The organism is Providencia sp. PROV236, from assembly GCF_033676985.1.
GTDB classification, from domain to species: domain Bacteria; phylum Pseudomonadota; class Gammaproteobacteria; order Enterobacterales; family Enterobacteriaceae; genus Providencia; species Providencia manganoxydans.
In genome coordinates this window covers 4,032,961-4,090,631 of sequence record NZ_CP096297.1, presented here as the reverse complement: position 1 = coordinate 4,090,631, position 57,671 = coordinate 4,032,961, and the positions used below count along the sequence as shown (strand labels likewise).

The following is a 57,671-nucleotide window of genomic DNA, read 5'->3' as shown; positions in this document are numbered from 1 at the left end:
AGAATGACTCTGTTAGTCAGTCAGAAAAAGAAACATTGCTGGGGCACTTAAATCGTGAACACGGCGGCTCGGCGGGACAGCCGAGTAAGTTAACATTGCAACGTAAAACGCGTAGTACGTTGAGTGTTCCAGTTACCGGTGGTAAAAGTAAATCGGTAAATGTAGAAGTCCGCAAAAAACGCACTTATGTGAACCGTGACGCTGAGCAAGCGCAAGCGGAAGAGCAGGCGAAGCGTGAAGCGGAAGAGCAGGCACAGCGCGAAGCTGAAGAACTGGCAAAACGTGAAGCTGAAGCTAAACGTATCGCAGAAGAAAAAGCGAAACAAGAAGCACAAGCAAAACGTGATGCCGAAGAAAAAGCAAAACGTGAAGCAGCTGAAAAAGCTACGCGCGAAGTAGCGGAAAGAGAAAAAGTGAAACCAAGCGAAAATCATCAAAAAGCTGGCAAAGCCGGTGAGAGCAATTCTGAAAAACAGCGCCTTGAAGCCGAGGCAGCCGCTCTGAAACGTAAAGCGGAAGAAGAAACTCAACGTAAAGTTGAAGCTGAAGCTAAACGTGTTGCAGAAGAAGCTCGTAAAATGGCCGAAGAAAACGGTGAAAAGTGGACGAGTGATGCAAAATCTGAAGAAGATAGTGACTATCACACCACAACCTCTCAACATGCGCGTGCAGCGGAAGATGAGAGTGATGAGAAAGAAGAAGGCCGTCGTTCTCGTAACCGTAGTGCGAAAGCACCTCGCCAAAAGAAAGGCAATAAACTTTCTGAGAAAGCCGATCGTGAAGAAGAACGTGCTGCTGGCCGTTCTGGTCGCGTTAAAGGTAAACAACGTAAGGGTAGCTCACTGCAACAAGGCTTTACTAAGCCTGCCGCAGCAGTAAACCGTGATGTTATTATCGGCGAAACGATCACTGTTGGCGAATTAGCTAACAAAATGGCTGTTAAAGGCTCACAAGTGATTAAAACAATGATGAAGATGGGCGCTATGGCGACTATCAACCAAGTCATTGACCAAGAAACTGCACAACTTGTTGCAGAAGAAATGGGCCATAAAGTTATTCTGCGTCGTGAAAACGAGCTTGAAGAAGCGGTAATGAATGATCGTGACACTGGCTCTGCAATGGAAGAGCCACGTGCACCTGTTGTGACAATTATGGGTCACGTTGACCACGGTAAAACGTCACTACTTGACTATATTCGTTCAACCAAAGTTGCTTCAGGCGAAGCGGGTGGTATCACCCAGCACATTGGTGCATACCATGTGCAGACTGACAAAGGTATGATCACCTTCCTAGATACCCCTGGTCACGCCGCGTTTACCTCGATGCGTGCTCGTGGTGCACAGGCAACGGATATCGTTGTTCTGGTTGTTGCAGCGGATGATGGCGTGATGCCACAAACTATCGAAGCTATCCAACATGCGAAAGCAGCTGGCGTACCGATCGTTGTTGCTGTGAACAAAATTGATAAACCAGAAGCGGACCCAGATCGTGTCAGAAACGAACTGTCTCAATATGGCGTTATTTCTGAAGATTGGGGTGGTGATACTCAGTTTATCAGTGTATCTGCGAAAAAAGGAACAGGTATTGATGACCTGCTCGACGCTATCCTACTGCAAGCTGAAGTCTTAGAGCTGAAAGCGGTTTATGCAGGTATGGCAAGCGGTGTTGTTGTTGAATCTTACCTTGATAAAGGCCGTGGTCCAGTAGCCACTATCCTTGTTCAAGAAGGTACATTGAACAAAGGCGATATCGTGCTTTGTGGCTTTGAATACGGCCGTATTCGTGCGATGCGTAACGAATTAGGTAAAGAAGTTCAATCTGCTGGCCCATCAATGCCTGTAGAGATCCTCGGTCTATCAAACGTTCCATCAGCGGGTGATGAAGCGACAGTTGTTCGTGATGAGAAGAAAGCGCGTGAAGTTGCTTTGTATCGTCAGGGCAAATTCCGTGATGTTAAACTGGCTCGCCAACAGAAATCTAAACTGGAAAACATGTTTGCTAACATGGAAGACGGTAAGGTTTCTGAATTGAACATCGTTCTGAAAACAGATGTTCAAGGTACCTGTGAAGCGATCACTGACTCACTGATGAAACTGTCAACTGATGAAGTTAAAATTAAAATCATCGGTTCTGGCGTTGGTGGTATCACTGAAACTGATGCTACTCTGGCAGCGGCGTCTAACGCAATCATTCTTGGCTTTAACGTACGTGCTGATGCTTCTGCTCGCCGTGTTATTGAAAGTGAAAGCGTTGACCTGCGTTACTACTCCGTTATCTATAGCCTGATTGATGAAATCAAACAAGCAATGAGCGGTATGTTAGCGCCTGAATACAAGCAGCAAATCATGGGTCTTGCAGAAGTTCGTGATGTATTCAAATCACCGAAATTTGGTGCAATCGCTGGTTGTATGGTGACTGAAGGAACTATCAAACGTAATAACCCAATCCGTGTTCTACGTGATAACGTGGTTATTTACGAAGGTGAGTTGGAGTCACTGCGTCGCTTTAAAGATGACGTCAACGAAGTGCGTAATGGCATGGAATGTGGTATCGGTGTTAAGAACTACAACGATGTCCGCGTTGGCGATATGATCGAAGTCTTTGAAGTAATTGAAATTAAACGTTCAATTGACGGTTAATTTCACGAGTAATCACACATCTAATATGTGTGGAGCTCATTGATATATTCCTAGGGGGGCTTATGCCCCCCTATGTATCGGAGATATGGATATGGCAAGAGAATTTAGTCGTTCTCAGCGTGTAGCACAAGAAATGCAAAAAGAAATTGCAATTATCTTGCAGCGCGAAGTGAAAGATCCTCGCATTGGTATGGCAACCGTTTCGGGTGTTGAATTATCAAGAGACTTGGCCTACGGAAAAGTATTTGTCACTTTCTTAAACATTTCTCATGAAGAACATGAGTCACAAATGGTTCAAGATGGTATTAAAGCGCTAAATGAAGCTTCAGGCTTTATTCGTTCTTTACTCGGAAAAGCAATGCGTTTACGTGTCATTCCTGAGTTAACGTTCTCTTACGATAGCTCATTGGTTGATGGTATGCGTATGTCTAACTTAGTTTCTAATGTTATTCGTAATGATGAAATACGCCGTGCAAATGCGGACGATAAAGAGGAAAAATAATGGGGCGTCGTCGTAGCGGCCGTAATATAGATGGCGTTGTGCTGCTGGATAAACCTACTGATATTTCTTCAAATGATGCGCTGCAAAAAGTGCGGCGCTTCTTCAATGCAAATAAAGCGGGCCACACCGGTGCGTTAGATCCACTTGCAACAGGGATGCTCCCAGTGTGTCTTGGTGAAGCAACCAAATTCTCTCAGTTTTTACTTGATTCAGATAAACGTTATCGTGTAATTGCTCGCTTGGGGCAACGTACCGACACTTCTGACTCTCACGGAGAAATCATCAGTGAGCGTAACATTGAGTTTACACAAGCTCAGCTTGATGAGGCTTTAGAGCACTTTCGTGGTGATACTTTGCAAGTTCCCTCAATGTATTCCGCATTGAAACATCAAGGACGCCCTCTGTATGAGTATGCACGAAAGGGGATCACCGTAGAGCGCGAAGCCCGCCCAATTACAGTCTATGAGTTACAGTTTATTCGCTTAGAAGGTAATGAGCTTGAGCTGGAAATCCACTGTTCTAAAGGCACTTATATTCGAACCATCATTGATGATTTAGGTGAAATGTTAGGCTGTGGTGCTCATGTGACCTATTTGCGCCGAGTTCAAGTGGCAAATTATCCGTACGAACGGATGGTGACATTGGAACAGTTAGCAGAGCTAAGAGCAAGAGTCGATGCAGGTGAGGGCTCTTTTGAGTCATTACTCGATAGTTTATTGTTACCGATGGATACCGCTGTCGTGCATTTTCCAGCGGTCAATTTAACTGAAGAAACAGCCGCTTATTTTAAGCAAGGTCAACCAGTTAGAGCCGATATTGGTGGATTAGCTGAAGGTACGATGATCAGAGTGACTCGAGGTGACTCTCAATGCTTTATTGGGATTGCGGTGATCAGTGAAGATCTTCGGGTTGCGCCGCGACGTTTAGTCGTCGAAAATGAATAATCCGCATCGCGGCACTTATTGCTTTGCGCCGTTAAGCAGCGTAGAATAGCGGCGCTTAATCTGTGAGATGCTAAATTAGAGATTGGCTCTCATTACATACATTTATACATTTGGAGTTTATTATGTCTCTAAGTACTGAAGCGAAAGCAAAAATCGTTGCTGAATTCGGCCGCGGTGAAAACGACACTGGTTCAAGCGAAGTTCAAATCGCTCTGTTAACTGCTCAAATCAACCATCTGCAAAGCCACTTTTCAGAGCATAAAAAAGATCACCACAGCCGTCGTGGTCTGCTGCGTATGGTTGCTCAGCGTCGTAGATTGCAAGCTTACTTGAAAGGCAAAGACATCGCGCGTTATACCGCTCTTATCGAGCGTTTAGGCCTGCGTCGCTAGTCTTTACTCTAAATAATTCGAGGCGCAGCTAGGCGACAAATGAGTGAGATACTAAGCGCATACATCAGTATGTGACTAGTGCGAGTGAATAGAGTTAACAACGCTGCGACTTGAAGTAGGACGAGTATCGTCAGTTTCAGTGAAAAGGGGCCACCGGCCCCTTTTCTTCTAAAAGTTATATTAAAGTTGAAGTAATACTCGAATTATACTTAACTTAAATGCTAAGCTATGATCCGTAATTAATTGTTTTATTAACGCCTCTTCAGCTACACCGATTCGCGCGGCTAATGAGAAAATTGATAACATGAACATCAGTGTTCTCATTAGTCGCGAGGCTGTGGTAGGAAGAGAAAGCCAATGTCGCTAGAAAAGCTCCAGCGGCCTAAAAATGAAGGGTAATATTTTGTTAAATCCTATCGTTCGCAAATTCCAATACGGTCAGCACACTGTATCCATTGAAACTGGTATGATCGCTCGCCAAGCGACAGCCGCGGTAATGGTGAATATGGATGATACTGCGGTTTTCGTTACTGCGGTAGCTCAGAAAAAAGTTAAAGAAGGGCAAGACTTTTTCCCTCTGACGGTTAACTATCAAGAGCGTACCTATGCCGCTGGTCGTATCCCAGGTAGTTTCTTCCGTCGTGAAGGTCGCCCTGGCGAAGGTGAAACCCTGATCGCTCGCCTGATTGACCGTCCACTACGCCCACTGTTCCCAGAAGGCTTCCTGAACGAAATCCAAATCATCGCTACTGTGGTGTCTGTTAACCCACAAGTTAACCCAGATATCGTTGCAATGATCGGTGCATCAGCTGCATTAGCTCTGTCAGGTGTTCCTTTCAATGGCCCAATCGGCGCAGCTCGTGTTGGTTTTATCAATGATGAATATGTATTGAACCCAACTGCTGACGAATTGAAATCAAGCCGCCTTGATTTAGTGGTTGCAGGAACTGAAAGTGCTGTTCTGATGGTTGAATCAGAAGCTGAGCTGTTAAGCGAAGAGCAAATGCTTGGTGCCGTTGTTTTTGGTCATGACCAACAACAAGTTGTTATCAATGAAATTAATGAATTAGTAAAAGAAGCAGGCAAAGAAAAATGGGATTGGCAACCTGAGCCAGTTAACCAAGCTCTGCAAGATAAAGTTGCTGCCTTGGCTGAAAGCCGTATGGGCGATGCATACCGTATCACTGAGAAACAAGAGCGTTACGCACAAGTTGACTTGATTAAAGATGAAGTCACCGCGGCAATTGTTGCTGAAGACGAAAACGTCGATACTTCTGAAATTGCAGATATTCTTGCTAACTTAGAAAAACAAGTTGTACGTAGCCGTGTTATCCGTGGTGAGCCACGTATTGATGGTCGTGAGAAAGACATGGTTCGTGCGTTAGACGTACGTACAGGTGTTCTGCCACGCACCCATGGTTCGGCACTGTTTACTCGTGGTGAAACTCAAGCACTGGTAACGGCAACACTGGGTACTGAACGTGATGCGCAGGTAATCGACCAACTAATGGGCGAGTACACTGACCGCTTCTTGTTCCACTATAACTTCCCTCCATACTCTGTTGGTGAAACTGGTATGGTAGGTTCACCTAAACGTCGTGAAATTGGTCATGGCCGTTTAGCAAAACGTGGTGTTCTGGCTGTTATGCCAAACCACGCTGATTTCCCATACACGGTACGTGTTGTATCTGAAATCACTGAATCAAATGGTTCATCTTCAATGGCTTCTGTATGTGGTGCTTCTCTGGCTCTGATGGATGCTGGTGTACCAATTAAAGCGGCTGTTGCTGGTATTGCAATGGGTCTGGTTAAAGAAGGCGACGATTTCGTTGTACTTTCTGACATTCTAGGTGACGAAGACCACTTAGGTGATATGGACTTTAAAGTAGCTGGTAGCCGTGATGGTATCAGTGCACTGCAAATGGACATTAAAATTGAAGGTATCACTCGCGAAATCATGCAAGTTGCATTGAATCAAGCGAAAGGTGCTCGTCTACACATTTTAGGTACGATGGAACAAGCGATTAACAGCCCTCGTGAAGAGATCTCTGAGTTCGCACCACGTATCTACACTATCCGTATCAATCCAGACAAGATCAAAGATGTTATCGGTAAAGGTGGTTCAGTGATCCGTGCACTGACTGAAGAAACCGGTACAACCATTGAAATTGAAGATGATGGTACTGTGAAGATTGCTGCAACTGATGGCCTGAAAGCGAAAGAAGCGATTCGTCGCATCGAAGAAATTACTGCTGAAGTTGAAGTTGGCCGTATCTATCAAGGTAAGGTCACTCGTATCGTTGACTTCGGTGCATTCGTTGCTATCGGTGGTGGTAAAGAAGGTTTAGTTCATATTTCTCAAATCGCTGATAAGCGTGTTGAGAAAGTGACTGACTACCTGCAAATGGGTCAAGAAGTACCCGTTAAGGTATTGGAAATCGACCGTCAAGGCCGTATCCGCCTAAGCATGAAAGAAGCTGTGGCAACGGAAGAAGTTCCAGCACAGCAACAGGACTCAGCAGAGTAGGCTGATACTGAAACAGCGCCTTTTGTATGAAGGCACATTTAGCCGTAATTTGCTGAACTAGTGGTAATGTAAGGACGGAGTATGCTGAACAGTATCTGTCTTCGGTTTAGGGATTTAAACACGTTTACTCGTGTAGTCTCTGCGCTTATCTTTTTTGTACTACTTGGATGTAGTAGCAAAGATTGGCGTAAAAACGAGGTATTTGCTGTTCCTTTGCAACCATCATTACAGCAAGAAGTGATATTGGCTCGTATGGAACAAATCCTTGCGAGCCGATCTTTAACCGATGATGAATACGCCCAGCTTTTATATGAGCGCGGAGTGTTGTATGATAGTCTCGGTTTGAGGGCATTAGCGCGCAATGATTTTTCAACTGCGTTAGCGATCCGCCCTGATATTCCTGAAATCTTTAACTTTTTAGGAATATATTTTACGCAGGCTGGCAATTATGATGCCGCCTATGAAGCGTTTGATTCTGTATTAGAGCTTGATCCAACTTACAATTTCGCGCGTATGAACCGTGGCATCGCATTATATTACGGTGGCCGTCATAAATTAGCGCAGGATGATCTGCTGGCGTATTATCAGATAGATCCAAATGATCCTTTTCGTTCTCTATGGCTTTATCTTGTTGAAAAAGACATAGACCCGCGTATAGCGCAAGAAAATCTTGCTGCTCGCTATAATCGTGCGGAGAAGGGGCAATGGGGCTGGAATATCGTAGAGTTTTATTTAGGTGACATCAGTGAAAATACATTGATGACGCGTTTGAAAGAAACTTTTACGGATAACACTTCGCTCGCTGAGCATCTCAGTGAAACTAACTTCTATTTAGGTAAGCATTACCTAAGTCTGGGGGATAAGGATAGCGCAACTGCGTTATTCAAACTGACGGTGGCTAACAACGCTCACAGCTTTGTTGAACACCGCTATGCATTGTTGGAATTGGCGCTGTTAGGCCAAGAACAAGACGACCTTTTAGAATCGGGCCAGCAATAGCTGACGAACATTTCATGACTATTTTTTGAGCCATCATCTTTAGGGGTGACGGCCTATTTGTTCGTTTAATAACACAATTTGAGCCAGTTCACATTTTAAATGAAAATGACCGAAATGAATTTCGTACGGTTATGTAAACTGGCCGCCATTAAGTATGAGGCACCTTTACATGACCACCGAGACTGATATCTCTTTCGCTGATTTAGGTTTATCAGCGTCTATTTTGACTGCACTAAACGACCTGGGATACGAAAAACCTTCACCGATCCAGCAGCAATGTATCCCATTGTTGATGGAAGGTAATGATGTGCTGGGGATGGCCCAAACAGGTAGTGGTAAAACTGCTGCTTTTAGTTTGCCGTTACTCCATAACATCGATCCTGATTTAAAAGCCCCACAAATTTTGGTTCTTGCTCCAACTCGTGAGTTGGCTGTTCAAGTTGCTGAAGCGATGGGCGATTTCTCTAAACACATGAGCCGCGTTAATGTTGTTGCTCTGTATGGTGGCCAACGCTATGACGTACAATTACGTGCTCTGCGCCAAGGCCCGCAAGTGGTTGTCGGTACGCCTGGCCGCCTACTTGACCATCTAAAACGTGGTACTTTGGATCTTTCTAAATTGAAAGGCCTCGTATTAGACGAAGCCGATGAAATGCTACGTATGGGCTTTATTGAAGATGTTGAAAACATCATGAGCCAAATTCCAGCTGATCATCAAACTGCGTTGTTCTCTGCGACTATGCCTGAGCCAATTCGTCGTATTACACGCCGTTTCATGAAAGAGCCTAAAGAGATCCGCATTCAAGCTAGCATTACAACACGTCCAGATATTGCTCAAAGCTATTGGACTGTGTATGGCATGCGTAAGAACGAAGCATTAGTTCGTTTCTTAGAAGCTGAAGATTTCGATGCTGCAATCATCTTTGTGCGTACTAAAAACGCAACATTGGAAGTCGCTGAAGCGCTTGAGCGTAATGGTTACAACAGTGCGGCACTGAATGGTGATATGAACCAAGCACTGCGTGAACAAACCTTAGAGCGTTTAAAAGATGGTCGTTTGGATATATTGATTGCAACTGACGTTGCGGCTCGCGGTCTTGACGTTGAGCGTATCAGCCTAGTTGTTAACTATGATATTCCAATGGATGCAGAATCTTACGTTCACCGTATCGGTCGTACTGGCCGTGCGGGCCGTGCGGGTCGCGCATTATTATTCGTTGAGAATCGTGAGCGTCGTTTGCTGCGTAACGTTGAACGCACCATGAAGCTGACTATTCCAGAGGTGGAACTGCCAGATTCTCAGCTATTAAGTGAACGTCGTCAGGCGAAATTTGCTGAAAAAATTCAACAGCAATTTGAAAGCAGCGATTTAGATCAATACCGTGCACTGTTGGCTAAGCTGTCTCCATCAGAAGATGTAGATATGGAAACATTAGCAGCAGCACTGCTGAAAATGGCTCAAGGTGAACGTGCCCTGATCCTGCCACCTGATGCTCCACGTCGTCCACGTCGTGAGTTTAACGACCGTGATGATCGTCGCCGTGATCGCAATAACAGCAATGGCAATGGTTTTGAGCGTGCAGAGCGTGGCGGTAGTGCTCGTCGTGAGCGTCGTGATGTTGGTGATATGGAAATGTACCGTATCGAAGTTGGCCGCGATGATGGTGTAGAAGTTCGTCACATTGTTGGTGCGATTGCGAACGAAGCTGACATCAGCAGCCGTTATATTGGTAATATTAAATTGTATGGTACCCACTCTACCATTGAATTACCAAAAGGCATGCCAACTGACGTATTAACCCATTTAAGCCGTGCACGTATTCTGAACAAACCAACTCAGATGCAACTGATTGGCGATGCGCAACCATTTGAACGTCGTGAGCGTCGTGGTGGTCCACGTCGCGAAGGTGGTAGCGAAGGTGGTTTTGGTGCAGGCCGTCGTAACGACCGCGAAGGTGGAAACCGTCGTAGTGGTGGTGATCGTGATAATGCGGGCGGTAACCGCCGTGGTGGAAACCGTGATCGTGGTAATAGCAGCGCTCCACGTGGTCGTAATGAAGATCATAATACTGCGGCACCACGTCGTCGCAGCACTAGCCATAACGCATAATTAAATGCCTAAGTGCCTTGATTAAACCGGCACTGGTTAAAATACAAAACCCGCTTCCAATTGGACTGCGGGTTTTTTATTGGAGAAAGTTAATATTCATTGCATTATTTTCTATTTATCGTAAATACTCCTGCATTGCTTAGCTCTTTAGTATTTATGTATCGCATTTGGCTTGCAGAACCTAGCATCGAGTCTAATGCTTTTATATGAGAGGTCTATTCAGATTTCAAACTTGATGGAATATAATGGTATCCGCCCTTAATGTAATCTCTGATTATTTCTATTTTGACACTTTGATCTATAGAAGATAGGTTATTAGGCTAAAATATAAGGCCAAAATCAATAGGGACTATTTGTCCTGTTTCTATTTTCAAAAAATTTTCAGGTTTAGCGTCAGCCATTAAAAAACCTTTATCATAGAGATCTTTTATCCCACTGAGCGTTTCTATTTTATTAGGTGTTTGGCCATGAACAAATGGCATTGTAATTCTTTCTCCAATGATAAATGCATTTGGAGATATGCTATGGGTTTTATCTCTATATGCATTACACATAGTAACCTCATGTTTAGCCTCACCTAAATTGAACTTTTTAAGCTGTTTTATGACAAATTGGCTGTCATGATAGACGTGACTTCTACCACCTCTACCAATTCGTTTTTCCATGTTCTCCACAGGTTTTATCCGGCAGTGTAGTTCTATCGCATTTGCTTGCCACTTATTTATTTTAGGATAAATAAGTGTATCTTTTTCTTGAGTAGTCATCTTCTTTCAAAAAACGACAAGAATTTTATTTGTAAAGTTAGATGGTAGACATAGGATGTATGAGAGAAAGGAGTTAATGGCTCCTGAGATTGTTGACGAAGCAGAATAAAAATATGGTTTTTCCTACTCCGTATTATCAGCCGAAAATCAATGAATTGGTTTTGCTCATTTATTTCAAAAACTTTAGCCACTGCCGGCAAACAGAATACGTCTGTCAGCAGTTTGAGGGGCTTAATGGCCCTTGGATTATTTCCTATCCAATAACTCTTCTGCATGTTTTTGTGGCATGGGGAGAGTGTCATGACTGACGATCACTTTTTTAAGCTTATGGTTAAAAGCTGCCACAGTGATCTCTTCGAGTAGTCTGACTTCAACAGGACTTAAGCCGCCTTCATTTTTTTCTAAAGCTTGCACAATAATGCGATGATGTGGCGTTAATGGAAGCCGAACACTCAGTTTCATTGTGTCAATAAGTTGCACTAGAAGGCTTTGGGCGACGTAAAAATCACCAATGATCAGCCGAGACGATGAGAAATCACCTTTTGCGGTATATTCTTCATGGGTCTCTAGGTTTTTTAAGGTCATTGAGTTGGTGCGAAGTTGTAAGTAGAAGTCGGCCATGTATCATCTCCCTATACGCGTCATCTTTTAAATAAATACTCTAAATGAGCCCTAGTGCTTCTTTTAACGGCTTTAAGTAGCGGCGGCTTACTGGGATATGTTCCCCTGAGCTTAAGACTAGCTCTGCTTGCCCATTATCACCAAACAAAATTTCACTTAATTGCGTCATGTTAACTAAATATTGACGATGGCAGCGCACTAATGAGGTGCGTAACTCTAGTGTTCTGAGAGTCAGCTCTGTAAAGCCTTCTTGGCCTTGTGTGCTCATCACATAAACGCCACTCATGCGCGAAGTGACATACTGCACTTCATCCAATTTCATCAGCCAAATGCGGCTATGGCCGGTACAAGGAATAAATTTTAATGGCTCGTGATCACTTAAGATTTCAAGATCTTGTTTTTGTTGGCCTTGGCGTAGGCGAGTGAGTGTTTTATTCAGTCGATCGCTTTCGAGTGGTTTTAATAAATAATCAAATGCGTGTTCTTCAAAGGCTTGTATGGCGAATTCATTAAAAGCAGTTAAAAAAACGATATAGGGACGATCTTCAGGATCAAGCATGCGTACCATCTCAAGGCCAGTGATACGAGGCATTTGAATATCAAGAAATACCACATCGGGTTTCTTTTTGTGGATCACACCGATTGCTTCAATTGCATTGGCGCATTCATCCATAATTTCAATATCATCATGTTCTTCAAGCAAACAGCGCAAGTTTTCCCGTGCAAATGGTTCATCATCAACAATTAGTACGTTCATAAGTATTCAATCTTTTTATTATATTCGTGATACTTCAAGTTGCAGCGCCTTTTGTTAAGGTATGGTGACTACGCTCGCCGAGTCATAGCGTTTATCTATGCTTCTCGTCAATCTTCGCTTGTCGCTTACCTGCAATTTGGATTATTTAGAGTACATGTTAAAACGTAAGGCAATCGTAACTGTACGCGTGTAAATTGCTCTGGCTCATATTCCACACTCACACCATATTGTTCGCCATATTTAAGTTTAAGGCGCTTATCGACTAGGCTCATACCCAATCCATCACTTTGTGTAGTGGGTTGATAGCAGCCGGCATTGTCTTCTATCTCAATATATACTTGCTCACCGCGTATATAACTTCTTATTGTAATATATCCAGTATCTAATAACTGTGAAGTACCGTGTTTAATTGCATTCTCTACAATGGGTTGTAGTGAAAAGGCAGGCAATTTAACTTGTTTTAAGTGTTCTGGTATATCTAGCTCTATATGTAATTTTTCTTGGAAACGTGCTTTTTCTATCTGTAAGTAAGCATTCACATGTTCTAATTCTTCGCCTAATGTGGCGTCTTGCTCTGGACGCTTGAGGTTATTTCTAAAGAAGGTCGAAATATACTGAACGAGTTGACCTGCTTGCTGGCTATCTCGGCGAATAACTGCTTGCAATGTATTTAAGACATTAAATAAAAAGTGTGGATTAACCTGTGCATGTAATAGCTTCACTTCAGATTGTAATAAAGATTGTTTATTACGTTCATATTGCCCCGCGAGGATCTGAGCCGAAAACAAACTGGCGATACCTTCACCCAGTGTCCGGTTAATAGAACTGAATAGCCGATTCTTCGCTTCATAAAGTTTAATGGTACCAATAACGCGTTCATTTTCACCTCTAAGTGGGATAACAAGTGCGGATCCAAGCTTACATGTGGGGCTTAAAGAACATTTATAAGGTGTTTCATTACCATCTGCATAAACCACTTCATTGTTATCAATAGCTCGCCTCGATTGCTCTGAGGCAATAGGCGTTCCTGGACAATGATGATCAGCACCAATACCAATAAAGGCTAAAATCTTCTCTCTATCCGTGATGGCAACGGCACCAATTTCGAGTTCTTGATAGATAATTTTAGCGACTTTCATGCTGTTATCTGCATTAAACCCCTTACGTAAGATCCCATCAGTACAGAGCGCAATTTTTAAGGCTTGGGCTGAAAATGCAGTGGTATATTTTTCAACAATGGCACGGCGGTCGAGCAAAATACGAATAAACATTGCCGCACCAATCGTATTAGCAATGACCATGGGCGCTGCGATATTTTTAACCAGCTCTAAGGCTTCGTCGAAAGGGCGTGCTAATAATAAAATAATGAGCATTTGGATGATTTCAGCCACAAAGGTGACACAGCTAGCGGTGAGAGGGTTAAATATTTTATCTATTTGTCCACGCTTCATGTAGTAGCGATGTACCAGTCCACCAATCAGCCCTTCAGCAATTGTTGATACCATACAGCTGAAGGCGGTCATTCCTCCTAGAGAATATCGGTGTAGGCCGCCTGTAAAACCGACGGCAAAGCCAACAGCAGGTCCACCGAGCAGACCGCCAAGGACTGAGCCGATAGCACGTGTGTTAGCGATTGAATCATTAATGTGTAAACCAAAATAGGTTCCCATCACACAAAAAACTGAGAAAATGACGTAACACATCACTTTATGTGGTAGACGAATTGTCACTTTTAATAAAGGGATGACAAGTGGGGTTTTACTCAGTGCCCATGCTATGACTAAATAAACACACATCTGCTGCAAGAGCAGCAGGATCAGATCGAACTCGTACATTAAGGTTTCCAGTTTTGCTGCTTTAAGAGGGCGATTGTTGTGTAACCGACTGATAGCGATTGTAGCGTAATGGGCTGATAGGAGAATAGTGATTTGGTCAAGCTATGCTATCTTTATACTGGTTATACTCGTCATACTTCAAATTGCAGCGTTGTTGACTACGTTCACTCACGCCAGTCATATGGTTTTCTATGCGCCTAGCGATTGGTTCACTTGTCGCCTAGCTGCACCTCGAATTATTTAGAGTATATAATGCCTCTTATAGAGATGTTAACGATGATCAACTGTACTTTGCATTATGTAGAGTATATTTGACATAAGACTGTAATTGGTTCAATAATAGACGTTTTCCCCTTCTATGTGTGACCTTGCGCACAAATTTATTAACGCTGTATCGGCAATTACTGCGATAATTTTATTGCCATAGTTTCCTCCGTGATTATTTAAGGTTTTACTAATAATGAAAAAAAGAACAATAGCACTGATTTTGTTGATGCTGATTTTGATAGCGGCGGCGGCACTTTTTCATTCCCATAACCAATTTTTATTATTACAAGGTGAAGTTGACGCACCTGAAGTTATGGTGACATCGAAAGCTAAAGGGCGAGTGATTGAACGTCATGTCGAGCGCGGAGATGATGTTAAAAAAGGGCAGCTGTTAATTACATTAGAAAGTCCTGAGCTAGCAGCCCAGTATGCGGCACTGAAAGCCGCAAGAGATCAAGCTCAGGCGCAACTCGATCAATCACTTCATGGAACTCGTGAAGAGACCATCCGTAATTTACAAGCATCATTATCGCAAGCGGAATCTCAGTATCAGAATGCCACTCGTGAATATAACCGTTTAAGCAATTTATCGGGTAAAGGATACGTGTCAGCTAATGAGCTTGATAGCTCACGTAAAGCTAAAGATGTGGCTTTTCAGCAAGTTCAAGGCGCTAAAGCACAACTTGAAGAGGCGAAAAACGGTGACCGCATTGAACTGCGCCAAAAATATCAGGCAGAGCTCAATGAGGCAGAGCAAAAATTAGCTGAACTACAAGTACAACTCGATGATTTACAAGTCAAAGCTCCTGTCGATGGTGAAGTTGGTCCAATTCCCGCTGAAGTGGGGGAAATTTTCAATGCAGGTAGTCCATTACTCACCATGGTCCGCATCCCCCAAGCGTATTTTATTTATAACTTACGTGAAGACATCCTTGTTGATGTGAAAAAAGGCGATAAGGTTCAGCTTGATGTGCCTGCGTTAGGTGATAAAAAGATTGAAGCGGAAGTGCGTTACATTGCGCCGAAAGGGGATTACGCAACGAAAAGGGCAACTCGAGCCACAGGTGATTTTGACTTGAAAACCTTTGAAGTCCGTTTGTATCCGTTGGAATCCATTGATGGCCTAAGACCTGGTATGAGCGTGTTATGGCGTTGGGATAAATAAAAGGCGCGAATATGAAATTAAAATTCGCTTGGCATGGTTTTGAACATGCTTTTAGTCGAGAAACACAAGCCGCCATTCGTAGTCCAGTTTTTCATTGGTTAAGCTGGTTATTTCCGCTGATGCTATTTACGTTGGTAAGTGCTAACTTTTCAGAAGGCACACTGATGGATCTCCCCGTTTCTGTGGTGGATAACGATATCAGCCCAGCCTCAAGACTCGTGGTGAGAGACTTAAATGCAGGGCCTCATGCAGACGTTAAAGCGATTGATAATAACCTCAATACGTCATTAAAACGCTTGGCGAGTGCGAAAGATTATGCACTGCTATATATTCCAACCAATTTTGAAGCAGACGTGTTGCGTGGGCGTCAGCCCGAACTACGTATGTACTACAATGCGTTATTCTATGCTTCAGGCAGTTATGCCATTCAAGATTTTAGTGGATTAGTCGCTGAACTGAATGCGAAATATCGTACTCAATTAGCGAGCTCCATGGGGAAAGCATTGCCGCAATTGGCACAAGTGACACTTTCCTACGATAGCTTATTTAATCCAAGTGGTAGTTATATCTATTATCAGCAATTTGCAGCGACGATCCATATGTTGCAGCTATTTGTGGTGACTTGCACCATCTATACGTTATCGCGTAGCTCTATATTACAAAGTGTGAAACCGTTTTCGATGGCAGTTTTAGGGAAAATGGCACCTTATACGCTATTTTTTACTACATTATTAGTGGTGGAATTGGCCGCGTTAGTGAGCATTTTTGATGCTAAGGTGGTGGGTAATCCTTTATACATGATAATGGTTGGCTTTTTTTATGTGATAGCGGCGCAAAGTATCGGTTTATTACTGTTTAGCTTCACCTCTAGTGCGATTATGGCCTACAGCTTAATTGGGATGTTAGTCAGTATCGCCTTGGCCTTTTCAGGTATGGCGGTACCTGAATTATCAATGATTTTACCTGCTCAAATCATTTCCAACATTGAGCCACTGACGCATACACTTAACGCCATGTTTGATATTTTCTTACGTGAAATTTCATTCATGCGAATTGTGGAAGTGTGTTTGTTTTTACTGATTTATCCAATCGTCACCGCTTTTTTGATCCGTAAGCGATTACCTAAACGAATTGCAGCTCAAGGGGGGGAACTCTAATGCAAATGTATTTTGCAACCTTCCGCAAAGTGTTGCTCGGTATGTTGGATAAACCAATGTGGTTATTATTGCTGGTTTCTTTATGCGTAATGAGTTTGGTGTATGCAAAACCGGTTTTGTGGGATTTGCCCGTTGCGGTTATCGATCAGGATCATAGTGTTGCGAGCCGTGCATTAATTCGTGATTTAGATGCAGCACCTAAGGTCGTGTTGCACAGCTATGACAATTTGGCTCAAGCGCGCAAAGACATGATTGACCGGAAATTGTTTGCCATCATTATTATCCCAACAGATTTTGAAAAATTCTTACTCAATGGAAAAAATATCACCGTACCTGTCTATGGTGATGCGACGAACCGCTTAGCCAGTGGTCAGATCCAACAAGAGTTAGTAAGTGCTTACCAAACGTTGTTGAATAGCTATAACACTCAGCTGCTGGTGGATTCAGGTTATAGTAAGCAACAAGCAGAAGTGATTATTACGCCAATTCGAAGTGTAACTGAGCCTCTTTATAACCCTGGAGTCAGTTTTGCGGCGATTGTGTTTCCAGGGCTGTTAGTTATGCTATTACAGCACTCATTGTTGATTGCTTGCGTACGTGTCAGTATTGCGATCCGTGGAACACCTAAGGGTAAGCCACCGCTGGCCGTGTATTTAGGCGCACTTTCAGCGCTGATCCCAATATGGCTATTTTTATCGACAGTATTTTTTGCCTTATGGCCATGGATCCTTGGATATCGGCAAGAAGCACCATTATACCAGCTGTGGATGCTGACTTTCCCATTCTTACTTGCCGTATTAGGGCTCGGCAAGTTAGTGACTGAGTGTCTACGTAGTGTTGAAATGATTTATCTGACGCTGGCATTTATTACGACACCTGTATTTTATATGTCAGGGACAATTTGGCCATTACAAGCGATGCCTGAGTGGGTACGAATGATCGCTTACGCTTTACCGTCTACTTGGGCTACGAGTGCCATGGCTGGTATCAACCAAATGGGGCTTCCGTTCAGTGGGGTGCTAATGGATATTGTCATGATGTTAGTGCTTGGTGTGATTTATACCGTCATCGGTGTGTTTATTGGCATGTTGCGGGATGGTGAGCTACGTCATATCTCTCATATTATTCATCGTTGGCGCAAACAGCATCATGAATAATCGAAAAACGGGCGCAGTCCCGTTTTTTTTGCGTCGTAATCTTCATGATTAAAAATAGAGTGGAGTTGTTATTTTAAGTTTATTTAATTCAAAGTTAAAATATACTCTATATTGTAGTATTTAATTAATTTTTTAATCATATTAAGAATGATGATTAATCATTTTGTAAGAACTTATTTAATTGAGTTTATTTTTAAAATAGATTGATATAAATTTCAGCCCTTAATTAAAAGGGGCATTTATGGACGTTTCTATTATACTTTCAGCATTACTTTCTTTTATCAGCTACTTTTTCATTGGTACTATTATGGTACTGGTATTTCTGTTTATTTATACGCGTATTTCTCGACATAATGAGTGGGTGTTGATTAAGCAAAACAATACAGCCGCAGGTATTGCGTTTATTGGTGCGATGATCGGCTATATCACGCCTTTATCGAGCGCGATATCTCATTCGGTGAGTATTTTGGATTGCGTTATTTGGGGCGTTATTGCTTTATTGGTTCAATTATTAGTACTCGGTGCAACCAAAATATATATGCCTAAAATTAGCGAAAAAATTGAACAAAATAATATCTCTGCTGGTTTATTTTTAGGTGGGACATCGCTTGGATTTGGTATTTTGAACGCTGTCAGCATGAGTTATTAATCAAAAAAATGCACTATGAATAAGAAAAATAAAACGAAATATCATAAGCGAAAAAAGAAGGCCGGCTATAAGGGGTATCCACAGCTTAAACGAGTTGGTGTGAGTACTAAAGAGGAGCGGAAAGGATCAGGGTTATTGACACTAGTTATTATGAGTGGAGCGGTATTTTTTGGTTTACGCAGCTGCGATCAAGAGTCGGAAGCGCCTAAAATCACGCTATTTAAGGATACCAATGACTGCGTGCAAGCGGGATATAACCTTTCTTTTTGTGCACAAAAACAAGAGGAAGCGCAGCAAGAATTAATACGAAATATGGCGACATATAGCCAGCTCGATGTTTGCGAAAATTTATACGGTATAGGCAATTGTATACAGAGTAAGCGTAAATTAAGCCGCTTACAGTATGATCAATGTTTGGCGGAAAATGCTACCCCCGAATATTGTGATCGTTTGAGTGAGCAGGATGTTTATGGCCCTAAACTGGCTGGGTTTTCAATTGATGAATCTCCTGAAGCAGTGCAACGCTATAGCTCAACACATACTCACTCATCGGGGAGCTATTATTTTTCTAGAGCTCGTCCATTTTATTCTACTCGATATGAGCCTAATGTTTACCGTGAAGTGGGGTCATCAGAAAAGTGGCTTTCCGATGGTTCAAATAAGTTAAAACCTGCTAATTATCATCATAATTCAACCCGCACGACATCTCGAGGTGGTTTCGGGAACAAATCGAAAAGTAAGGGTGGGTAATTATGTTAAGAATACCACTTAAACCTAGAGAGAATTTAAATCAGATAGCTGAAGATTATGGTTTTAACTTTCATATTATTGATGATGAAATCTATTGGGATGAATCACACGCCTATTGTTTTACATTAGATCAGATTGAAACGGGTATTGAAGATCCCACCGCTGAATTACATCAAATGTGCTTAGAGGTTGTTGATACAGCAATCAATGATGAGTTGGTTCTCAATCAATTGGCGATCCCTGAATTGTATTGGGATGCAATAGCCGATAGTTGGAAGACGAATAAATCTTCACTTTATGGGCGAATGGATTTCTCATGGAATGGTTATAGTACTGCAAAACTACTGGAATATAATGCAGATACACCAACATCGCTTTATGAATCTGCATTCTTTCAATGGCAATGGCTGTCTGAGATGACGGCATGTGGTTTATTACCGACTAATGCAGATCAATTTAATTCCATTCAAGAAAAACTGATCCAGCGTTTTTTACTGTGGCGAAATGAATACCCATTCTATTTTTGTTGCTGTGAAGATTCGATTGAAGACAGAGGAACGGTTCTATATTTGGAAGATTGTGCTAGCCAAGCAGGGTTACAAACTCAGTTTCTGTATATGGAAGAGGTTGGTTTAGGGGTTGGTGGGGTTTTTACTGATCTGCAAGATCAAATCATCCATCAAGGTTTTAAATTATACCCTTATGAGTGGATGTTTCAGGATGATTATGGGCCCGTATTGCGTAGTCAGCGTACAGAATGGGTTGAACCCTTGTGGAAATCGATTTTAAGTAATAAAGGGTTATTGCCTTTATTATGGCGTTATTTTCCTAACCATCCTAATTTATTACCGGCTTATTTTGCCGATGAGCAGATTAATATTGTCGGCAAACTTAAACAAGACATGGGTAATAATTGGCAAGGTTTTACCACAAAGCCACTATTTTCACGTGAAGGCGCCAATGTTTCTCTATTCCTTAATCACGAAAATGAGGTTATAACGGAAGAATTTGGTGAATATGCACATGAACCGCGAATTTATCAAGCCAGTGCATTATTACCTAAATTTGGCTCTGACTATACATTAATAGGCAGTTGGGTCATTGGTGATGAGCCAGCAGGAATAGGCATTCGAGAAGATAGATCATTAATTACCAAAGACACGTCTCGCTTTGTTCCGCATTATATTATGGGTTAATTAATTACGTGATACTGTAATTTGCATATATTTGGTTTTTTCTTATCGTATTTGACTAGCAAGATGTCTCATCTCTTGTATAACGATAATAACTCATCAAATGTTTACTGTTCCCATTTATGGGGTATTGATGTCGGCTTTGGGGTAAAGGATTCACGAATTCCACTATTGATAGATATATGAGTGAATTAAGTTCTTATATAAATAGATATTGTAAAATAATTGGATTGAAACCGATGTCTGTATTTTTATAGGGTGTGAATACGGCACTCACACCCCATAAAATAATACCCCTAATCCACCATCTCTAACCCTGCAACTTGTCGCCAGTAACCATTACAATCTTTATCATCAATAGGGAGAGGGGCTTTCCCTGTTTGATTGGCTTTAAATTGGGTCAGTACTGCCAGTGAATCGATACTGTCAGGGGAAATACGCACAATATCCACTAAATCGTTCATTGACGTTTGCTCATTACCTAAATTGTAGCAATAACCACTTTGTGTTTGCAGACCATTGAGGGTGAAGACTTGCTGTTGCTCTTGAGATAATACCTTGCGGCCTTGTGGGTAATGAATACAACAAGTCTCACAATCATCTTTAGCCCTGTTTTCTGAACGTGCGGTGAAACAACGAGCCGAATAAGCCAGTGGAAGGTACCCATAGCTCATTACTTCAACTTCAAACTTATTGCGGATTTTTAATTCATCACATTGATTTAGCAAATTAATGAGCCAATCTCTAGATAGCTCGACAGGCATACACCAACGCATCATACCTTGGCGTAATAAGATATTCAGTGCTTGGGCGTTATAGCAATTCAGTCCATGACCAGCAATAAAAGGCAGTTTGCGTTCAGCTAGCATGTTAACGACACCAAAATCATGTGCTTCAACGAGAAAATCACCGTTATCAACTAATTTGCTGATCTCTTTAAGTTCAGAAGGTGCTTGTAATAGCGCTAATGTACTTAAAATAATTTGTTTGCCACTTGTGGAGAGCTGTTTTGCAAGATCAATCCAATCTGCGGGCTTCATTGCACGCCGTTTGCTACAAACGGTTTCACCTAGATAGATAATATCTGCATCACTTTGGGCGGCTAATTGATAAAATTCGTAAAGTTTGTGTTTGGGCCAGTAATACAGCACTGATCCTAATGAATACTGCATATTTGACTCCTTTTATTGCCATTCACGGTGATAGGCACCCAGCGTAGTTTGGCTGCCTTCAGAAAGATCCCCGAGTGTTTTTAGCCATTGAGGCTCTGCCATAAATGCGGTTGGATTAGCATTGTATTTATCGATGGCCTGCCGCCAAATGCGTGTTACTTCAGTGACATAAGCAGGACTTCTTTGGCGACCTTCAATTTTCACTGAGGCAATATTAGCAGCCATTAGGTCAGGCAATAGCTCAATAGTATTGAGGCTTGTGGGTTCTTCAAGCACATGGTACTTATGGCCATCGACTAAATAACGGCCTTTACAGAGTGTAGGATAGCCCGCATTTTCATTGCCTTGATAGTTGTCGATTAGCACTTCATTAAGGCGTGATTCCATCCCGCGTGGGGTTCGTTGCCAACGAACAAAGCGCGCTGGTGAGCAAGCTCCAACCGTATTGGGTGATTCGCCCGTAAGGTAAGATGACAGATAGCAGCGTCCTTCAGCCATAATGCATAGGCTACCAAAGGCAAAAACCTCTAAAGGCACAGGGCTACTTTTTGCTAATTGTTTGACTTGGTGAATGGATAACACACGAGGTAATACAACTCTATGCACTTCAAAGTTGCGTGCATAGAAACGGATTGCCTCTGTATTAGTGGCCGAAGCTTGTACTGAAACGTGGCGCTCTATATGTGGATATTTGTTCGCTGCATATTCCAACATGGCCAGATCGGCGAGGATCAGCGCATCAGCACCGAGTGATGCAGCGAGATCAACAGAATCTTTCCAGCGCTGAAAGCCATTAGGATGAGCAAAGGTGTTGATCGCAATATGAAGTTTACGTTTACGGCTGTGAATGTAGCGCTCGGCTTCATGAAGTTTTTTTTCAGTAAAGTTAAGTCCTGCGAAGTGGCGTGCATTAGTATCATTTTTTAGGCCGATGTAGACAGCATCAGCACCATTATCTACAGCCGCTTTGAGGGCGGGTAAGTTGCCAGCTGGGCAGAGTAATTCCATGAGAATTGTTCCAGAGTAGAAATTCGACAATTTAGCATTGTAGTCAACTCATCAGGTCTACATTTTGATTTAAGGCAGTGAATGAGGGATTAAACCATTATAAATCTGTGGTTATTTTCAACAGCAATTGTTGATATTTTGTGCGGATTACGGTGTGGTTGTGATGATTAATTGGTGATTTTCACAAATTAATACTGGTCGTATGTGTAAATCTTGATATAGGATCAAATGAATAAATCTATTTTCTGTCAATATACATATCATATTTCAAGTTGCAGCGTTGTTGACTAGGTTGATTCGCGCGAGTCACATTGATGTATGTTTCTTGCAGCGCATTTATTTATCGCCTAGTTGCATCTCGAATTATTTAGAGTTTATATGGTCTGCATATAATCAGGTATACCGCTATTGATTTCTGTTGGTTGCTTTATAGAAGTGCGTAACTGTTAGCAGATAGGCAAAAATGATAAGGGAGTCGTACTATGTTAGGAAAAATTCGTTCTCAACTTATTTCAAAAGGTCCTTCATTACTGAAGTTGCCTTTAAAAATGACCCCATTCGCCATACAGCGTCAAGTGTTAGAACAGCTGCTTAGCTGGCAGTTTCGTGAGTCGGTCAAAGAAGGAGAGTTGGATTTTCTTGAGGGTAAATGGCTGAAAGTTGAAGTCAGTGACCTTAACTTAGTTTGGTTCATTAGTCTACAAAATGGCATATTGGTGGTGCGCTCTGATGAGCAAGCCGATGTGCATGTGTGTGCAGTGGCGAATGATCTGATCCTGATTGCGGCACGTAAAGAAGATCCTGATACGTTGTTTTTCCAACGTCGATTGGTGATTGAAGGTGATACGGAGCTAGGTTTATACGTCAAAAACCTAATGGATGCGTTTGAGTTAGAAAATATGCCGACGCCACTACGTTTTGCATTATTACAACTGGCGGACTTTATCAAAGCTGCCCAACAAGATGAGGACACTGAGTCTAAAAGCTCTGTGGTTGTTTCATGCTAATTCGTGTTGAGATCCCCGTTGATGCCATGGGTATTGATAAGCTGCTGCGTGAGGCATTCCCAACTGAGGCAGAAGCTAATTTAGTGCAAAAACTACGTGAAGACGGCCTATTAACCCTTGGTGTTGTTGCAACCAATGATGATGGCGAAGTTATTGGCTATGTAGGATTCACCCCTGTTGACGTCAATGATGAAGATGTCCAATGGGTTGGTCTAGCGCCTCTGGCGGTGAGAAAAGAATTTCAGAGGCAAGGTATCGGTGGGCAGTTGATCTACGAAGGGTTAGATAGCCTGAATGAGTTCGGTTATGGTGCCGTCGTGGTATTAGGAGATAGCCAGTATTATCGTCGTTTTGGCTTCGAACCCGCTTCTAAGCATAATGTTGTTTGTCCATGGCCTGATTTACAAGAGCATTTTATGATTTGTGGATTAGAGAATGGCACATTGAGTGATCACCAAGGGAGAGTGACTTACTCTGCGCACTTTGATGCTGTTTGAATGAATAAGTAGTCAACGATATCACTAGGCTGGTCGAGTACCAGCCTTTCTTTTGCCTGTTTGCTGAGTCTTTTGATCTGAAATTCCAATTTAGATGCTGCCGAGCGATCCCCCACCGCACCATTAAACACTAAAGTCAGTGGTAATTTACCTTTCAGTGCTTTTGCACCTTTTCCTTCTTGATGTTGTGTAAAACGGCGTTGGACATCCGTGGTGATCCCACAATATAACCTGTTATTTTTCTCTCTAATTAGGTAGATGTGCCAAATTTTTTGCGTATTCATTTGCTTTTGTTGCCCTATTTTTATCTTTCTGTGCTGAAATCAAAGGAGAAAAAAGATGCCAAAATGTGAAAGGTTATCGAATAAAGATAAATGTAACATACTAAATTATAAACAAAAAATGACACGCAGTGTTCATGAATTTGTCATCAATACCATCCATCTAGATCAAATAATTTGAATGATAACAGCAAAATTAGCTAATTTTCATTATCAATTAAAGTGCATAATATGATCCATATCACAGGGGGACAATAAAATTCCCTGATAAAAACTGAATCTCAATGAGGAACACATTATGAAAAAATCAACATTAGTTGCTGCAACTTTAGCTTTAAGTGCTATTTCATTTGGAACAATGGCTGCTGAAGAAGTTCAACATTCTAGCCAACCAGCCGCAGGTTATGTTTCAGTAACAGGCGCTGTAAGTGTAAATGATCTGACCGCACAATTGGCCAAAAAAGCTGATGAAGCTGGTGCAAGTTCATTCCGCGTAATTTCTGCTGGTGGTGAAAACTCAATGAATGGTGTTGCTGCAATCTATAAATAGTAGTATTCGTCATACTGTGACGATATGAACCATATAGGTTATAGTGGTTAGCAAATTACCCATTTCTAAACGTTCAGAACAGCTTAAGCACGCTCGATGACATGAAATAGTGTATAAAGAGCGTGTTCTGAACGGCTAACTTAGGTTTTTGCGATGAATACCCAACAATCCTTACAACATATCCAGCGTTATTTTTCTCGCCAACACGTCTTTTCACTATTTACTTATCAAGATAATGATATCTGGCCCGCCAGTTGCTATTATGCATTTGATGCTAATCAGATGAGCCTGTTTTTTATGACTGATGCGAACTCGCGTCATGGTCAATTAATGCTTCAAAACAGCCGTGTTGCTGGCACAGTCTCCGCACAAACGAAAGTCGTTAGTCAAATCCAAGGGATCCAATTTATTGGTGAGGTGGTTGCTATTGTCGAAGCGGCACAGCAAACCGCCCGTGATTTCTACTGTCGCCGCTTCCCTGTGGCGTTAACAGCAAAGTTGCCTGTATGGCGATTAGATTTGCAAGAAGTCAAAATGGTGAATAATCAATTAGGCTTTGGTAGCAAATTGTATTGGCTGCGTGATAGTTAGCGTAGCCGGTGGATCACTTGATTACTGCTTCCTCGCCAAAGCAAAGCGGGATCATGCAATTCTTGAACAAATTTCCCATCCACTAACACGTTGATGAAACTCACCACTTTCTGCTGTTCGAGGGTGAGATCTGCAAATAGATAACCCGTCCATAGCCAAATATCTTTATCAGGGCACACCGTTTTTACACGTTGTACTAATTTCAAAATGGCAGGTAGGTTTGCGGGGTGTAGTGGATCCCCGCCGGAAATGGATAACCCTTGCCGACGGATACGTGGATCTTGCAGATCTTGGATGATTTGGTCTTCCATTACTTGTGTGAAGGGAAGACCTGAATCAATTCGCCATGTACTTTGGTTGTAGCAACCTTTGCATTGGTGGATGCAGCCAGAAACAAACAGTGTACAGCGTGTTCCTGGGCCATTCACCACATCAACTGGGTAGTATTGATGGTAATTCATCGCATTAACCCAGCTGGCCGTTGCCTAAATGTTTAATGCGTCGTTTGACTTCTTCTTGTTTACCCGCGTTAAATGGTCGAGCATCTGGGCTACCTAGATAACCACACACTCTGCGGATCACGGAGACACGGTTGGTGTCATGGTTACCACAACGTGGGCACACAAAACCTTTACTGGTACAGTTAAATTCACCGGTAAATCCACATTCATAACATTCATCAATAGGCGTGTTGGTTCCATAATAAGGTACATGCTCATAGCTGTAGTCCCAAACGTCTTCAAGTGCTTTCAAGTTGTGCTGTAAGTTTGGATACTCGCCGTAGCAAATAAAACCGCCATTTGCGAGAGCAGGGTATGGCTGTTCAAAATCAATCTTATCGTATGGGTTAACGCGTTTTTCAACATCAAGGTGGAAACTGTTGGTGTAGTAACCTTTTTCCGTAACACCTTCGATAACCCCAAACTCAGCAGTATCAAGGCGACAGAAACGATCACACAAGTTTTCACTTGGGGTGCTATAAAGGCTAAAACCATAGCCTGTTTCTGCTTTCCATTCATCGGTCGCTTGGCGTAGGCGATCTACAATCGCGATAGCTTTTTCTCTTAATAATGGGTTGTCGTACACATGCTGTTGTGTACCAAATAGTGCATTGATTGTTTCATGTAAGCCAATATAGCCTAATGAAATGGATGCGCGACCATTTTTAAAGATCTCCGCCACACTATCATCTGCTTTGAGTCGTACTCCGCAGGCGCCTTCCATATATAGGATAGGTGCAACGCGTGCTTTGACATTTTCTAGGCGTGCAATGCGTGTCATCAAGGCTTTTTTGGCGATCGCTAGGCGTTCTTCGAGTCGTTGCCAAAACGCGTCTTCATTGCCTTGCGCTTCAATGGCAATACGCGGCAGGTTAAGGCTAATGACACCTAAATTATTACGACCATCATGAATTTGTTGGCCATTTTCTTCGTAGACACCTAAGAAGCTGCGGCAGCCCATTGGCGTTTTAAACGAGCCCGTTACATCGACAACTTTGTCATAGTTTAAGATGTCGGGGTACATGCGTTTGCTCGCACACTCTAATGCTAACTGTTTGATATCATAGTTAGGATCACCATATTGGTGATTAAGGCCTTTTTTAATAGCAAACACTAATTTAGGGAAAACGGCAGTTTTACGATTTTTACCTAACCCAGCGATACGGTTTTTTAGAATGGATTGTTGGATCAAGCGTGCTTCTTGCGATGTGCCTAAACCAAACCCAAAGGTTACGAAGGGGGTTTGACCATTGGCGGTATGCAGTGTGTTCACTTCGTATTCAAGGGATTGGAAGGCATCGTAACATTCTTTTTCGGTTTGGCTATCAGCATAGCCTTTCGCATCTTCAATGCCCCAATTGATCGCTGTTTTTAGATGTTTTTCATAGCTGATGTGGACATAAGGAGCAAGGATTTCATCAATGCGGTTGATAGTGGTGCCACCATAAATATGGCTAGCTACTTGAGCGATAATTTGGGCTGTCACTGCGGTGGCAGTGGAAATTGATTTAGGAGGCTCTATTTCGGCATTACCCATTTTAAACCCATTAGTTAACATGCCTTCAAGATCAATCAGCATACAGTTAAACATGGGGAAAAATGGCGCATAATCGAGATCGTGATAATGAATTTCACCGCGTTCGTGAGCAATAACCACATCACGTGGCAAAATATGTTGTTTAGCGTAATGCTTTGCGACAATGCCTGCGAGCAAATCACGTTGGGTAGGGATCACTTTGCTGTCTTTGTTTGCATTTTCATTGAGTAATGAAACATTGCTTTGTTCAATCAGACCGCGAATATCATGGGTCAGTTGGCTACGTTTTTCGCGTTCATTATCTCGGTCATGGCGGTATTCGATATATGCACGAGCTAGGTTCTTATAGGGGCCAGACATGAGTTGGTTTTCAACAGCATCTTGGATCAGAGCGATATCCACTTTTTCACGGTTGCCAAGTAACTCTGTGACAGTTGTTGCAACTTGAAGAGAGTAGTCATCATCCTGAATATTCACCGCCGCCGCCGCACGTTTTATGGCTTCCTGAATTCTCTGGAGGTCAAAATTCACCTGACAACCGTCACGTTTAATTACAACCGTTTTCACTGTAATGCTCCTTATTGAGTTATCCACAAGCTTAAATGGCACGAAATAGGTGATCGTGGCACTGATTAGGATATTGTGGATAAAACTGTGAATAAATACTATATGTAGTGTCTTGGTGTAATTAAAGCACAATATATAGGTTATTGCTTTTTTTTAGCTACTCTTATTTTGATCCAAAACAAGGAAAAAAATAAATTGTATGAATATCAAAAGCAGAGGAACGAAAATAAAAAAAGTTATTGGGAGCGATAAAGAGATGCAGGGTATCGAGGAGGGCATTTGATGATGATAATCATGCTGAATAGAAGATTAATTAATTTTTCGTTTATTTTAAAAGAGATAATAGCTGTTGCCGTGTGTATTCTACTTGGCAACAGCCTCATACCTTATCAGGAATAACAGCGTATTATTTTAACAGGTCAAATTTTGCTAAATATTCTCCCCAATCTGCTAAACCTTGAAATTCGAAACCAACACTTTGATAGAAGAGGTGTGCTTCAAGATTATTAGTATGATACCCAATCATCATGGTTGGAATTTTATCTTGATTTGATAATTTGATCTCATCAATTATTAAGGCCATTGCCTGCCGCCCATAGCCTAAGCGTTGATAATTTTTATCTATCATGAAACGATAAATCCAATAGTTTCCATCATCAGGATCAATGCCATACATGACTAATCCAATGAGTACCTCTTCGTGCTGGATCCCTTTAACCGTGAAATTAGGTAAAAATTGAACTTCAGCAATTGAATATAAGTTGGATGCAATAAATTGGGATTGTGTTTCTGAAACTTGTAAATCGGCGCAATCTTCCCAGTTGTTTTTATCTAGCTTAACGAGCGTTACCATTAACTTCTCCTATTTAGAGAAGTACATCTTCTCTAAATTATAAATGAATAGAATAGGTGGTGAATATATTTAGTTTTTTGTTATGCATGATAACCTCCTTAACTTAAATTTATATTTTAGATCAATGAATGGTAGGGAGCCGGCTCAACTATGCAGGAATGCTAACAAAATAACAATATGCTTTAATAAATATGTTGTAAGTAAGAAATTAAGGTTGCTCATCATTGTAAAGCACGTGAAGTGTGGATTTAGCTTATTGCGGGGCGTATTAATTAAGAATTGATTATATAAAGAGGGAAAAGCGATATATTTCCCTCTTTATAATATAAGTACTATTTACGAACAGCGATCGCTTCGATTTCGATTTTTACATCTTTTGGTAAGCGAGCTACCTCAACGCAAGAACGCGCTGGGAATGGGGCATTATGCTGCTTGAAGAATTCTTCATAAGTTGCATTTACCGTCGCGAAGTCATTTAAGTCTTTCACGAATACTGTGGTTTTCACGATATTCGCCGCCGTTAAACCTGCTTTTTCTAAGATTGCCGCCACATTTGCCAGTGACTGGCGAGTTTGTGCTGCGATATCTTCAGGAACTTCACCCGTTTTTGGGTTTACAGGGATCTGACCAGAGGTGATCACCATACTACCTAAATCAACGCCTTGAACGTAAGGACCGATAGCCGCTGGTGCATTTTCTGTACTGATTTCGTATGACATAACTACTCCGTTTAATCAGGTAAAATTAGCATTATATAAGGGACAGTATAAAAGCTTTGTCGCTGACATACAAAGCTCATACAAAACCGCAGTCTACGCTGATATTGATTATTGATTATTGATCACGGCGTCTCTATCAAACTCTTTCTCACAGAATTTACAGGTTAGTGCGACTTCTTTGCCAACTTTTTTCACTTTAAATCCACTTGAAACAGGCTCATTGTGGCTAATGCAATTACTGTTTGGGCAGACGAGTACATTGTCGATATGCTCGGGTAATCTTAATTCAAGTTTCTCAACCACTTGGTAATCTTCAATACGATTCACTGTCGCTTCTGGAGCGTACATTGCCAGTTGGTTTGCTTGTTCTGGGGTTAAAAACGTATTTTCGATTTTGATTAAGTCTTTTTTACCCAAGTTATTCGACGGTAAATTTAACCCAATAGTGATGCGCTCATCGGTAAGTGTGAGCTTAAATAAGCTCAGTAATTTGAAACCAATTTGAGCAGGAATGTGGTCGATGACAGTACCGCAGCTGATAGCTTCTACTTGTAGTTTATGATCGTGTGTCATGATTGATTTCTCCTCAGATTGCCAGTTCTTTATTTAACACCAGTGATAGCAAGGCTTGTCGTGCATAAATACCATTACCTGCTTGTTGAAAATAGTAGGCGTAAGGTGTGCTATCAACATCGACGGTGATTTCATCGATACGTGGTAGTGGGTGTAGTACCTTCAGGTTTGGCTTTGCAACGTGTAAATCAACCGCTCGCAACACAAATTGTGCCTTCACATTGGCATATTCAGAAGGGTCTAAACGTTCTTTTTGTACCCGTGTCATATAGAGAATATCGAGCTCAGGCATTACTTCATCAATATTATTATGTAGGCTATAGGTAGAGCCTTTCTCTTCCAGTAGATGCAGAATATGCACTGGCATGGATAACGCATCTGGTGCGATAAAGTAAAAGTGATTTCCTTCAAACTTAGACAGTGCTTGCGTTAGCGAGTGGACAGTTCTGCCATATTTTAGGTCACCAACCATCGCAACTTGCAGATTTTCTAAACGGCCTTGTGTTTCTTGAATGGTAAACAGATCCAACAACGTTTGCGTTGGGTGTTGGTTGGATCCATCGCCCGCATTGATGACAGGGATATGACCTGCAAATTGACTGGCAAGGCGTGCGGCACCTTCTTGTGGGTGGCGCATCACAATTGCATCTACATATTGGCTGATAACCGAAATAGTATCTGCGAGGGTTTCACCTTTTTTACCTAAAGATGTATTAGTGCTATCCGAAAAGCCGACGACCGAGGCACCTAAGCGATGAATTGCAGTCTCAAAGGAGAGGCGTGTACGGGTTGATGCTTCAAAGAAACAACTTGCGATAACTTTATGTTTCAGAAATTCAGGCTGTTGTTGCTGTTTTAGAGAAGCAGCCACTTTGAGTACTAGCTCAAGGTCGGTGCGATCTAAATCATTAATTGAAATTATGTCGCGATGGTATAAAGGGTTCGGCATCGTTGTTCTCCTGTGTCAGCAAGATGTTTTAGGTAAAAGGCCAAAAAAAAGCCCCTCAATGAGGGGCTTTCTATCAAATACGGAGGGGAAAAACAGGCTCTCCAGACCGCCAGATGGCAGTGTAGTGGAGGTGTTCTCTGTAACAAATAGAGCGACAGCGTTCATGTTTTCTCCTGACAAATTGTGGCGCATTATACGCGTGTCTTTTCACGACGCAAGCGTTTGCATGCAGAAAAAATAAAATTTTTTTGTTATTTCGCGCTATCGACTCTCATACAATTCTGCGTAAAAAGAGAGAAATCAGTGAGATATTTATCGGCTGCTTAGTCGTTTGGCGATACGTTCCAATTGGATCATCAGCAGCAATGTCATTCCGACTAAAATAACCGTTAGTGCTGAGCCATCAGCAATATTTCCTCGGTCGGTTAAACTAAAAATAGATACTGGCAGTGTTGCCCATCCTGGAGGATAAAGCATCATGGTTGCGCCTAGCTCCCCTAAAGATAATGATAGGCTCAATGCTAATGCAGATATCATCCACGGCATTAATAATGGCAATGTGACATGGCATAAGCGATACCAAGGCGATGCACCTAAGCTAAAAGCAACATTTTCGATATCAGGAGAGATACGCGCTAGACCTGTTGATACATTACTAAAGGTAAATGCGCTTATCAGCACGAAATGTGCAGAGAAAATAATCCAAAATGTACCGTTCATCTGCAAATAGCCTTGGCTGAAAGCAACCAATATGCCTAGCCCGATCGAGACGGAAGGGATCGCACTGGGTAAATAGAAGGCAATGCCTAAGTATTTTTGTATTTTGGGAGAATGACGGCGTAGCGCTAAAGCGGCGCATAATCCACAGATTAAAGCAAATAGGCTGGCGCTAAAGCCAATTACCAGACTAGATAAAATGGCATCCCACGCAGGGCCTCGAAAGGCATTAACGAAGTGAATAAAAGTAAACCCTGAAGGTAATATTCCATTCCATTGCTGGCTAAAACTGGACATCAGGATGATGACGAGTGGCAGCAAAAAAATCACGCTAAATAAGCAGATAGCGATTGTCGCGGCAATGACACGGCTTTTTGATGACCATATTAGCATGATGATTTCCTCGTATTGATGCGACCCGTAGCCATTCGATATAAAGAGAATAAACCGAGTGACAGTAAAATATTAATTAACGCTATCATGCAGGCAACGGTGTAATTCGATTCAAGAATGGCCTTACTATAGACCATCATCGGCAATGTATTGACCCCTTTGGCGCCAATAAATAGCACAATGCCGAATTCATTGGTGGTGAGCAGTAAACATAGGCTTCCCCCAGCAAGCAAAGCAGGTAATGCAGCGGGAAAAATGACTTGGCGGATCACACGAGCAGGATGTGCACCAAGTACGCTAGCGGCTTCGAGTTGGCTTTTATCGATTTGACGCAGAGCCGCCATCAGTGGTCGCATAATTAACGGAGTGAAAACGGTAATTTCAGCCAAAATGACGCCATTAACGGAGTAAAGAAAATCAACGGGGGGGAGTTCAAAATCAAATAACGCCATGAGTGTGCCATTTAGTAACCCAGCGGAGCCATAGATAAAGGTAAAGGCGAGGGTGATCAAAAAGGTGGGTAGTGCAATAAACGTATCAATTACTTGTGTGATAAATCGGCTGCCCGTAAAAGGGATAAAAACCAATATCACAGAGAGAATACTACCAATGATCAAACAACCCAGTGTTGCAAAAACGGCAATGTACAGTGTATTGCTTAAGCCATTGATAAAGCGACGTGACTCAACCACTTCCCAAAACGTGGTTAAACCCCATTGCCCAGACTCATTTTGTAACGCTTGTTCTGCAATCAACAACAATGGGTAAAAGAACAGCGTAGCGAGTACTAATAATGGCAATAGTACCCATAAATAGGGGGATATCTTGATAGGACGACGATCTGTTTCTATTGCTTGTGACATGTCACGCCTCAATTAAAATCGTATTTGCGGGTGAAAACCATAAAGTTAGTGGATCGCCAATTTGTGGGCTTGGATGCAAGTGAGTGACAGCAACACTTATCGTTTCATTGGCTATGTCACAGATCAAATGGGTAAGATCGCCTTTCCAATTAATAGAACGTAAAGTGGCATTTAAGTGATTGGTCGTTTCTGGGCGTGGTGACAAGCTAATATGTTGCGGACGCACGCAAACCAGTTTATGGCCACTAGAGCGTACAGCTGAGGTTTGTGCTTCAATCAGTGCGCCTAAACAACTGACCGTCATTTGCCCAGAAGGCGGGATATCCCCAAGTGCGGTTGCGGGTAGGATATTGGCTCGGCCTAAAAACTCTGCCGCAAAACGATTAGGAGGCTGGTGATAAAGGGTGTTTTTTTCACCATGCGCGACCATATATCCCTCTTTCATTATGCCAATTTTATCCCCCAACGCGAGAGCTTCGGTCTGATCATGAGTAACATAAAGGATAGTTAATTCAGGTAATTCACGATGTAAACGTGCGATTTCTTCGACCATATTGTGGCGAATTTGTGCATCGAGAGCAGATAAGGGTTCATCAAGTAGTAATACCCGAGGCCGTACTGCAATGGCGCGAGCGATAGCGACACGCTGTTGTTGGCCACCAGAAAGTTGATGTGGATACCGTGTCGCATAGTCAGTCATACCTACAATTTTCAGTGCTTCAATCACACGTTCATTGACCAACGATTTAGGCTGTTTTTGCGCTCGTAGCCCAAAGGCAACATTATCTTCAACTTTCATATGAGGGAATAAGGCATAGTTTTGTACCACCATACCAAGCCCTCTTTGATAAGGTGGAAGATGGGTGATATCCGTATCACCCAGTAAAATACGTCCGCTGTCTGGTTGTGCAAAGCCGGCAATAGCGCGTAAAACAGTCGTTTTCCCTGAGCCAGATGGTCCGATAAGCACTAAAATTTCACCGGGCTCGATGGTCAGTGATAACGGTTTAAGTACCACGTTGTCATGATAGGACACTCTTAATGAATCAAGGGTGATCCCTGAATGTGCCGCCGTTTGTATCGTTGAATTAGTCATTTTTTTCATCAACATATCTGTATTACTCACTTTCAGTGGCTTTGTGCCAACGTGCAATATCGTCCGAAAGTGCAACGGCAACTTCATCCCAATTAGGTTGCCAACTTTTCACGCCTTCCATGGTTTTGATTGCGGTACGATATTTTTCATCAGTTGGGGTAATATCGGTGCGTACTGGGATCCCCCATGAAAGCTCACTGACTCGGCTTTGTGATTGTTGACTTAATAAAAAATTAATGAGTTTTTTACCATTTTCGGTTTCAGGACCACCTTCAACTAAACCAACCACATAAGGCAGGATCAAAGTAGAACGTTGCCCCTGCTTATCTTCAGGCCAAAAGATTTTGACATTCGGATTACGCTCCATTTGCGATAGGTTCATTTGTAAATCGCCATTAGCAACGTATAGCTCTCCCTTGTTAACCAGTGCAGTCAACTTACCTGTTGATGCGGAAGGGCCAACATTGTTCGCTTGCAACTTACCTAAATAATCTAGCCCCGCTTGTTTGCTGCCAAAGTTATGAAACACCTGTAGCATGACAGCGGTTCCATCTCCAGCTTGACCCGGGGTCGAGTACTGAAGTTTATTTTTAAAGCGGCTATCGAGTAATGAATCCCAATTTTTAGGGGGAGCTTTTAACAATTTATCGTTATAGATGAATGTCAGATAATTATTGACGATAGGAGTGTAATATTTGGTTGAATTGGGGATCGTTGTTGCGGCATCAGGAGTAAATTCAGCGAGTAGCTTGCTAGTGGCTGCGCGTTGAATAAAAGGCGGTATAGTGACCAACACATCAGCTTGCGGGTTTGTACGTTCTTTGGCGAGACGCTCGACAATAGCCCCCGATCCACTTTCTACATATTGTACTTTGATACCAGTTTGTTGGGTAAATTCATTAAATTGGTTTTGATACCAGCTGTTGTTGCCATCGTGCAGGCCATCGGCGGAATAAACTGTGACAACGGGTGCCGTTAGCGCGGGAGCGGAACATAGTGTAGCCATTAATAAGCAAGAAAGGCGAGAAAGTTTCATTGTGATCTCCTGTTAGCGAAAGTTTTCTGGTATATACCAGTTGGCTTTACGCTAACGAGAGATTATGACAGAAAGATGAAAATCTATTTTTTTTCGAAAAATCTATTTTCATGAACCGTGCTACAAGGTATCAACCTCAATACGCAGGCTATCATGACGCCAATATTCCACATCATAATCCAGTATGCGCCCATATTGGTCATAGTTTAAGCGTTGTAATAAGAGCGCGGGACGGCCGACTGTGACGCCTAATGCATTAGCGGCCGGCTCAGGCATCGCGGTTGGGTAAAATGATAGGTGCATACTGGTGTAAATCAGGTTGTAGTGCGTTTCATACACTTCAGTGAGGCTGCCGTTCAGATCATGACTGAGTAATTCGGGGACGCGAGCAGGTAAACAATGGTTTTCGCAATAACAAATAGCGCGATCATCTGCAAAACGTAATCGAGTGAGTAAATAGATTTTTTCAAAAGGCTCTAGCAGCAATGGCTTGGCAACTTGGTTTGGTACGGTGACAACACGACCATCCAATAATTCTGTTTTAGGCTGACGACCTTGCTCAAGGCACAATTTATGGAAGTTAGTGTTTTGGGTTGGGTTGAGCCATAAGCGTTCAGGTGTGACAAACCAGCCGCGCCGCTCGGAACGGTAAATCAAACCACTGGACTCTAGCTGCATCAAACTTTCACGAATGGTGATACGAGTGGTGTGGTATATCGAGCACAACTCACGCTCTGAAGGCAGTTTGTCACCACTCTTTAAGCTGCCATTTTCGATTTTTGCTTGCAATTGCGCGGTGATCAACCGGTATTGCGGAAGCTCTTCAGTCGTCGATTTCATAAATTTTCACCACGTTAGTTATCCAGCACATTATACAGAGTTATATGAATTTTTTGTTGCAGAGTGACTTTTCCTTTGACCTTTTAAGTTAACTATACGCATTATAATGCCTATCTGGTATAGACCAATAGGTGAGTTGAATGTCTGATCGTAATTATTTGTTATTAACCCCCGGTCCTTTGACGACATCACAAACGGTAAAACAAGCCATGCTGTTTGATAGTTGTACATGGGATGATGACTATAATCTTGGTGTAGTACAGCAAGTTCGTCAGAAATTAGTCTCTTTAGCGACCGCAGCGGCTGGATACACGTCAGTTTTAATTCAAGGTAGCGGTAGTTTTGCTGTTGAGGCGTTATTAGGGAGTGCGATTAGTTCGCAGCACAAGCTACTGATCATTAGCAATGGCGCATATGGTAGACGTATGGCCGAAATGGCTCAGCGTATGGGGTTATCCCATCATTTATATGATTGTGGTGAAGTGGCGCTACCCGACCTTCATCATATCGAGCAGTTATTACAGCGAGATCAAAATATTACGCATATTGCGATGGTGCATTGCGAAACAACGACAGGGATCTTGAATCCTATCGCCTCAGTGGGGGAATTGGCTAAACGCTATAATAAGCGTTATCTAGTTGATGCAATGAGTAGTTTTGGTGGTATTCCAATGGATATCGCTCAACTTAATATTGATTTTATGATCAGTTCTGCCAATAAATGTATTCAAGGTGTGCCGGGCTTTGCTTTTGTTATTGCTAGGGTGAATGAATTGGAGCAATGTGAAAATCGCTCTCGTTCATTGTCTTTGGATCTGTATGCTCAGTGGCAATGTATGGAGCAATATCATGGTAAATGGCGTTTTACTTCCCCGACACATACTGTATTGGCATTTGCACAAGCTTTACAAGAGTTGGAACATGAAGGGGGAATAACTGCTCGCCATCATCGTTATTCACAAAATCAAATCAAATTGGTTGCTGGTATGCGAGAGCTAGGCTTTGAAACTTTACTTGATGAGGCAATGCAATCGCCAATTATTACTGCATTTTATTCACCTAAAAACCCACATTACCGCTTTAAATCATTTTATGAGCGGCTAAAAGCCCAAGGATTTGTTATCTATCCGGGGAAAGTTTCACAAAGTGATTGTTTCCGTATTGGTAATATTGGTGAAGTTTATCAACAAGATATTGCTGCTCTATTGTTGGCGATCGAGAAGGCTATGTATTGGAAAAATGAGGAATAATGATGAGTCGTATTAATGCAGTGATCCTTGATTGGGCGGGTACAACGGTAGATTTCGGCTCTTTTGCACCAACCCAAATTTTTATTGAAGCATTTCATCGTGTGTTTGATATTGATATTACCCTTACAGAAGCACGTATACCTATGGGGCTGGGTAAATGGCAACATATTGAAGCGTTAGGCAAGCTAGCGGCAATTGATGAGCGCTGGCAGCAGAAATTTGGACGTTCAATGTCTCATGATGACATTGATGCTATTTATGAAGCCTTTATGCCATTGCAAATCGCCAAAGTCATTGATTTTGCAGCTCCTATCGATGGTGTTATTGATACCATCAAAACACTCCGCTCTTCAGGGATCAAAATTGGTTCATGCTCTGGTTACCCACGGGCCGTGATGGAAAAATTAGTACCCGCAGCAGAGCAGTTAGGCTACAAGCCTGATTATTGGATTGCTAGTGATGAGCTTGCGGCTGGTGGCCGCCCAGGGCCTTGGATGGCGTTAAAAAACGTGATTGAATTGGGCGTTGATGCTGTTTTCCATTGTGTGAAAGTCGACGATGCGGTACCGGGAATTGAAGAAGGCCGTAACGCAGGTATGTGGAGCGTTGGGCTAGCATTATCAGGTAATGAGTTCGGCAAAACATGGGATGAATATCAGAACATGTCCGCTGATGCAGTGGATCGGCTACGGCAACATGCAGCCGATAAATTATTTACTGCGGGTGCCCATTACGTCGTGGATACCTTAGCGGATTTACCTGATGTTATTGAACAAATCAATAAGCGGTTAGCGAAGGGCGAAAGACCTTAGTTTTTATTATTGCTTTGTTAATTATTTTTATCAGTATGATTGGCTTACTTTGATTTGATCTTCAAATTGGATTAAGTAGGCCAAATAGGCTGTTATTTCAAGGTGAATTCATATTATAAGTTGTGTATAACAAGCGCTAATTGCCTCTGACTCTTCATATTTTTTAGGTGGCTCAAAGTGTGTAAGCCACGTCTAACATCAATGAAAGAGAGAGCACCGTGGTGACAACGTACAGTTAGTAGCTATCATTAATGAATGGTTCCTGTGCGATTAAAAAAATCGAGAAGGTATTGCTCAAGCTCATTTTTTTGAAAAAAACGTTTATAAAAGAAGCTACGGAAACGAAAAACACAGCGCTTTAGTCTTGTTATTCGCCATTGTTGCTGCTTGGCTTCCCACAATAATTGTAGTTGTGTGCGAAATTTGGGCGTAGTGATATCAAAAATAAATAAAGCAATTTTAATTTTTTCTGATTTTTTATCCCATTGAGGTGAAAAACGTAAAACTATCGTATGTTCATTAGGATAATGAAGATGAAGAAGGCGATCAGGGCCGCTGACATGGTTAGTCAATGTTTCTACTGTTTTAGATGTCGTTAACCATTGTGAAACTTCTTGATATAGCTGCGTCAAATGATTTTGCCGTCTCTGGCGATAGTATTCCTGCTGAGATTGACGTTGTTGTTGAGATTGCAAAGCGTGTTTTATTTTATCCATATCGTTAGGCTCATTCTTGCAATATAACTGGTGTTATTTCATATAAATAAATGATGAAGTTATAGGGTTATCATCTATAAAATAATATAAGGTATATTTTAAATAAAAATTCAAAGAAAGCGTATTTAACCAATGATGATAGTAACAATAATTCTAACTTTATTTAAATGAAGCCTCAATAACAATTTTGTTGTTGAGTATGCTATTATCATGTTAATCGTTTGATTAATATAATAAGAAGTTAAATAAATTAAATTAATTATAAATTGCTATTGATGTGAAATAAATAATATTACAGTATTTACTATAATTTTTATTGATAATCATTATCTAAATGTAGTTGTTTATCGTTCTTGAAACTCATTAACTGATTAATATATTTGTGTTTTTTGTTTTGAGGGGATTTTTCGTTAAATTGACATGATTGTGTTGACGAAGCGATAAAGTAGAGTGATTTCAATTATGTTATATATTAGATGGAATGTAAAAATATCGTTCTATTCTTTATTTTCATTTTTTATGAGGTTGTTTTTTGTCTTCAACAAGTTTGTTGTTGTGACATTGAAGAGATGTATTTTGGTTATGTTCAATCATTATTAATTATTATTATTTATAGTAATTAGCATTGTTTTATATTTAAAATATCCATCTGTTTTTAGAGTGGATGTTACCTACATGCTTAATGAAGTAGTTATTGATTAATGATATCTTTAATTATTTATTATTAATTATGTTTGCAAACATCACAATCAGGGTGATGTTTGCAAATATGGCAGGATCAAATGACATCTTTTGGCAGCTCAGGCGCTAATGTTGCGACCATAACTGCTTTGATTGTGTGTAATCGGTTTTCTGCTTCATCAAATACCATGCTGTACGGAGACTCAAAAACCTCTTCAGTAACCTCTAATCCACCCCACATATCAAACTCCTCAGCAAGTTGTGCGCCTAGTGTCGTATCTTCATTATGGAATGCAGGTAAGCAATGTAGGAATTTTACATCAGGGTTGCCAGTTAGTTTAATCACATCCATATTGACTTGATAAGGTTTGAGCAATTTGATCCGCTCAGCCCAAACCGCTTTTGGCTCTCCCATTGAAACCCACACATCGGTGTAAAGAAAATCAGTATCTTTTACCCCTTCAGCGACATCTTCGGTTAAGGTTATTTTACCGCCTGTTTTGTGTGCTGCTTGTTGGCAAATTTCAACTAACTCTTGCTCTGGCCAGCAACTTTTTGGTGCGACTAAGCGAATATCCATCCCTGTTAACGCGGCTGCTTCTAACATGGAGTTCCCCATGTTATTACGTGCATCACCCAGATAGGCAAATTTAACTTCAGACAATGGCTTGTTTGGTTGGTGTTCTTGAATTGTCAGCAGATCGGCCAATAACTGTGTGGGATGGAATTCATTGGTTAATCCATTCCATACAGGCACTCCCGAATGAGCAGCCAGCATTTCAACATTAGATTGGCTGAATCCCCGATACTGAATACCATCATACATTCGGCCGAGAACACGAGCGGTATCTTTCATGGTTTCTTTATGACCGATTTGGCTACCTGATGGACCAAGATAGGTAACACGAGCACCTTGATCAAATGCGCCCACTTCAAAAGCACAGCGGGTACGGGTGGAATCTTTTTCAAAAATTAACGCGATATTTTTACCTGCTAGCAGGGGTTGTTCAAGACCTGCTTTCTTCTGTGCTTTCAGCCATGCTGATAGTTTTAATAGTGAATGAATTTCACTGGGCGTAAAATCAAGTAACCTTAGAAAGTGCTTTTTATAGAAGGGGTTCATAGAATATAGCCTTTTTTTATTGAATTAATATTCAATTTATATTCATAAAAATTCAAAATCAACCCCTTATAGAAAAGAAATTATTCATATAAGTATGGTTTCACTGGCTACCCTATGGGAGAATGAGTTTGAGACTAGCAATAATGATAAAAGGGGTGTGGACATGGTGGATAAAGCTGAACAAGAAGCTCAATACGAAGAAACTCGTTTAATTATTGAAGAGTTACTGGAAGACGGTAGTGATCCAGATGCATTATATGCAATTGAACACCATTTCTCTGCTGATAATTTTGAACTACTCGAAAAAGCCGCAGTAGAAGCCTTTAAATTAGGTTATGAAGTCACTGATGCTGAAGAACTCGAAGTTGAAAATGGCGTAACACTGATGTGTTGCGATGTGATCAGCGAAAGTGCATTAAATGCAGAATTGATCGATGCGCAAGTTGATCAGCTAATGAAACTGGCAGAAAAAATCGGTATTAATTACGATGGGTGGGGAACTTATTTTGAGGATCCTGACGCAGAGTATGATGACGAAGACGCTGACGATGAAGAAGAAGGCGAACGCATTCACTAATCAGAGCTGATAACCAGAGGATAGCTATGGGCTATCCTCTGGGGTTTTAATAAGCTATGATTTTTTAATCGGGCATGTAAATCATGCTGTATATAGGTTTGTTACCAAATCTGCTGATTAAAAGTGATAGTGACCTCAATTATAAAATAGTTTATCACCTGCTCTCTGCTTTGAAGTGATCTATTTCATTTTTGAAAGTCGATTTATTCGTGAAATAAGCCCTCTTATACCCTAAATTACTCGCTATTTACTTAGCCAGTATAAAGACATCAATGGCGCCTGAATAAGCTTTACCTGCTTCAGGCCGTCCATCACTACAAAGATCCCACTGCATGATGAGACTCCCCGTATTACTACCTACAAATGGTGTTTCACCATCGAATAGAAAGTCACCACCGCTACAACCAGGAGGCGTGTTTTTTAAACTACCAGTGATATAAGGCCCTGTTTGCACGTTATTTAGAAATAATTTTTTCTTGTTGATATCTGTGATACCAGAGGATACCTTAGAAAAAACTGAAATCGCATTCAGCCCTGTTTCACAACTATAATTAAGTGTAGTTGATTTAGTGCCATAGGTGGTTCCTTGAACGGGTTTAATTGCAGCATTTTTCCATTCTACGACGGCTGGAGTATTGATAGTGCATGCAGGGCGAACTAAAAAACTAGGAATTATTCTTGTAGATTTAATCGTCGACCATCCGCTAGCAGCTCCACCTGGATGAAATGCATTAGCAAAACTTTTGAAAGTCAAGCTATTATCAGATGAAATCGAATAAAGGCCTGGTTTTACATATGCTGACCCACTATTATATATTCTATATTTTAAACCTGATGCTTTTTGAGTTGAGCTTACCCCACTAAAAATAGAGTTACTGTAGTATTTATTGAAAGTATCACTAGGAGGCTTATTTGCTGTTATTACTTTATTCTGATTATTCCCGTCAATATTTAGAGAGATGCTACCAGAAACAATAACCAAATATAATGTAGTAGGAGAACTGGGTGACTCCACATTAATGAGTGGGACACCATAATATTGACTAGGTGAACCTATGTATTTAGAGCCTTCTAACTCTAATGAAGTTAAAAACCGATTACATCCCCCATATCCCATAGACTGTGCACAGTTATTACCATTCACTGTGGCGTAAGTTGTGATATCACTTATTGAAAGTTCAGGTGTAATAAACCCTTCTCTAACGACAGAACCTACATCAATTGTTTCTGCAAAAGAGAAGCTTGAAAATAGGGTAAAACCAATAATTATTCTTTTTAAAGCTAATAAATATTTTACTCTGGAGATAGCCATAAGACACCATAAATTAGTTTAAATACAATTAATGCTCAATTGTTTAATAAGTTCATCTGAAGGTAAATTATTTGGTAATTGATAAGAAGCAGTACATTGTTGTTCTTCTTTATTGCCCCATTTTACTGAAATAATTCCTTTTTCTTGTAAGCCGCTTAAATATAATTGACCTAATTCGCCGACAATACTTGAGTCTGATGTAGAAAACTCTTTGTTATTATCAATAATGGTAGCAATAGCCCCAAAAGGAACAAAACCACCATTATAATTGACGGTTAATAATGCTTGATAGCCGACATTAGTTTTAAATTGAGCTTTTACTACAGCACCTTTAGTTGGATAAACATTGACTGATGTATCGATAAGTGTTGTATTTTCTGGTAATGTTGTAGGGTTAATACTTACAATATTTTTGTTATAATCAGATAAATAGGATGAAACAGCATATCCATCAGAATTTACTGTATTGCCATTCTCAACTTTAGCGCCTTTAGCATCTTGAGCTTCAACAATAGCAATTGAAGAGCCAAGTGTCGGCGATAATATTATCCCATTTTTATGTATAACAACGCCACCATTACCACTAAGGTTTACGCTACGGTTACTCTCCGTATAATTATAGCCGGACGAAATATTTCCTTTATTACCAGTATAACTTGCATTCAATGAACCACCGTAGTCTTGGTCTTTATTACCCCAACTTTGATTAATACTATAAGATAAAGCATTATTCAATGCGTTTCCACTAAGTCCAATAGACTGCGAAACTTTTCCATTATTAGAATGAGATAATTGGTAATTAGAATAAATGTTTTCCGCTAGCTCTGATTGACTAAATAAACTAAATGGTACTTGGATACTTAACGATAGCTGTTTATTTTCAGGCCATTTTCCATTTGTATCATCGGTACGGCTAATTGAATAAGCAGTATTAACATTGACTCCTTTAATATTCGTATTATAGGACAAAGATAAGTTTGTGACTGTTTCATTACGATCCCAAAAATCATCACGAGATGCCATCAAGGAAACGCTACCATACTTACCAATTGATTGGCTAAGGGAGGTTTGGAAGCTATTTTTTTTACGCGATGATAACCATGGCATAATTCCTTGGTTGATATCATATCCAGTATTATTGAAATCACTAAAACTATAGTAGTCTTTTGTTGAATATCTTAATGCTGTCAAATCAACGGAGGTACCAGTGGATAACAAACTTTTTGAATAACGAACACGATATGATTGCCCAGTTTTGGTATCCTGATGATTAAATTTAGCCGACGATACAGTGATATCAGCAGAAAAAGCCCCAAATACCCCGATAGAAAAACCAGTACCTAATGTACCTGACATATATTTTTCAGCGAGTAATGTACCACCATATAGGGTTAAATTTTTAGGCAATCCATAAATTAGAGTACCTAATATAAAATTACTTTTCCGGGAACCATTTGTAATTTCACCATTATATTGGCCAGAAGAAATTTCATATTTCATTTGGCCACTTCTAACCATAACTGGTAAAGCTGAATAAGGTTGGTTAAAGGTTTTTATTGTACCATCTTCTTCTGTAATTGTAATAACTAAGTCACCACCCATATTAGTAGGATATAAATCACGTATGCTAAAAGGGCCTGGGGCTACATAAGTTTGGTAAATAATCGTTCCATTCTGAGAAATGCTGATGCGTGCATTCGACTGAGCTATCCCATTAATCTCTGGTGCAAATCCTCTTAAACTGCTTGGTAGCATTTGTTCATTTGAATTAATTTTTATCCCTTTAAAGGGAATACTATCAAATATTTCACTACCTGTGTTGGTTTCTCCAATGAATAGTTCCGAACGCCATTTTCTAATTTCTCTCATTACATAGCTATTTGAAAATTTCGTTTTTGAATCTGTCGTTTTTGAATCTGCGCGATCAAATGTATTTCTTGTATAAGTTGCAGTTGAGCGTAATCGCCAAGCTCCTAAATTTATACCGCCATTAGCAGTTGCATAAAAATTATCACTTGATGATTTTTTTGAGTAGCGATTGCCATCTTGCCAATTTTTTCCACCACTAAATTGATAGTTAAAAATAGCAGCAGGAACGCCTTCACTAAATAGATTAGGATCAATATATCCACCTACTTGATGCTTCATATCAATTTGTGGAATGCTTAAGTACAAACTCAATTTAGCAAGATCAAATCTATAGGAAAAATCAGGAATGAACTCATTAATATCCGAAACAATTTCATTACCTTTTAATGATGATAACCCTTTAATAATTTGAGTATTAACACCTAGTTCATCTAAATTCTCTTTAGTTAATTCGGGATAAACTTTACCATCATTATTTTCAATGAAATTAATCTCTTTTACACCCGACTCCTGTTGGTTAATATAAACAGTGACTAAATAATGTCCAGGAGATATCGCGCCGGATTTAGAGAAAATACTTAAATCAATATTATCACGATCACTACCATTAGGGAATGACAATAAATTGGGATCAAAGTAGTCCTCTGCAAAACTTGAAAATGTCATTGAGACAAGTAATGCGACAATACTTTTTTTATGTAAAAATAAAACCTTGCTTTTTCTAGTAACCAAAATTTTCTTCATAATAATGTTTTCTTATTTTAGCCGCATTTAAAAATCTTGCTCTATAGATTCTGTTTTTCCGGATAAGTCATTAATTAATGACCATTGAATTTTTCCTGATGCATTTTTAGGTAGTAGGTATTTCTGACTATCATTAGGTGGTACCATTCTCATTAATTCATCTTCAGATATTTTTTTGTTACCGATAGATATAGAATCAAAGGTTACATATAAAGGTGAATTGTTTCTTACGATTAAACTCTCTCCCTCTTTTTGGAATTCCAGCATATCGAAGGTTTTATTAATTTTTTTTATCTCTAAGTCATTTGGTCTATAAAAAAGTTTAAAAGATAATACTGTGTTTATCGCTATTTTACTATTTTCATCTTCATTAAATGAAGGTATTGCTTTTATATATATATAATAAACACTCTCATTTTTCCTATTAAGGATTCTGTCTTTTTGAATTATTCTCCAACTCATTTTTTCATAGCCATTAATTTTTTTTAATGGAGGTAATATGATAAAAGGTGAGTCTTTATACTTATAATCATCAGTACTATCTTTAATTGACATTGGAGATGTTTCTGAAATCCATGCCTGCATTAAATAATTATTCTTAGAGTTATTTTTTATTGAGAAACTAATCCCTGACTTATCTGATTCATTATAAATCAGTCTAGTGCTATAAAAATCAAACCCGCTGTTAACGTCATTTGCATTTGACGTATTTATAGACAAAAAAAGCACAAATAAAAATGCAATCAATCGCATATCTTAAGCCTACTTTTTGAATACATATTGATAATTATCACTAATGCCGCCGTAATCGTTGATTAATGACCATTCGATAGTGTTTGCTTTATTATAAATTGATATTATTTTTTTCTCATTAGGACCAATTAGGGTATCGAAATTGGATATTGACTTATTATTTACCTTAAGGCTAGCAAACGTTAAGTAATAAGGCGATGGATTATAAACCTCTAATTTATTGTCATTTATTAATTTAAATTTCAAATCACTTTCGGATTTTTTATAACTGATGGGTAAATTTTCAGGACGATAAAATAGCTTGATTACACTTCGGGTTGAAATTGTAATTTTTGCTTGCATACTATTATCTTCACTTCCATTATTGGTTTTTTGACTTGAAGGGATAACATTTGCAGAAAAATAAGCAATAGACTCTTTATCACTAGGTAGTGATTTTTTTGATTTTAAAATTATCTTTATAGTATTTTCTTTATTTGGCTCTAATCTAAATAATGGCGGGATAACATAAAAATTGTCATCTAATATTCCATTAGGTGAAACATATACACCTGCTTGAACTAAGTAAGCTTTATCATCATTATTAATGATTGTGATTGTTTGTTCTTTATTACCTTCATTATATACAATGCGTGTTTGCCCTAGAGCAACACCAGAAGCTGCATAGCTTTCTGCCATTATAAGCATTGATAATGATAAAAAGATAATTTTTTTTAATAGAGTAAACATAGAAATTACCGATACTCAACTTGAAAAGTCATCGTCGCATTAAGTTCTGTTGCCTTTATATCTGCACTTTTTTGACAATTTATACAGAAGATATTCGATTCAAATGTTTTTTCTGAATAATCAGTAGTGCCATCATCCTTTCCTGTCCATACAATGTCCCCTGGTTTAAATCGTTCACCATTGTCTTTCAAAAGTGCAACGCCGATGTTCTGATCGACAAGGTTATTAAATAGAGTATTGTCACCAGATAATGTTGTGCCTGATAGTTTGATTGAGGGGGTAACAAGATCAATATTTTGACAGTTACTTAACTGTAATGTTATTTCTTTAGGGGAAACGCGTTCATAAATAATATTTGTGGTGATTACTTTTCCAAAATCGACATCACCTTTTACTTTTTTATCATTAAAAACTGAAATATTGCAAGAAGCTGCAACAAATGTTGCTTTGAACTGGATTTTTGCTGTATCAGCAGAATAAGAGTATGCCGATATTAGTAATAGTAATGGAGATACTTGACAAGTTTTCTTTATAAATTTCATGGGATATCTCTTAAGGGTAAATAAAATCAAAAGTAATAGTTGCAGTAGCTGAACCACTTGATATTTTCTTTGCTGCGTTTTGTAATACAAAACCCACGGTCATATTGATTAGCTTTTCTGTGGGTTCTATTTCTATCTCACTATTATCTTTTAATGGTTTGCTTTTATTTTCATTAAATTCTAAAGGTGTGATGTCACCATTTTTTATTTGAAAACCAACCCCTTCTGCTGTACCTGATGTGAAAAAAGTTTCTGGATCATTATCTGGTGTGATCCCATTAACTTTTATCGAGGGATTTATTCCTTCTGCGAAACCTTCGCATTCATATAATATTTTTAAAGGCTTAACTCTAGCTGCTAAATTTGCATTTTCAATAAAGTCACCAAGATAAATATCTCCAAAATCAATATTACTCACAGTACTAAATGAGCAAGCACCTTTAATGATTTCTGCTTTAAATCCTATTCCTTCATCTGAGTAGCTATTAAGCGATATAAATAATAATAGGACGGATAAAGTTCTATTTTTGAATGCTTGAGCTATAAACATTTTCACTACCTATATCATTAATTGCTATCCAATATACTTTTCCAGTAGAGGCTTTAACGTTATATGTCTGCTGACTATAGGGCGCTATCATTGAATTACCTTCTTCAACAGAAACTTTAACTTTTTTACCAGCGATATTTAAACTCGAGATACTTACGTAGTACGGCGAATTATTAATCATTTCGATGCCTTTTGAGGTTGACTTAAAAGTTAATCCTTTTTGGGCTTCTTCTGGTGTTGAAGCTAAATTACTCGGTCTATAAAATAATTTTATTTTATTTGCAATCGCAATGTTTATCGCTCCACTAACCGTATTATTTTCATTACCTAGTTTTCCTGAAGGAATTGCTGTTCCAATGAAATAGAAAAGCGATTCTTGGTTCTTTGGTAAATTAACATTATTGTTTTTAATTATTTTAACTTGGTTTGTATTACCCGGTTCTAGTCTGAATATTGGTGGTATAGTTTCAAATGGTGATTGCTTATCATCTGGCGTTAAAACTTTAGTTTGAACTAGGTAAGCAATATCTTTAGTTGTATTTCTTATACCAACAGTTTTCGTTTTGTCATTTTCATTATAAATAATGCGAGTTGCATTAATGCCAAAACCTGCGGAAAACGCATAAGAGGTAATTGACATAAGTATAATAGCTGAAATATATTTAAACATTTTGCAACTCACTGATATTTCTTAATATATTATGTGAAAGCTGGCGATCTCGCCAGCTCATGAAACACTTATAAATTAGTTATAGGTATAAGTGAATGTGATTGGCGCTTTAACATCACTTGATGGAATAGCAAAATTTTCTTTTGCTTTAGATGCTAATTTTGCTGTGAAAGCAACAGTTTGCTTAGTACCTGTGTTAGATAATTTGATACCTTGATTATTTGTAACTGGTGTATTGGAATTAGCTACTTCATATAAAATAACACCGTTACTACCTGTTGAAGCTGAGCTGAAAATTTCATTAGTACCTGATAATGTTGTACCTGTAACTTTTAACTCTGCATCGCCTTTACCTTCCACTGAGACTGTTTGTGGTTGGCCATCTTCACCCACTTCAATTTGAGTGCCATACTGACATTGGGTCAAAGCGATTTCAAAGCTTTTATTACCGCCTTCTAAATAGTTTGATTGACCCATAGAAAAATCAGACATAGGGATCCAACCTAGATCAACACTGGTTTCACCAGAAATACCCAGATCGACATCACAAGTTGCTGAGCTAATTTGCCCAGTAAAATCAACGGTCATTTTATTGTTTGCATGAGCAACAGATGCAAATAGTACAACTGCTGCAATTGGTGCTAAAATTGCTTTATTACTTAATTTCATGGATGTCCTCTAATATTTTAGTGTTTATACATATTTTGCTTAGGTGATATAATTTATAAACGTTTAATTACGTTTAGCTAATTATTCATTTTTTGAATAATAATTTATATAGGTAAGGATTCTTAGTGTTAAAAGATATTTAGTCTTATATATTAGTAAAAAATATTCTGTTCTAATTTGTTGTCATAGGGTAATTTCAATTCTGCTTCATTGTCATATCTAGATATAAATATATTGCTATACAATTTTGCTACTTCTCTATTTTTTTCAAAAATATTTATGAATACATTTTTAAAGAATGATTCTGCTGATGTATCAAGAGTTAATAGTAGTTGAATTAGCTTACTAGCACTAATGTTACAAACACCACACTCATAACGGGATAGTTGTTGTTGTGATATACCTATATGACTAGCTAGCTCTGCTCCTGTCATCGACTTTATTTTTCTTAATCGATAAATTTCTTTACCAATAGCATTTAGAAATAGGTTTTGAGTGTCATTCTCAGATAGATTTTTGTTACTAATTTTGTTCACTAAAAAGTTCCTTACACAATCGCTTTATTTATTTCAGATCGTGTGTGTATAGATCAATTTTGATACCTTTAATTTGGGTTATATGTGACTTTGTTAGTCACTTAATACTCCGAATTCGTGTATATTAAGAGTTTGGATATTTAGTGTCAAGCAATGGTGAAAGTGAAAAAAACTTAATAATAAGCGTTTTTACTAGCTATTTTAAAGTATGTTTTTTTCTATAAAATATAGATGGAATAAGGATTTGCATTGGTTAATCAAAAATGGATTATCTATTTTGAATGGTTTAACGTGTTGATTTTTAGTCTGTATAAGATAATAAAATAAAATAAAGAACTGCAATTAATATAATGACATAGTTATATTAAATTAAGTTTAGCAAGCCATTTATTTAATCTTGTCCAATTTAATCAATAATTAAATCAATATGTTGTGATTTTTTAAAAGGATAATAATTATTTTTTTAGTACTTGATTGTCTATTTTTTTTATTTATCTAATGAAAAATTAAATATTCTAATGATAATTTATATTGCCTGTGAATAGTGTTGCTTATTTTATTTTAATGTTCCTTTCCTATTTGTTTGTTTTATGAGCTAATAGTGTTTGGTATTCATGTATAGATTTATTCATTTAATGAATAAATCTATACGTTCTGCACGTCATGTAATTTTAAATATAAAATTTAAATGCGTATTTTTTTACTATCAGTTTTTTTTAAGTAAATATATAGACAGTTATTCTGATTTGATATTGTATTCTATTAAGGTGAATTTTATTTAATGAGGTAAATATTTATGCGATATTTTTATATTTTTTTGATTTGTTTTTTTATTTTTATATAAATAACTTTAATGATTTTTGTTTTTGTTAACAAAAATAAATTTTTTATTAACATTTTGAAACGTTAAGGATAAATGAGCAAAAAATTTTGAATGTTAAGTGATGTTATAATTTTTGTCCCTATTTATACTAAGGTTACTGATGGTAAATGAACAACTCAGAGGCCAAATTTGTATTTAATTACTCAGAAAAATATAGTCAAGTTTTCATAGTTATCATATTACGATATTTTTTCAATTTTAATAAGTCATATTTAGATGTTAAATAAGTAGAGAGTCTATATCTGTGAGTAACAAGCTGAGTTTTTTGGCCTAGTGATAAGAACTAAAGTGCATAAAGAAGTTTTGTAGAAATATGAATGGTTGATATTATTTACACTAATTTAGATTGAAAATGGTACTGATTTAGATGTCCGAACAGTGTGTATTGATATCCTGAAATGATTTATCAATGGACGAAGTGGGGCTACTTTAAAATTATACCATTATCTATGATGTAGCTGACTGGATTGTCTTTGTTGAATATATCGAGAGATGCGTATTCACTAATCAGAACTGATAACCAGAGGGTAGCTATGTGCTATCCTCTGTGAATTGATGGCTATAATGTTTTTAACATCCGAATTTCACAGTCACTGTGGCCTGTATTGCCCAATGGTTCATCAATAAACTCAAAGCCTAGCTTCTCATACAACTTAATAGCCGCTTGTAATTCTGCGGTTGTTTCTAGATAGCAGCGGCTATAGCCTTGTGATTTGGCAAATTCTAATGACATCAGTACTATTTGTTTAGCGACGCCTTTACCTCTGAGTGCTGAGGATAGGTACATTTTTTGCAGTTCCGCGGTTTCACTATCACCACCAGCCACTTGCGAGACCCCGCCTCCACCAACAATTTGCCCATCCATTTCAACTACCCAATAAGCGCTACGTGGCTTACTGTAGACTTCATAGAGGGTGTCTAAAATAGGATCAGCGACGGCAAAACCTTTATCCGCGGTTAACCCATGTTCTGCGGAAACTTCACGGATCACCGCGGCAATCCCTGCATTATCTTTTTGTTCGATTAAACGAATAGTGTGGTTTGTGTTTGTTGTCATGACAGACTCTCATTATTTTTATTTTTACAACTCAGTGCGAGAGAACCAGAAGGGAACTTCAATCTGAGAACTGCGAATGCAGTAAATTAATGATAATCGAATTTTAATCACTTTAAAAGAAAGCCCTTATTGATGGAGTCAATAAGGGCTTGTCATTATTTCAAAGCAATCAATTACAGTGATGCGATAGTGACTTTTTGAGCTTCTAGTTTACCTTTAGCTTCAATGTTAGCAGCTAAACGTTCACGCTCTTTCTCAACAACAGCAGCAGGCGCACGGCTTACAAAGCCTTCATTAGCTAGCTTGCTTTCAATGCCTTCGATTTCTTTACTTACTTTATCTAGCTCTTTATCTAAACGAGCTAGTTCAGCATCTTTATCAATCAGGCCTGCCATTGGGATCAGTAGCTCAGTGCCACTAACTAATTTAGTGACGGAGACAGGTGCTTCTTCACCTTCAGTAAGTACACGAATACTTGCCAAACGCGCCATTGATTTGATGAAGTTTTCGTTTTCTGCAACGCGACGTTTTGCATCTTCAGAAGCGCCACGCAGCATGACATCAAGTGGTTTACCTGGAGAAATATTCATTTCAGCGCGAATATTACGAACTGCAATGATAGCTTCCTTGATCCACTCTAAGTCACTTGACGCCAGCTCATCAACTTTCGCCGCGTCAAACTCAGGGAATGGCTGCAACATGATAGTATCTGCATCAATCCCTTTCACCACTTTCACTCGTTGCCAGATGGTTTCGGTGATAAATGGAATGATAGGGTGCGCTAAACGCAGTAAGCCTTCAAGAACTTCAATCAAGGTAAAGCGAGCTGCACGAACTTGTGCTTCATTACCTTTATGAACGGCTGGTTTGGAGAGCTCCAAGTACCAGTCACAGAATTCGTTCCATGTGAAGTCATACAAGATACCCGCAGCAATATCATAGCGATAAGTATCAAGTGCTTCACGGTAGGCTTTGATGGTTTGGTTAAATTGCGCCATGATCCAACGGTCAGCCAAAGAGAAGCTCATTTCACCGCCATTTTGACCGCAGTCTTGGTTCTCTGTGTTCATCAACACAAAGCGACTTGCGTTCCATAACTTATTACAGAAGTTACGGTAGCCAGACAGACGTTTCATATCCCAATTTATATCACGACCAGTTGAGGCTAATGCAGCCAAGGTGAAGCGCAATGCATCGGTACCATGTGCTTCAATACCATCCGGGTACTCTTTACGGGTACGTTTGGCAATTTTTTCAGCCAATTGCGGCTGCATCATGTTACCAGTGCGTTTTTCTAATAAGTCTTCCAGTGAAATACCGTCGATCATATCCAATGGGTCGATAACGTTCCCTTTGGATTTCGACATTTTCTGGCCTTCTTCATCACGGATCAGACCTGTCATATATACCGTCTTAAACGGCACTTGTGGAACACCATTTTCATCTTTGATGAAATGCATGGTTAGCATGATCATGCGGGCGATCCAGAAGAAAATAATATCGAAGCCACTGACCAATACATCAGTTGGGTGGAATGTTTTTAGTGCTTCGGTATTTTCAGGCCAACCTAATGTTGAGAAAGTCCATAAACCAGAAGAGAACCAAGTATCTAATACGTCATCATCTTGACGTAGTGCAATATCAGCACCAAGGTTATTTTCGCGGCGTACCTCTTCTTCATCGCGGCCTACGTACACATTACCTTTGTCGTCATACCATGCAGGGATACGATGACCCCACCACAATTGGCGAGAAATACACCAGTCTTGAATATCACGCATCCAAGAGTAGTACATATTTTCATATTGACGAGGGACAAATTGAATGCGACCGTCTTCAACCGCTTTGATGGCGTTTTCAGCCAGTGGTTTAGTACGAACATACCATTGGTCAGTCAGCATTGGCTCAATAACTACGCCGCCACGGTCACCGTAAGGTACGGTCAAATCGTGAGGCTTCACTTCGACCAACAAACCTAATTGTTCGAAATCAGCCACGAGTGCTTTACGTGCTGCAAAACGTTCCATACCACGATAGGCTTCAGGAATTTCGCTGCTGTAAACGGTTGACGGATTACCGTGGGTATCAAAAACTTCCGCTTCTTGGCGAACATTACCATCCAGATCCAACATATTGACCATTGGTAACTGGTGTCGTTTACCTACTTCATAGTCGTTAAAGTCATGAGCTGGGGTGATTTTCACACAACCAGTCCCTTTTTCCATATCGGCGTGTTCATCACCAACAATTGGAATGCGGCGGTTGACGATCGGCAGAATGATTTCTTTGCCAATTAAGTCTTTGTAACGTGGATCTTCAGGGTTAACTGCGACACCCGTGTCGCCAAGCATGGTTTCAGGGCGCGTTGTGGCGACAACGAGGTAGTCCTTACCTTCTGCTGTTTTCACGCCATCTGCTAATGGGTAACGCAGGTGCCACATTGAACCTTTAACTTCACGGTTTTCAACTTCCAGATCAGAAATTGCGGTATGCAGTTTGGGATCCCAGTTAACAAGGCGTTTGCCACGATAAATAAGATTATCTTTATATAGGCGCACGAACGCTTCTTTAACTGCTTTGGATAGGCCTTCATCCATGGTAAAACGTTCACGTTCCCAATCAACAGAGTCACCTAAACGGCGCATTTGTTGAGAAATATTGCCACCAGACTCAGCTTTCCACTGCCAGATCTTATCGATGAATGCTTCACGGCCGTAATCATAACGGGTTTTGTTCTCTTCAGCGGCAATTTTACGCTCTACAACCATTTGAGTCGCGATACCTGCATGGTCAGTCCCCGTTTGCCATAAGGTATTTTTACCTTGCATACGTTGGTAACGGATCATGGTATCCATGATGGTTTGCTGGAAGGCGTGACCCATGTGCAGGCTGCCTGTGACGTTTGGTGGTGGGATCACGACACAGAAGCTGTCTTTGCTAGTATCACCATTTGGTTTGAAATAACCGCTTTTTTCCCAATGAGCGTAGCGTGACTGCTCAATCTCAGCAGGATTATAAGTTTTATCGAGCGAAGGCTCGGCAATTGCATTCTCTGGTTTTTTGTCCATCTTTAATATCGTATTCAGTTAGTTGGCGGCGTCGCCATAGTCAAATTGAAGCCGACGCTGCGGTAAATTTTATACCGTTCACGCGCCAACTGTTTTAAAGTTTCATCGATAGGCACAAAGTCTATCACTTCATGGAATGCGGTGGCAAAATCTGCGAATTGGTTTTGCAGATTAATTAATACATCGCGTTGTGCATTGCCTCGTTTCCCCGGCCAGCAAATCTCAATTGGCGCACCATAACGAGGGCCTTCACCCGCAAGGTTATGAGGAACGAACTGATGGGGATCTCTTTGCCAAAGTGCCTCATCGAGTTTTTCTGCTTGCTCAGCAGTTTCACACGCAAGCAATATACGCTTACCATTACGCCACATCTGTGCTGCAAGTTCGCAAGCCAACCACTCATGAGCTTCAAGTTCATCCTGTTCAGCGGGGGTGGGGGGTAGTTGATAAAATGTGGCGTTTTTCATTGGATCCCCGTTATACTTTGCACCGTAGTGTTGTTGACTACGTTTATTCACTACTCATTACATACTTGTATATGCGCCTAGCGACTCATTCACTTGTCGCCTAGTTACAACACGAATTATTTAGGGGATGTATTCCGTCATACTTCGCGCCGTAGCATTGTTGACTACGTTCATTCACTACTCATCACATACTTATGTATGCGCCTAGCGACTCAGTATCTTTTCGTAAATGTTGTATTTACAGAAATCTTTCTGAATTATAACTGGTTTTGCTGCTGGTTCAAAATCGGTTGGTAGTTATATCGATTATGTTGAGCTTAATTGACTGTCCTAAAAAATAACATCCCGAATCACGGATAGCCATGATTCGGGAGCACGCTTATTTTTCAGGAACAATAATCAATTTAGATTAATCGTCACCATTCAAACCGACGCGGTTCAGTAAAAATTGTGACAGCAAGGAGACTGGGCGACCCGTTGCTCCTTTTGCTTTACCTGAACGCCATGCTGTACCTGCGATGTCCAAGTGTGCCCAATTATACTTAGTTGCGAAGCGCGATAGGAAACAGCCTGCGGTGATTGCACCAGCAGGACGCCCGCCTGTATTCGCTAAATCTGCAAAATTAGGTGTAATTTGATCAAAATATTCGTCAGCTAATGGTAAGCGCCATGCTCGGTCACCAGATTGCTCCGACGCATTCAATAGCTCGTGAGCTAGCGGGTTGTGATTAGACATCAAACCAGTATAGTGGCTACCTAATGCGATGACACAAGCCCCTGTTAGCGTTGCAATATCAATAACTAATTCAGGATCAAAGCGTTCAACATAAGTTAGCGCATCACACAATACTAAGCGGCCTTCTGCATCTGTATTTAATACTTCAACCGTTTGGCCTGACATCGTGGTAAGGATATCACCCGGACGATAAGCACGACCACCGGGCATGTTTTCACAGCCGGCTAGAACACCAACCACGTTAATCGGTAGCTGTAGTTCGGTAATAAAGCGCATTACACCATAAACGGTTGCAGCACCACACATGTCATATTTCATCTCATCCATGCCATCGGCTGGCTTGATAGAAATACCACCTGAGTCGAATGTCAGCCCTTTACCGAGTAATACAATAGGTTTTGCTTCAGGATCAGCGCTACCTTTGTACTCCATAATAGACATCAGAGACTCATTTTGAGAGCCTTGCCCAACAGCAAGGTAGGCATTCATGCCTAACTCTTTCATTTGCTCTTCGCCGATAACGCGAGTTGTTAACCTATTATCTGAAATATCAGCCAGTTGGCGCGCTTGAGACGCTAAGTAAGCTGCATTACAGATATTGGGTGGCATATTACCGAGATCTTTCGCTGCCTTCACACCCGATGCAATCGCTAGACCATGCGCAATTGCGCGTTCACCACTTGGCAATTCACGGCGTGTTGGTACATTGAAGACCAATTTACGTAGTGGACGGCGGTGCTCGGTTTTATTACTTTTTAGTTGATCAAAGACGTAGAGAGACTCTTTTGCTGTTTCAACAGCTTGGCGTACTTTCCAGTAGTTATTACGGCCTTTGACATGTAGTTCAGTCAAGAAGCAAACTGCTTCCATAGAACCTGTTTCATTCAGTGTACTAATTGTTTTCTGAATGATTTGCTTAAACTGACGTTCATCCAGCTCACGCTCTTTACCACAGCCAATGAGTAGAATACGTTCAGACAGGACATTTGGTACATGATGGAGTAGTAGGGACTGGCCTACTTTACCTTCAAGTTCCCCGCGGCGCAGCAGGGCGCTGATATATCCGTCGCTTATTTTGTCCAGCTGTTCAGCTATAGGGGACAGACGGCGTGGTTCAAAGACTCCGACAACGATACATGCGCTGCGTTGTTTTTCCGGGCTACCACTTTTTACACTAAACTCCATGCGTTCTCCTGAATCTTAAAGACAAAGGCCCATGCTCCCGCTAAAATTATTAGCGTACCGCATTAATCTACCTCATAGAGTATGAACTCTTTATGTTAAACTGAGCGGATATCTGGTTTTTCAACAATATTAAGCATCTTCTGATTGGGTAATCAGTATATACTCAAAATAATACCAGTTGCAGGTAGGCGACAAGTGAAGATAGACGAAGAGCATAGATAAACGCTATGACTCGGCTAGCTAAGCGTAGTCACCATACCTTCACAAACAGCCCTGCAACTTGAAGTATGAAGAGTATAGAGAATGCTTTTATATCATTCTAGCCATACAATGAGCCAGAGTATATGTTAACAAATGGTAGATATTGAACGAACTTAGCCATTTTCCACCCAAAAGACAAGTTTTCACAGGCGTATAAGCGTGATCATTATTAGATATTTGGTACGGGAGACCCTGAAAAGTCAGCTAGCTATTCTTTTTGTGCTAATGTTGATTTTTTTCAGCCAAAAGTCCATCGATATCCTCGGGGCTGCGGTACAGGGTAATATTCCTTCAAACTTAGTGT

At 40.2% G+C, this 57,671-nt stretch carries 54 protein-coding genes (2 of these 54 only partly in view); 21 read left to right on the top strand and 33 right to left on the bottom strand.

Translation table 11 applies throughout. The annotated features are described in order from the left end of the window. From infB to M1E96_RS18930, 7 genes are all read left to right on the top strand, one after another. A protein-coding gene (infB, locus tag M1E96_RS18960) for a translation initiation factor IF-2 (RefSeq protein WP_319067326.1) crosses the window boundary here: on the top strand, positions 1 to 2,639 show its 3' portion. 94 nt of this gene lie to the left of the window's left edge; 2,639 of the gene's 2,733 nt are visible here — the last part of the coding sequence; the start codon falls outside the window, past its left edge; it ends in the stop codon at positions 2,637 to 2,639. Between the two features lie 91 nt (positions 2,640 to 2,730). Beyond that, positions 2,731 to 3,141: a 30S ribosome-binding factor RbfA gene (gene rbfA / locus M1E96_RS18955; RefSeq protein ID WP_070925673.1), complete on the top strand. Its 411-nt coding sequence runs from the start codon at positions 2,731 to 2,733 to the stop codon at positions 3,139 to 3,141. Then, positions 3,141 to 4,085, top strand: a complete 945-nt coding sequence (gene truB / locus M1E96_RS18950; RefSeq protein WP_319067323.1) for a tRNA pseudouridine(55) synthase TruB — start codon at positions 3,141 to 3,143, stop codon at positions 4,083 to 4,085. Before rbfA ends, truB begins: the two co-directional genes overlap by 1 nt. 122 nt (positions 4,086 to 4,207) lie before the next feature. Continuing rightward, positions 4,208 to 4,477, top strand: a complete 270-nt coding sequence (gene rpsO, locus M1E96_RS18945) for a 30S ribosomal protein S15 (RefSeq protein WP_006657959.1) — start codon at positions 4,208 to 4,210, stop codon at positions 4,475 to 4,477. A gap of 403 nt (positions 4,478 to 4,880) precedes the next feature. Beyond that, positions 4,881 to 7,004, top strand: coding sequence for a polyribonucleotide nucleotidyltransferase (gene pnp, locus M1E96_RS18940; RefSeq protein ID WP_319067321.1), 2,124 nt, complete (start codon positions 4,881 to 4,883; stop codon positions 7,002 to 7,004). 81 nt (positions 7,005 to 7,085) lie between these two features. After that, the gene (gene nlpI, locus M1E96_RS18935) at positions 7,086 to 8,003 is read left to right on the top strand and encodes a lipoprotein NlpI (protein ID WP_070925570.1); all 918 of its coding nucleotides are present in this window, start codon (positions 7,086 to 7,088) and stop codon (positions 8,001 to 8,003) included. A 169-nt stretch (positions 8,004 to 8,172) separates the two neighbouring features. Beyond that, positions 8,173 to 10,113: a DEAD/DEAH family ATP-dependent RNA helicase gene (locus tag M1E96_RS18930; RefSeq protein ID WP_319067319.1), complete on the top strand. Its 1,941-nt coding sequence runs from the start codon at positions 8,173 to 8,175 to the stop codon at positions 10,111 to 10,113. A gap of 320 nt (positions 10,114 to 10,433) precedes the next feature. Here M1E96_RS18930 and M1E96_RS18925 read toward each other — a convergent pair whose 3' ends face one another. The 4 genes from M1E96_RS18925 to M1E96_RS18910 all read right to left on the bottom strand — a co-directional run bounded on the left by M1E96_RS18925 (position 10,434) and on the right by M1E96_RS18910 (position 14,090). Next, a complete protein-coding gene (locus tag M1E96_RS18925; protein ID WP_319067318.1) occupies positions 10,434 to 10,877 on the bottom strand; it encodes a hypothetical protein in 444 nt (147 codons plus the stop codon). A 246-nt stretch (positions 10,878 to 11,123) separates the two neighbouring features. Continuing rightward, positions 11,124 to 11,498 carry a YjaA family stress response protein gene (locus M1E96_RS18920; RefSeq protein WP_140181047.1) on the bottom strand — a complete coding sequence of 125 codons (375 nt, stop codon included), beginning with the start codon at positions 11,496 to 11,498 and terminating at the stop codon, positions 11,124 to 11,126. Positions 11,499 to 11,538: 40 nt separating this feature from the next. After that, complete coding sequence (btsR, locus tag M1E96_RS18915; protein WP_070925567.1) at positions 11,539 to 12,255, bottom strand: two-component system response regulator BtsR; 717 nt, start codon at positions 12,253 to 12,255, stop codon at positions 11,539 to 11,541. Positions 12,256 to 12,380: 125 nt separating this feature from the next. After that, positions 12,381 to 14,090, bottom strand: a complete 1,710-nt coding sequence (locus tag M1E96_RS18910; protein WP_369427285.1) for a LytS/YhcK type 5TM receptor domain-containing protein — start codon at positions 14,088 to 14,090, stop codon at positions 12,381 to 12,383. Positions 14,091 to 14,550: 460 nt separating this feature from the next. Between M1E96_RS18910 and M1E96_RS18905 the strand changes: the two genes are divergently transcribed. The 6 genes from M1E96_RS18905 to M1E96_RS18880 all read left to right on the top strand — a co-directional run bounded on the left by M1E96_RS18905 (position 14,551) and on the right by M1E96_RS18880 (position 20,431). Then, complete coding sequence (locus M1E96_RS18905) at positions 14,551 to 15,522, top strand: HlyD family secretion protein (protein WP_319067314.1); 972 nt, start codon at positions 14,551 to 14,553, stop codon at positions 15,520 to 15,522. Between the two features lie 11 nt (positions 15,523 to 15,533). Beyond that, the gene (locus M1E96_RS18900) at positions 15,534 to 16,679 is read left to right on the top strand and encodes an ABC transporter permease (RefSeq protein WP_070925564.1); all 1,146 of its coding nucleotides are present in this window, start codon (positions 15,534 to 15,536) and stop codon (positions 16,677 to 16,679) included. After that, the gene (locus M1E96_RS18895) at positions 16,679 to 17,836 is read left to right on the top strand and encodes an ABC transporter permease (protein ID WP_070925563.1); all 1,158 of its coding nucleotides are present in this window, start codon (positions 16,679 to 16,681) and stop codon (positions 17,834 to 17,836) included. Before M1E96_RS18900 ends, M1E96_RS18895 begins: the two co-directional genes overlap by 1 nt. Positions 17,837 to 18,077: 241 nt before the next feature. Then, complete coding sequence (locus M1E96_RS18890; RefSeq protein WP_070925562.1) at positions 18,078 to 18,485, top strand: DUF350 domain-containing protein; 408 nt, start codon at positions 18,078 to 18,080, stop codon at positions 18,483 to 18,485. 15 nt (positions 18,486 to 18,500) lie between these two features. Then, a complete protein-coding gene (locus tag M1E96_RS18885; RefSeq protein WP_319067311.1) occupies positions 18,501 to 19,235 on the top strand; it encodes a DUF1190 domain-containing protein in 735 nt (244 codons plus the stop codon). A 2-nt stretch (positions 19,236 to 19,237) separates the two neighbouring features. Beyond that, positions 19,238 to 20,431 (top strand): glutathionylspermidine synthase family protein, encoded by a 1,194-nt coding sequence (locus tag M1E96_RS18880; protein ID WP_070925560.1) that lies wholly within the window; start codon positions 19,238 to 19,240, stop codon positions 20,429 to 20,431. Between the two features lie 293 nt (positions 20,432 to 20,724). Here M1E96_RS18880 and M1E96_RS18875 read toward each other — a convergent pair whose 3' ends face one another. Both M1E96_RS18875 and M1E96_RS18870 read right to left on the bottom strand, forming a co-directional pair. Then, positions 20,725 to 21,600 (bottom strand): U32 family peptidase, encoded by an 876-nt coding sequence (locus tag M1E96_RS18875; RefSeq protein ID WP_319067310.1) that lies wholly within the window; start codon positions 21,598 to 21,600, stop codon positions 20,725 to 20,727. Between the two features lie 12 nt (positions 21,601 to 21,612). Then, on the bottom strand, positions 21,613 to 22,608 hold the full coding sequence (locus tag M1E96_RS18870) for a peptidase U32 family protein (RefSeq protein WP_318707051.1): 996 nt from the start codon (positions 22,606 to 22,608) through the stop codon (positions 21,613 to 21,615). Positions 22,609 to 23,090: 482 nt separating this feature from the next. On the opposite strand from M1E96_RS18870, the gene M1E96_RS18865 reads away from it, so the two are divergent. After that, positions 23,091 to 23,615 carry an SCP2 domain-containing protein gene (locus M1E96_RS18865; protein WP_369427284.1) on the top strand — a complete coding sequence of 175 codons (525 nt, stop codon included), beginning with the start codon at positions 23,091 to 23,093 and terminating at the stop codon, positions 23,613 to 23,615. Beyond that, positions 23,609 to 24,112, top strand: coding sequence for a GNAT family N-acetyltransferase (locus tag M1E96_RS18860; RefSeq protein WP_140181037.1), 504 nt, complete (start codon positions 23,609 to 23,611; stop codon positions 24,110 to 24,112). Before M1E96_RS18865 ends, M1E96_RS18860 begins: the two co-directional genes overlap by 7 nt. Here M1E96_RS18860 and M1E96_RS18855 read toward each other — a convergent pair. After that, entirely contained in the window at positions 24,085 to 24,396 is a 312-nt protein-coding gene (locus M1E96_RS18855; protein WP_319067307.1) for a GIY-YIG nuclease family protein, read from the bottom strand. The two genes, M1E96_RS18860 and M1E96_RS18855, sit on opposite strands and share 28 nt — an antisense overlap. A 295-nt stretch (positions 24,397 to 24,691) precedes the next feature. Here M1E96_RS18855 and M1E96_RS18850 point away from each other — a divergent pair, with 295 nt between their 5' ends. Then, the gene (locus M1E96_RS18850) at positions 24,692 to 24,943 is read left to right on the top strand and encodes a DUF1471 domain-containing protein (protein ID WP_070925555.1); all 252 of its coding nucleotides are present in this window, start codon (positions 24,692 to 24,694) and stop codon (positions 24,941 to 24,943) included. A gap of 153 nt (positions 24,944 to 25,096) precedes the next feature. Further along, complete coding sequence (locus M1E96_RS18845; RefSeq protein WP_140181035.1) at positions 25,097 to 25,534, top strand: YhbP family protein; 438 nt, start codon at positions 25,097 to 25,099, stop codon at positions 25,532 to 25,534. Here M1E96_RS18845 and nrdG read toward each other — a convergent pair. The 11 genes from nrdG to phnR all read right to left on the bottom strand — a co-directional run bounded on the left by nrdG (position 25,531) and on the right by phnR (position 36,177). After that, the gene (gene nrdG / locus M1E96_RS18840; protein ID WP_319067305.1) at positions 25,531 to 25,995 is read right to left on the bottom strand and encodes an anaerobic ribonucleoside-triphosphate reductase-activating protein; all 465 of its coding nucleotides are present in this window, start codon (positions 25,993 to 25,995) and stop codon (positions 25,531 to 25,533) included. The two genes, M1E96_RS18845 and nrdG, sit on opposite strands and share 4 nt — an antisense overlap. Positions 25,996 to 25,999: 4 nt before the next feature. Beyond that, positions 26,000 to 28,138 carry an anaerobic ribonucleoside-triphosphate reductase gene (gene nrdD, locus M1E96_RS18835; RefSeq protein ID WP_283125971.1) on the bottom strand — a complete coding sequence of 713 codons (2,139 nt, stop codon included), beginning with the start codon at positions 28,136 to 28,138 and terminating at the stop codon, positions 26,000 to 26,002. Positions 28,139 to 28,544: 406 nt separating this feature from the next. Beyond that, complete coding sequence (locus tag M1E96_RS18830) at positions 28,545 to 28,991, bottom strand: N-acetyltransferase (protein ID WP_070925552.1); 447 nt, start codon at positions 28,989 to 28,991, stop codon at positions 28,545 to 28,547. A 332-nt stretch (positions 28,992 to 29,323) separates the two neighbouring features. Next, on the bottom strand, positions 29,324 to 29,710 hold the full coding sequence (gene ridA / locus M1E96_RS18825; RefSeq protein ID WP_070925551.1) for a 2-iminobutanoate/2-iminopropanoate deaminase: 387 nt from the start codon (positions 29,708 to 29,710) through the stop codon (positions 29,324 to 29,326). A gap of 108 nt (positions 29,711 to 29,818) precedes the next feature. Further along, complete coding sequence (gene pyrI, locus M1E96_RS18820; RefSeq protein ID WP_070925550.1) at positions 29,819 to 30,283, bottom strand: aspartate carbamoyltransferase regulatory subunit; 465 nt, start codon at positions 30,281 to 30,283, stop codon at positions 29,819 to 29,821. A 13-nt stretch (positions 30,284 to 30,296) separates the two neighbouring features. Next, positions 30,297 to 31,232: an aspartate carbamoyltransferase gene (pyrB, locus tag M1E96_RS18815; RefSeq protein WP_319067301.1), complete on the bottom strand. Its 936-nt coding sequence runs from the start codon at positions 31,230 to 31,232 to the stop codon at positions 30,297 to 30,299. 312 nt (positions 31,233 to 31,544) lie between these two features. Then, positions 31,545 to 32,342, bottom strand: a complete 798-nt coding sequence (phnV, locus tag M1E96_RS18810) for a 2-aminoethylphosphonate ABC transport system, membrane component PhnV (RefSeq protein WP_319067300.1) — start codon at positions 32,340 to 32,342, stop codon at positions 31,545 to 31,547. Then, complete coding sequence (gene phnU / locus M1E96_RS18805) at positions 32,336 to 33,205, bottom strand: 2-aminoethylphosphonate ABC transporter permease subunit (protein ID WP_319067299.1); 870 nt, start codon at positions 33,203 to 33,205, stop codon at positions 32,336 to 32,338. Before phnU ends, phnV begins: the two co-directional genes overlap by 7 nt. A 1-nt stretch (position 33,206) precedes the next feature. Beyond that, on the bottom strand, positions 33,207 to 34,310 hold the full coding sequence (gene phnT / locus M1E96_RS18800; RefSeq protein ID WP_319067297.1) for a 2-aminoethylphosphonate ABC transport system ATP-binding subunit PhnT: 1,104 nt from the start codon (positions 34,308 to 34,310) through the stop codon (positions 33,207 to 33,209). Positions 34,311 to 34,323: 13 nt separating this feature from the next. Next, a complete protein-coding gene (locus M1E96_RS18795) occupies positions 34,324 to 35,337 on the bottom strand; it encodes a 2-aminoethylphosphonate ABC transporter substrate-binding protein (protein WP_283125969.1) in 1,014 nt (337 codons plus the stop codon). 120 nt (positions 35,338 to 35,457) lie between these two features. Next, positions 35,458 to 36,177, bottom strand: coding sequence for a phosphonate utilization transcriptional regulator PhnR (gene phnR / locus M1E96_RS18790; RefSeq protein ID WP_283125968.1), 720 nt, complete (start codon positions 36,175 to 36,177; stop codon positions 35,458 to 35,460). A 140-nt stretch (positions 36,178 to 36,317) separates the two neighbouring features. On the opposite strand from phnR, the gene phnW reads away from it, so the two are divergent. Together phnW and phnX are read left to right on the top strand one after the other, a co-directional pair. Next, entirely contained in the window at positions 36,318 to 37,427 is a 1,110-nt protein-coding gene (gene phnW, locus M1E96_RS18785) for a 2-aminoethylphosphonate--pyruvate transaminase (RefSeq protein ID WP_283125967.1), read from the top strand. A gap of 2 nt (positions 37,428 to 37,429) precedes the next feature. Next, entirely contained in the window at positions 37,430 to 38,239 is an 810-nt protein-coding gene (gene phnX / locus M1E96_RS18780) for a phosphonoacetaldehyde hydrolase (protein ID WP_283125966.1), read from the top strand. Positions 38,240 to 38,487: 248 nt separating this feature from the next. Here phnX and M1E96_RS18775 read toward each other — a convergent pair whose 3' ends face one another. Next, the gene (locus M1E96_RS18775; RefSeq protein WP_140181015.1) at positions 38,488 to 38,955 is read right to left on the bottom strand and encodes a hypothetical protein; all 468 of its coding nucleotides are present in this window, start codon (positions 38,953 to 38,955) and stop codon (positions 38,488 to 38,490) included. Positions 38,956 to 39,733: 778 nt separating this feature from the next. Next, a complete protein-coding gene (gene argF, locus M1E96_RS18770; protein ID WP_369427283.1) occupies positions 39,734 to 40,759 on the bottom strand; it encodes an ornithine carbamoyltransferase in 1,026 nt (341 codons plus the stop codon). 163 nt (positions 40,760 to 40,922) lie between these two features. On the opposite strand from argF, the gene rraB reads away from it, so the two are divergent. Then, entirely contained in the window at positions 40,923 to 41,336 is a 414-nt protein-coding gene (rraB, locus tag M1E96_RS18765) for a ribonuclease E inhibitor RraB (RefSeq protein WP_180355036.1), read from the top strand. 247 nt (positions 41,337 to 41,583) lie between these two features. Here rraB and M1E96_RS18760 read toward each other — a convergent pair whose 3' ends face one another. The 13 genes from M1E96_RS18760 to pepA all read right to left on the bottom strand — a co-directional run bounded on the left by M1E96_RS18760 (position 41,584) and on the right by pepA (position 57,106). Next, positions 41,584 to 42,648 carry a hypothetical protein gene (locus M1E96_RS18760; protein WP_319067293.1) on the bottom strand — a complete coding sequence of 355 codons (1,065 nt, stop codon included), beginning with the start codon at positions 42,646 to 42,648 and terminating at the stop codon, positions 41,584 to 41,586. Positions 42,649 to 42,666: 18 nt separating this feature from the next. Further along, entirely contained in the window at positions 42,667 to 45,261 is a 2,595-nt protein-coding gene (locus M1E96_RS18755; RefSeq protein ID WP_349489667.1) for a fimbria/pilus outer membrane usher protein, read from the bottom strand. A gap of 27 nt (positions 45,262 to 45,288) precedes the next feature. Beyond that, on the bottom strand, positions 45,289 to 46,014 hold the full coding sequence (locus tag M1E96_RS18750) for a fimbria/pilus periplasmic chaperone (RefSeq protein ID WP_349489668.1): 726 nt from the start codon (positions 46,012 to 46,014) through the stop codon (positions 45,289 to 45,291). Between the two features lie 9 nt (positions 46,015 to 46,023). Next, positions 46,024 to 46,743: a molecular chaperone gene (locus M1E96_RS18745; RefSeq protein ID WP_369427282.1), complete on the bottom strand. Its 720-nt coding sequence runs from the start codon at positions 46,741 to 46,743 to the stop codon at positions 46,024 to 46,026. Between the two features lie 5 nt (positions 46,744 to 46,748). Further along, positions 46,749 to 47,285 (bottom strand): fimbrial protein, encoded by a 537-nt coding sequence (locus tag M1E96_RS18740; protein ID WP_319067287.1) that lies wholly within the window; start codon positions 47,283 to 47,285, stop codon positions 46,749 to 46,751. A gap of 10 nt (positions 47,286 to 47,295) precedes the next feature. Next, on the bottom strand, positions 47,296 to 47,835 hold the full coding sequence (locus tag M1E96_RS18735; RefSeq protein ID WP_319067286.1) for a fimbrial protein: 540 nt from the start codon (positions 47,833 to 47,835) through the stop codon (positions 47,296 to 47,298). Further along, positions 47,807 to 48,505: a molecular chaperone gene (locus M1E96_RS18730; RefSeq protein WP_369427281.1), complete on the bottom strand. Its 699-nt coding sequence runs from the start codon at positions 48,503 to 48,505 to the stop codon at positions 47,807 to 47,809. Before M1E96_RS18730 ends, M1E96_RS18735 begins: the two co-directional genes overlap by 29 nt. A gap of 75 nt (positions 48,506 to 48,580) precedes the next feature. Beyond that, complete coding sequence (locus tag M1E96_RS18725; RefSeq protein WP_319067283.1) at positions 48,581 to 49,174, bottom strand: fimbrial protein; 594 nt, start codon at positions 49,172 to 49,174, stop codon at positions 48,581 to 48,583. A 152-nt stretch (positions 49,175 to 49,326) separates the two neighbouring features. Continuing rightward, positions 49,327 to 49,710, bottom strand: a complete 384-nt coding sequence (locus M1E96_RS18720) for a helix-turn-helix transcriptional regulator (protein ID WP_319067281.1) — start codon at positions 49,708 to 49,710, stop codon at positions 49,327 to 49,329. Positions 49,711 to 51,152: 1,442 nt separating this feature from the next. Beyond that, a complete protein-coding gene (locus M1E96_RS18715; RefSeq protein WP_140183212.1) occupies positions 51,153 to 51,650 on the bottom strand; it encodes a GNAT family N-acetyltransferase in 498 nt (165 codons plus the stop codon). 173 nt (positions 51,651 to 51,823) lie between these two features. After that, positions 51,824 to 54,718 (bottom strand): valine--tRNA ligase, encoded by a 2,895-nt coding sequence (locus M1E96_RS18710; RefSeq protein WP_319067278.1) that lies wholly within the window; start codon positions 54,716 to 54,718, stop codon positions 51,824 to 51,826. A 14-nt stretch (positions 54,719 to 54,732) separates the two neighbouring features. Beyond that, positions 54,733 to 55,185 (bottom strand): DNA polymerase III subunit chi, encoded by a 453-nt coding sequence (locus M1E96_RS18705; RefSeq protein WP_140183214.1) that lies wholly within the window; start codon positions 55,183 to 55,185, stop codon positions 54,733 to 54,735. A gap of 409 nt (positions 55,186 to 55,594) precedes the next feature. Further along, positions 55,595 to 57,106, bottom strand: coding sequence for a leucyl aminopeptidase (pepA, locus tag M1E96_RS18700; RefSeq protein WP_070927662.1), 1,512 nt, complete (start codon positions 57,104 to 57,106; stop codon positions 55,595 to 55,597). A gap of 420 nt (positions 57,107 to 57,526) precedes the next feature. On the opposite strand from pepA, the gene lptF reads away from it, so the two are divergent. Next, a protein-coding gene (lptF, locus tag M1E96_RS18695; protein ID WP_070927664.1) for an LPS export ABC transporter permease LptF crosses the window boundary here: on the top strand, positions 57,527 to 57,671 show its start. Its footprint extends 953 nt past the window's final position; 145 of the gene's 1,098 nt are visible here — the first part of the coding sequence; it begins with the start codon at positions 57,527 to 57,529; its stop codon lies off the right edge, out of view.

What these genes read in the sequence shown, in the direction of transcription:
- rraB (WP_180355036.1), top strand. Translation starts at nt 40,923, where the DNA reads ATGGTGGATAAAGCTGAACAAGAAGCTCAATACGAAGAAACTCGTTTA.
- M1E96_RS18885 (WP_319067311.1), top strand. Translation starts at nt 18,501, where the DNA reads ATGAATAAGAAAAATAAAACGAAATATCATAAGCGAAAAAAGAAGGCC.
- M1E96_RS18760 (WP_319067293.1), bottom strand. Translation starts at nt 42,648, where the DNA reads ATGGCTATCTCCAGAGTAAAATATTTATTAGCTTTAAAAAGAATAATT.
- M1E96_RS18860 (WP_140181037.1), top strand. Translation starts at nt 23,609, where the DNA reads ATGCTAATTCGTGTTGAGATCCCCGTTGATGCCATGGGTATTGATAAG.
- M1E96_RS18795 (WP_283125969.1), bottom strand. Translation starts at nt 35,337, where the DNA reads ATGAAACTTTCTCGCCTTTCTTGCTTATTAATGGCTACACTATGTTCC.
- pyrB (WP_319067301.1), bottom strand. Translation starts at nt 31,232, where the DNA reads ATGCCGAACCCTTTATACCATCGCGACATAATTTCAATTAATGATTTA.
- M1E96_RS18850 (WP_070925555.1), top strand. Translation starts at nt 24,692, where the DNA reads ATGAAAAAATCAACATTAGTTGCTGCAACTTTAGCTTTAAGTGCTATT.
- M1E96_RS18925 (WP_319067318.1), bottom strand. Translation starts at nt 10,877, where the DNA reads ATGACTACTCAAGAAAAAGATACACTTATTTATCCTAAAATAAATAAG.
- M1E96_RS18875 (WP_319067310.1), bottom strand. Translation starts at nt 21,600, where the DNA reads ATGCAGTATTCATTAGGATCAGTGCTGTATTACTGGCCCAAACACAAA.
- M1E96_RS18880 (WP_070925560.1), top strand. Translation starts at nt 19,238, where the DNA reads ATGTTAAGAATACCACTTAAACCTAGAGAGAATTTAAATCAGATAGCT.
- M1E96_RS18895 (WP_070925563.1), top strand. Translation starts at nt 16,679, where the DNA reads ATGCAAATGTATTTTGCAACCTTCCGCAAAGTGTTGCTCGGTATGTTG.
- truB (WP_319067323.1), top strand. Translation starts at nt 3,141, where the DNA reads ATGGGGCGTCGTCGTAGCGGCCGTAATATAGATGGCGTTGTGCTGCTG.
- nrdG (WP_319067305.1), bottom strand. Translation starts at nt 25,995, where the DNA reads ATGAATTACCATCAATACTACCCAGTTGATGTGGTGAATGGCCCAGGA.
- M1E96_RS18740 (WP_319067287.1), bottom strand. Translation starts at nt 47,285, where the DNA reads ATGAAATTTATAAAGAAAACTTGTCAAGTATCTCCATTACTATTACTA.
- rpsO (WP_006657959.1), top strand. Translation starts at nt 4,208, where the DNA reads ATGTCTCTAAGTACTGAAGCGAAAGCAAAAATCGTTGCTGAATTCGGC.
- M1E96_RS18705 (WP_140183214.1), bottom strand. Translation starts at nt 55,185, where the DNA reads ATGAAAAACGCCACATTTTATCAACTACCCCCCACCCCCGCTGAACAG.
- argF (WP_369427283.1), bottom strand. Translation starts at nt 40,759, where the DNA reads ATGAACCCCTTCTATAAAAAGCACTTTCTAAGGTTACTTGATTTTACG.
- phnV (WP_319067300.1), bottom strand. Translation starts at nt 32,342, where the DNA reads ATGCTAATATGGTCATCAAAAAGCCGTGTCATTGCCGCGACAATCGCT.
- pyrI (WP_070925550.1), bottom strand. Translation starts at nt 30,283, where the DNA reads ATGACACACGATCATAAACTACAAGTAGAAGCTATCAGCTGCGGTACT.
- M1E96_RS18745 (WP_369427282.1), bottom strand. Translation starts at nt 46,743, where the DNA reads ATGTTTACTCTATTAAAAAAAATTATCTTTTTATCATTATCAATGCTT.
- ridA (WP_070925551.1), bottom strand. Translation starts at nt 29,710, where the DNA reads ATGTCATACGAAATCAGTACAGAAAATGCACCAGCGGCTATCGGTCCT.
- M1E96_RS18830 (WP_070925552.1), bottom strand. Translation starts at nt 28,991, where the DNA reads ATGGTAACGCTCGTTAAGCTAGATAAAAACAACTGGGAAGATTGCGCC.
- M1E96_RS18735 (WP_319067286.1), bottom strand. Translation starts at nt 47,835, where the DNA reads ATGTTTATAGCTCAAGCATTCAAAAATAGAACTTTATCCGTCCTATTA.
- M1E96_RS18920 (WP_140181047.1), bottom strand. Translation starts at nt 11,498, where the DNA reads ATGGCCGACTTCTACTTACAACTTCGCACCAACTCAATGACCTTAAAA.
- nlpI (WP_070925570.1), top strand. Translation starts at nt 7,086, where the DNA reads ATGCTGAACAGTATCTGTCTTCGGTTTAGGGATTTAAACACGTTTACT.
- M1E96_RS18750 (WP_349489668.1), bottom strand. Translation starts at nt 46,014, where the DNA reads ATGCGATTGATTGCATTTTTATTTGTGCTTTTTTTGTCTATAAATACG.
- M1E96_RS18900 (WP_070925564.1), top strand. Translation starts at nt 15,534, where the DNA reads ATGAAATTAAAATTCGCTTGGCATGGTTTTGAACATGCTTTTAGTCGA.
- M1E96_RS18730 (WP_369427281.1), bottom strand. Translation starts at nt 48,505, where the DNA reads ATGTTTAAATATATTTCAGCTATTATACTTATGTCAATTACCTCTTAT.
- M1E96_RS18910 (WP_369427285.1), bottom strand. Translation starts at nt 14,090, where the DNA reads ATGTACGAGTTCGATCTGATCCTGCTGCTCTTGCAGCAGATGTGTGTT.
- M1E96_RS18715 (WP_140183212.1), bottom strand. Translation starts at nt 51,650, where the DNA reads ATGACAACAAACACAAACCACACTATTCGTTTAATCGAACAAAAAGAT.
- M1E96_RS18855 (WP_319067307.1), bottom strand. Translation starts at nt 24,396, where the DNA reads ATGAATACGCAAAAAATTTGGCACATCTACCTAATTAGAGAGAAAAAT.
- M1E96_RS18775 (WP_140181015.1), bottom strand. Translation starts at nt 38,955, where the DNA reads ATGGATAAAATAAAACACGCTTTGCAATCTCAACAACAACGTCAATCT.
- M1E96_RS18930 (WP_319067319.1), top strand. Translation starts at nt 8,173, where the DNA reads ATGACCACCGAGACTGATATCTCTTTCGCTGATTTAGGTTTATCAGCG.
- phnU (WP_319067299.1), bottom strand. Translation starts at nt 33,205, where the DNA reads ATGTCACAAGCAATAGAAACAGATCGTCGTCCTATCAAGATATCCCCC.
- phnX (WP_283125966.1), top strand. Translation starts at nt 37,430, where the DNA reads ATGAGTCGTATTAATGCAGTGATCCTTGATTGGGCGGGTACAACGGTA.
- M1E96_RS18890 (WP_070925562.1), top strand. Translation starts at nt 18,078, where the DNA reads ATGGACGTTTCTATTATACTTTCAGCATTACTTTCTTTTATCAGCTAC.
- M1E96_RS18725 (WP_319067283.1), bottom strand. Translation starts at nt 49,174, where the DNA reads ATGAAATTAAGTAATAAAGCAATTTTAGCACCAATTGCAGCAGTTGTA.
- M1E96_RS18755 (WP_349489667.1), bottom strand. Translation starts at nt 45,261, where the DNA reads ATGAAGAAAATTTTGGTTACTAGAAAAAGCAAGGTTTTATTTTTACAT.
- M1E96_RS18870 (WP_318707051.1), bottom strand. Translation starts at nt 22,608, where the DNA reads ATGGAATTACTCTGCCCAGCTGGCAACTTACCCGCCCTCAAAGCGGCT.
- M1E96_RS18845 (WP_140181035.1), top strand. Translation starts at nt 25,097, where the DNA reads ATGAATACCCAACAATCCTTACAACATATCCAGCGTTATTTTTCTCGC.
- phnT (WP_319067297.1), bottom strand. Translation starts at nt 34,310, where the DNA reads ATGAAAAAAATGACTAATTCAACGATACAAACGGCGGCACATTCAGGG.
- btsR (WP_070925567.1), bottom strand. Translation starts at nt 12,255, where the DNA reads ATGAACGTACTAATTGTTGATGATGAACCATTTGCACGGGAAAACTTG.
- pepA (WP_070927662.1), bottom strand. Translation starts at nt 57,106, where the DNA reads ATGGAGTTTAGTGTAAAAAGTGGTAGCCCGGAAAAACAACGCAGCGCA.
- M1E96_RS18865 (WP_369427284.1), top strand. Translation starts at nt 23,091, where the DNA reads ATGTTAGGAAAAATTCGTTCTCAACTTATTTCAAAAGGTCCTTCATTA.
- phnR (WP_283125968.1), bottom strand. Translation starts at nt 36,177, where the DNA reads ATGAAATCGACGACTGAAGAGCTTCCGCAATACCGGTTGATCACCGCG.
- rbfA (WP_070925673.1), top strand. Translation starts at nt 2,731, where the DNA reads ATGGCAAGAGAATTTAGTCGTTCTCAGCGTGTAGCACAAGAAATGCAA.
- M1E96_RS18905 (WP_319067314.1), top strand. Translation starts at nt 14,551, where the DNA reads ATGAAAAAAAGAACAATAGCACTGATTTTGTTGATGCTGATTTTGATA.
- phnW (WP_283125967.1), top strand. Translation starts at nt 36,318, where the DNA reads ATGTCTGATCGTAATTATTTGTTATTAACCCCCGGTCCTTTGACGACA.
- M1E96_RS18710 (WP_319067278.1), bottom strand. Translation starts at nt 54,718, where the DNA reads ATGGACAAAAAACCAGAGAATGCAATTGCCGAGCCTTCGCTCGATAAA.